Below are 55,489 nucleotides of genomic sequence, written 5' to 3'. Positions count from 1 at the left end.
CCGCAGCAAGCGATGCCCGGCTATCGACAACAAGGAATCCCTTCCATGAGTATCCGACGCGACCTCGTCCTTCTGGCCTCGCTCTCTGCGGCGATGCTGTTTGCCCTTGTCGCCGTGGGCGGCCATCAGTTTCGTTCCAATTTTGGCTTGATGCACAGCCTGACGGATGACGCGGTGCCGGCGGCGCTCGCTGCCGCGGATCTGCGGGCTGATCTCAAGCAACTCCAGCTTGATCTGTTCGAAGTGATCTCGGCGGGTAATTCGGATCAGGCGCCACAAGCCGGCGAAAGGCTGAAGATTCAGCAGGAGAGGCTGCGGGCCGGCCTGAAGACATTGGCGGTGCCCTCCCAGTCGCAAGCGGAGGCGGGTTTGCTGCTGCAGGCGTCCGAGAGCCTGGACAACTATGTGGCCGCCATGAGTGAAAGCATCTCGCTCAGCATGGCCGGTCATCGCCAGCTCGCCGAGGCGAGCCTCTATGCCAACGCGGCGCCCTATCAGCAGGAGCTGCAGCAGATACTGGAAACCCTGCTCATCGAGAAACGCCGCAACAAGGATCAGTCGGCGCAAGAGGTGAGGGTTGGCCTGACGCAGACCATGTGGTTCCTCGGCGCGGCAGTCATCGTCACGGTGCTGGTGCTGGGAGGGCTGATGATCAGGCTGTACCGGAACATTGTCGTGCCACTGCGGGCGATGGAAGGCACGATGGGGCGCATCGCCGAGTCCCTCGACTTTACCCAGCGGGTTCCGTTCCAGCGGCGCGATGAGATCGGGCAATCGATAGAGGCCTTCAATGCCTTGGTCAATACCTTGCAGACGAGTTTGGGGGCGATGGTTGAGATCATCCGCTGCAATGAGACTGCGTCGGTCGAGATGCATCAGTCCGCGGCTGTCGTGGCGCGAATCGCCTCGGAGGGCAGCGCCTCATCGAAGCGTATTCAGCGGGCGGTGCAGGCCATCCAGACCCACATCCGCGACATCGATCAGGGGTCGCGCGAGGCTGGGCGGATCACCGAGGAGTCAGGGCGAACCGCCAGGAGCCGCAGCGAGATCATCCAGGAAACAGCGGAGCAGATCAGTGCCCTCTCCCGCCGGGTGGATACGGCCGCCGACCAGGTGTTTGCGCTGGCCGCTCAGATCTCGGAGGTCGAGGGGGTGGTGTCGGAAATCAGGAAGATCGCTGATCAGACCAACCTGCTGGCACTGAATGCGGCCATTGAGGCTGCGCGAGCCGGGGATGCGGGGCGGGGCTTTTCGGTCGTTGCCGACGAGGTGAGGATGCTGGCGGAACGCGCTGCCGGCGCAACCGAACACATCAGCCAGCGGATGCAGCTCATCCAGACCTCGTCGAGCGAGTCGGCGGAGCTCATGAAACTGGTGACCAGCGAAATGGATCAGAGCACGGCCCTGGCACGCACGGCGGGTGAGGCAATCGAGCGCATCGTGTACTCGGCAACGCAGGTGGTCGAGGTGGTCGGCGAGATCATCCGGATCGTCGATGTGGGGCAGGGCTCAAGCTGCGAGATTGTCGATCAGATTGAGATGATCGATAGCCTGCTGGAGCAGGCCCACGTGGCAGCCTCCCACACGAAGAATGCGGCGGATACCAGTCGCGACTTTTCCATACGGCTTGCAGATATCGTCGAGCGCTTCCGGATTGACCCAGCAGGGACGTCTCTGCATTTCGAGCGTGGCACCGTCGAACTCTGGCCTGCCAGTTAGTGAGCGGTCATCCCGGCAGCGCCTATTTTTTCGGGCGGCCGGTCTTTACGCGCTCGATCTTGTTGAGCGCGTCGATCAAGGCGGTGTCGGACAAGGTGTTCAGAAGGATGAGCCCGGCGCGGATCAGTTCGCTTTTCTTGATCTCGCAGCCGCCTGCCAGGGCGCGCTTCTTCAGCAGGGCAAACAGGGCGTAGTCGGATTCCGGGAAGGTGAAGCTGTCCCGCACCGGTCGATTTGAGCGCGCGGGCGGCTTCTTTGCCGTTGTCGGCCCGGAACTTGCTGGGGGCTCCGGGGAATCCGATTCTTGTGTGCCCCGCTTGGCACGCGTTGACATATTCATTGTGTATCCATGCCTTGCATGAAGAAGTGTATAAATAGTATAAATCGTTTATTGCTTAGCTGGAGAGCATGATTGCTTTGAACCCGGCGGGCGTAAACGCGGGTTGTTGTGCAACTGCAACCTTATTGCAACAGAAGATCGATATAAAGTGTTTATAACAATGTCGGGCTTGCGGAAAGCGCATCTGCCCTACTTACCTCAACCGTCTGAGTCTCCTGTCCCATGGCTAAGGAACGTCTGAACTCCCCTTCTCGCAAGGCCGGTGCCTGGGCCATCATCCAGTGCGTGGACACGGGCAAGGTGCTGCTCGGGAAGCGCTCCAGCGTGGTGAACAATGGTGGGGCGTGGAATTTCTTCGGAGGCCGCGCAGATCGCGGGGAGTCTCCCCGCTCGGCGCTGTTGAGGGAGCTGGCGGAGGAGGCCGGTTTGCGCGTCAAGGAAAAGCAGCTGGTGAAGATCGGCCAGGTGTCCGGCGAGCGTCGAAGCCGGTCCGGGGATTGCGAGATGCACTACTACCTGCTGCGGCTTGAGCGCGAGGTGGTGCCGCGCCTCAATCGGGAGCATTCCAACTTCGGCTGGTTCAAGCCGAAGCGGCTGCCGACCAAGTTCAATCGGCCGACGACGATTGCCATCAAGAAGGGCCTGCTCGGCAGCCTGCGTCAGCCCTGAGCGGTCTTGAGGGCGGCCCGGGCCTGAACGGAATCTTCCCCAGGCCCCCGGGCTTAATCTTCTAAATCAGACCACACCGGCCCCGTGGGCCTGCTGGTCGGCCCAGTAGCTCGAACGCACCATGGGGCCGCAAGCGGCGTTCTTGAAGCCCATCTTCAGTGCTTCGGTCTCGAACATCTTGAAGGTGTCGGGATGCACGTAGCGCAGCACCGGCAGGTGACCGCCGGAGGGCTGGAGGTATTGGCCGATGGTGAGCATGTCCACGTTGTGGGCGCGCATGTCGCGCATCACTTCGAGGATCTCATCGTCGGTTTCGCCCAGGCCGACCATCAGGCCGGACTTGGTATTGACCTCCGGGTGGCGGGCCTTGAACTGCTTGAGCAGTTCCAATGAGTAGGCGTAGTCGGCGCCCGGGCGCGCCTGCTTGTAGAGGCGCGGCACGGTTTCCAGGTTGTGGTTCATCACGTCCGGCGGGGCCTGGTCGAAGATGTCGAGGGCGATCTCCATGCGGCCGCGGAAGTCGGGCACCAGCACCTCGATGGTGGTCTTGGGGCTGGCCTCGCGGGTGGCACTGATGCACTGGACAAAGTGGTCGGCGCCGCCGTCGCGCAGATCGTCCCGGTCCACGCTGGTGATCACCACGTAGTTGAGGCGCATGGCGGCGATGGTCTTGGCCAGGTTGGCCGGCTCGCTCACGTCGAGGGGCTCCGGGCGGCCGTGGCCCACGTCGCAGAAGGGGCAGCGGCGGGTGCAGATGTCACCCATGATCATGAAGGTGGCCGTGCCCTTGCCGAAGCATTCGTGGATGTTGGGGCAGGAGGCTTCTTCGCAGACGGTGTGCAGCTTGTGCTCGCGCAGGGTGTCCTTGATCTCGTTGAAGCGCTCGGCCTCAATGCCGGCACCCAGCTTGATGCGGATCCAGTCGGGCTTCTTGATGCGTTCGGCAGGAACGATCTTGATGGGGATGCGGGCGGTCTTGGCGGCGCCGCGCTGCTTGCGGCTCTCGGAATCCATGGGGGTCGTCCTTTGGTCAGGCGGTGGGGGGGACGTCGGGAAAATGTCGCCGGAGGTGGCCGAGAAGCCGCTCGGCGACTTCATCGGGGGCCTCGGTCACGCCGAAGTCCTTGAGTTGTATGGTCTTGAGCCCACTATAGCCGCAAGGGTTGATCCACGTAAATGGTGTCAAGTCCATATCGACATTGAGGGACAGTCCGTGGTAACTGCAGCCGTTCTTCACCCGCAGGCCGAGGGCGGCGATCTTGTCGCCGTCGATGTAAACCCCTGGCGCGCCGTCCTTGCGGCGGGCGTCGAGGCCGTAGTCGGCGATGCAGTCGATGAGGGCCTGCTCCAGTAGCTGCACCATCTCGCGCACCTTGAGGCGGCGGCGGTGCAGGTCGAGGAGCAGGTAGGCCACCACCTGGCCGGGGCCGTGGTAGGTGATCTGGCCGCCCCGGTCGATCTTGACCAGCGGGATTTCCGTGGGGCGGATCAAGTGCTCGGGCTTGCCGGCCTGGCCCAGGGTGTACACCGGCGGGTGCTGCACCAGCCATAGCTCGTCCGGGGTGGCGGCGTCGCGGTGGGTGGTGAATTCCTGCATCGCCCGCCAGGTGGGCTCGTAGGGGGCGAGCCCCAGGTGGCGGACGATCACAGGACGACCTTCACCATGGGGTGGGACGATAGCTCGGTGTACAAGGCGTCAAGCTGGGATTGGGAGGTGGCTCTGACAGTGCAGGTGATGGCCAGGTAGTTGCCCTTGGCCGAGGGGCGCATCTGCGCCGTGGCGGGGTCGAAATCGGGGGCATGGCACAGCACCACTTCAATCACGGTCTGGGCAAAGGTATCCACCCGTGCGCCCATGATCTTGATGGGGAATTCACAGGGGAACTCGAGCAGGGTGGTGCGTTCTTCAGTCATCCGGTTTCTCTTCTCAGAGCGTCTTGAACCACAGGCGGATAGCGTCCCACAGGCGGCCGAACCAGCCGGCTTCGGGGATGTCGTCGAGGGCCACGATGGGGTACTCGCCGACGGGCTTGTCGTTCAGGCTGAGTTGCAGGGTGCCGCTGGTCTGGCCCTTGGTCACCGGCGCCATCAGGGGCTGCTGGGTCACCACGTTGGCCTTGAGCTTTTCGGCTTCGCCTTTGGGCAGCGACAGCACGAAATCGTTCAGGAAGCCGGCCTTGAGCATGTTTTCCTTGCCCTTCCAGATGCGGAATTCGTTCACCGCCTGATTGGCGCTGTACACCTTCACCGTGTCGAAGGCGAGGTAACCCCAGTTGAGGAGCTTCTGGGATTCCTGGGCGCGCACGCTGTCGCTGGCGGTACCCACCACCACCGATACCAGACGCCGCTCGTTGCGCTTGGCCGAGGCGATCAGGCAATAGCCGGCGCTTTCGGTGTGGCCGGTCTTGACCCCGTCAACGGTCGGGTCGATGAACAGCAGGCGGTTGCGGTTGGGCTGTTTGATCTTGTTGTAGGTGTATTCCTTGATGGAATAGATGGGATAGAACTCGGGAAAGTCGCGAATGATGGCGCTGGCCAGGATGGACAGGTCGCGCACCGAGGTCAGGTGCGAGGGGTGGGGCAGGCCGGTGGCGTTCTCGAAGTGGGTGTTCTTCATGCCCAGCCGGGCGGCTTCCTTGTTCATCAGCTGGGCGAAGTTCTCTTCGGACCCGGCGATGGCTTCGGCCAGCGCCACGCAGGCATCGTTGCCCGACTGGACGATCATGCCGTGAAGCAGTTCGTTCACGGTCACCGGCTTGAGGGGCTCGATGAACATCTTGGAGCCTGGCACTTTCCAGGCTTTCTCCGAGACCGGAATGGTCTGCTCCAGGCTCAGGGTCTTGTTCTTGATCGCCGAGAACGCCAGGTAGGCGGTCATCAGCTTGGTCAGGGAGGCGGGCTCGATGCGCTGGTCGGGCTGTTCCGCCGTGAGTAGCTGGCCGGACCCCACATCGAGGAGAACCCAGGCCCGCGCAGCCACGGTCGGCGGCGTCATCTGGGCAAAGGCGAGGGAGGGCAGGATGAGCAGAAGCAGGATGATGCGATGCAGCATGGTGGGGTGCAAAACCGAAAAAAGTGCGATTATAGTCACGCCTCCCCTCGCGAACTGCCTTCGAATCGTAAGTGAATGCGGAACTCGCCGCGCCGTGGATGGTCTTTGATGCTGCAATGCACTTTATCCATCGAACCCTTTCTCTCGTGCTGGCCTGCCTTGTCCTCCTCTGGGCGGGCAATTCCATGGCCGTGGACAACCACCTTGCCGCGGCCGACTTGGCCGAGCAGGTGCAGTCCCTCGACCCGGCCGCTGAAGAGAAGCTGGATCTGAGCAGCCTCGACCCGCTCGACTGCCCGGCCTTGGCCAGTGCGCACGGTTTTCGGGCACGCTTTCTGCTTGAATCCCATCCAGTGTCCTTCACGTTGGGGTGGCAGTCGATCCTTCCGCGTGTGGCGTCGCCTCCCCCGAGGCGGGGCTGACGTTGTCTGCCTGCCCGGCGTGTGACGCCAGGGCTGTCTTCCGCAGTGCTCCGCTGCAACATCGCTTTTAAGTTGAAAGTTGAGATAGCGCCCCTTGCTGGGCGCAAAAGGACAACCATGTTCAAGAAGTTCGGCCTCACTTTGATGGTGCTGGGCGCGGCCATCCATGGGCCCGTGGCTCTCGCCGATCCGGTCGCAGCGGCTGCTGCGCCACGCTACAGCCTCACCGCGCTGCGTGACCTTGCCCGTACGACCCATCCTTCCGTACAGGCCGCCCGTGCATTGATCGAGGCGGGTCGTGCGCAGGTGGTGACCGCGGGTGCCTACCCCAACCCCGAAATCGAGTTCCTTTCGGGCCGGACCCGGGCGAGGACCAACGGCGTTGCCACTGGGGCGGCGCAGACCCTTGAGCTCACCCAGCGTATCGACAACCCCTGGCAGCGGGAGGCGCGCCTGGGGGTGGCCAGTTCGGGCCTGGAGGTCCGCCGTGCGGATGCGCGCAGCCTGGAACTCGACCTGCTCACCCGCCTGGATCAACGCTTCTACGAGCTCTTGCGCCGTCAGGCCGAGCTGCGTGCCACGAAGGAAGACCTGGCTCTGGCGGAGCAGATCCGCGCCAGGGTGGCCGTGAGGGTCGAGACCGGTGAGGCTCCCCGGTATGAGCTGATCAAGTCGGACACGGAGTTGTTGAATGCGCAGAAGAATGCCAACAGTGCCGCGCTGAGGTTGGCGCAGGCCCGTGCGGCCCTTCGGGGGCTGGTGGGCAGCCTGCCCGCCGAGTTTGAGGTGGAGGGGGAGCTGAGTGCCCCGCGCGCGGTTCCGACACTGGACGAGTTGCGTGCGCAGGCCATGGCGCGCAACCCCGATCTGCTGAGGGCGCGTGCAGAGCTTGCCCGGGCTGAGCGACAGCTTGAGCTGGAGCGTGCGCGCCGGCACCCGGATGTGGCGCTCCGGGTTGTTGAAGATCGGGACGTGGAGATTCGGGACAGCCGCTACGGTGTCACCTTGACCATTCCCCTTTGGGATCGTCGCCAGGGCCCCGTGGCCGAAGCGAATGCCCTGCTGATGAAGAGCCGCAATGATCTGGCGAATCAGGAGCTGCTCCTGCTTCAGTCGATCGAGTCCACCTACAGACAGTTCGAGATCGCCGGCGCCCAGGTGAACGCGCTGGAGAACGGCATCCTCCGTCAGGCCGAGGCGGCCCTGAAGGTCGCGGAATCCGCGTACCGCTTTGGCGAGAGAGGCATCCTGGACTATCTCGATGCACAGCGCGTTTTCCGTGCTGCCCGTAACGAACTGATTGCCGCACGGTATGAGCTGCAGCTGGCATCCATCGAGATCGAGCGTCTGCGCGCGCTGAATATTGAGGAAATGAAATGACTAAAGCACGTTTTCGTCTGGTTACGCTTCTCGTCAGTGCAGCCCTGGTGTCGGCTTGCAGCAAGGCGCCGGAGGAGGCGCCACCGGCCGCCAAGCCGGATCCCGCGCTGGTCGAGCCCAACCCGGAATTGCGCGCTCAGTTGAAGGTCGATGTGATCAAGACGGCCCCTGTCGTCCAGTCCTTGCGCGTTGCAGGGCGCATTTCGTTTGATGAGCAGCTGCTCGCACGCATCGGATCGACCGTCACGGGTCGGGTCTCATCCCTGAATGCACAGCTTGGAGACGAGGTTCGACCGGGGTCCGTGCTGGCCATCATCAACAGTACGGAGCTGACCACAGCCCAGTTGGCGTACCTCAAATCGCAGACCACTGCAGAGCTGAACCGGAAGGCCGTGGAGCGAGCCCGCATCCTGCTGCAGAACGACGTGATCGGCTCTGCTGAACTACAACGCAGGGAAACCGAGCTCGCGCTGGCCGATGCCGAGCGACGTGCCGCAGCGGATCAGTTGCGGGTACTGGGCCTCTCGGAAAAGACGATCGCAACCCTGGCCAAATCGGGTGTGATTTCGTCAACCACGCCGGTCTCGGCCACGCTCCATGGTGTCGTTGTGGAGCGCAAGGTGACGCCGGGCCAGGTTGTGCAGCCCTCCGATGCGCTCTTCACGGTGGCGGATCTGTCCAAGCTGTGGGCGGTGGCGCAGGTTCCCGAGGAGCAGTCGGGCATGGCACTGACCGGGCAGGCGGTTGAAGTTGAAGTGCCGGCGCTGGATGGCCAGAGAATCATGGGCAAGGTGATCTTTGTCGGGCAGACCGTGAACCCCCAGACCCGCACCGTTCTGGTGCGGGTAGCCCTCGACAACCCGACCGGGCAACTCAAGCCGGAGATGCTGGCAACCATGCTGATCGACGGAAAGCCCAAGGATATGCTGGTTGTTCCTGCGGGGGCCGTGGTTCGGGAGGACAACACGGACTACGTTTTCCTGGCCAGCGAGGATGGCAATCGCTTCCGGCAGGTGAAGGTCCAGCTCGGGCCTGAAAGTCGTGGGGTACGTCCCGTCCTGAATGGTCTGGCAAGCGGTGCGCAGGTGGTGGTCGATGGGGCCTTTCACCTGAACAACGAACGCCGACGTGTCCTGCTGGGGGGCTGATCCATGGTTGAATCCTTGATCCGCGGTGCGCTCAAGCAGCGCATCGTCCTGGTGGTCGTCTGCGTCTGCCTGCTCCTGGCTGGCCTGATGGCGGTCAATAAGTTGTCTGTGGACGCCTTTCCCGATGTGACCAACGTGCAGGTTCAGGTTGCCACGGAGGCTCCCGGGCGTTCGCCGGAGGAGGTGGAGCGCTTTGTCACGGTACCGGTGGAGATCGCGATGACCGGTCTCCCCGGGCTGACCGAGATGCGCTCGCTCAACCGTAACGGGATCTCCATCGTCACCCTCGTCTTCACGGAAAAGACCGATGTGTATTTTGCCCGGCAGCTCGTGATGGAGCGCCTGATCGAGGTGATGGGCCGGATGCCGGCGGGGGTCGCGCCGGTTCTTGGCCCGGTGTCCACGGGGCTAGGCGAGGTCTATCAATACACGTTGGAGCATCCCAGTGACCTGGGGGCGGACGGCAAATTGCGGGTGCTGAGCGAAGCGGAATTGATCGAGCGGCGCACCATCCAGGACTGGGTGGTCAGGCCCATGCTCCGCTCCATCCCGGGGGTGGCCGAGATCAATACCCAGGGTGGCCACGCCAAGCAGTATCAGGTGAGGGTGAATCCGGATCGTCTGCGGTATCACCAGCTCGCGGCCCACGACATCTACCGGGCGCTTGCGGCCAACAATGCCAACTCCGGGGGCGGCGTGCTGCCCCAGTATGCGGAACAGCTCATCATCCGTGGCCAGGGCCTGATCCGTTCGGTGGATGACATCGGCCTCATCGTGGTCAAGGAGGTGGGCGGGACGCCGGTTTACGTCAGGGACGTCGCCGAGGTGGACATCGGTGCGGAGGTTCGTCAGGGCGCGATCATCAAGAACGGTGATACCGAGGCCGTTGCGGGCATCGTGCTGATGATCCGCGGTGGGAACGCCCGGGAAGTGGTTGGGCGCATCAAGGCCAAGGTGGCCGAGATCAACGAGCGCCAGATGCTTCCGGGGGGCCTGCAGATCGTGCCGTTCTACGACCGGACCACGCTGGTGGATGCCGCCATGCTGACCGTCGGCAAGGTGCTCGCCGAGGGTATCGTGCTGGTGGTGGTGATCCTGTTCATCTTCCTGGGGGACGTCCGGTCTTCGCTCATCGTGGTGGCCAACCTGGTGCTGACGCCATTGCTGACCTTCATGGTGATGAATCACTACGGGATATCGGCCAACCTGATGTCACTGGGCGGGCTTGCGATTGCCATCGGCTTGATGGTCGACGGCGCTGTGGTGGTGGTCGAAAATGCGTTCGTCCGGCTTGGTGAGCGTTCCAAGACAGGCGAGTCCGCCGTGCGCATCATTTTTGATGCCGCATCAGAGGTGGGGACGCCGGTGCTGTTCGGGATCGGCATCATCATCCTGGTGTTCATGCCTTTGCTGTCCCTGGAGGGCATGGAAGGCAAGATGTTCAGCCCGCTGGCGCTGACCATCGGCATCGCGCTGAGCATCTCCCTGCTGCTGTCCTTTACGCTGACGCCGGTGCTGTGCTCCTACCTGCTCAAAGGGGGGGACGAGCACGACACGAAGCTGGTGGCGGTCCTCAAGAAGCCTTACCTGAGGTTGCTTGATGCGGCCTTGGCCAATCCCAAGGTCACGGTCCTGGGGGCGGTGTGTGCCTTTGCGGCGAGCCTTGCTGTTGTTCCCTTCCTGGGCAAGTCCTTCATTCCGACAATGCAGGAGGGCTCGCTGACGCCGGTTATCGTCCGGGCGCCGAACATCTCCCTCGACGAGTCCATCAAGATGGAGTTCGAGGCACTGCGTCGTGTCATGGAGGTGCCAGGTGTTGCGATGGCGGTGTCTCGTCTTGGGCGCGGGGAGTCTGCAGCGGATCCGGGGCAGCCCCACGAGTCGGATCCCATCGTGACCCTCAAGCCCATGGACGAATGGCCCGATGGCTGGGTTCAGGAAGACATCGCGAATGCCATTCGCGACCGGCTGAAGACCTTGCCGGGGATCGAACTGGCCATCTCGCAGCCCATCGCCGCGCGCGTGGACGAGATGGTGTCGGGTGTTCGCTCTCAGGTCGCCATCAAGCTTTTCGGTGATGATCTCGAGGAGCTGCGTCGGGTGGGTGATCAGATCTCCCGCGTGCTGGCATCGGTGCCGGGAGCGACGGACCTCAGAGTCGAACGGGTTTCCGGACAAAGCTACCTGAACATCGAGATCGATCGCGTCGCGATTGCCCGGCATGGCATCAATGTGGCGGACGTCAACGAATTGATCGAGATGGCGGTGGGAGGGGCTGTGGCCACCGAGGTGTACGAGGGGGAACGTCGGTACCAGTTGGCCGTCCGTTATCCGGAAATGCACCGGAACAACCCGGAGGCGATCGGCAACATCGTTCTGCGCTCCCCGAATGGTGCCGTCGTGCCCTTGCACGATGTCGCCAAGGTGGAAGTGATCGACGGACCTGCCCAGATCTCCCGGGAGTCGGGCAAGCGCCGCCTGGTGATTGGTGCCAACGTGCAGGGTCGAGACCTCGGTGGCTTCGTGGCGGAAGCCCAGGCACGTCTCGCTCGGGACGTCCCGCTGCCGGAGGGTTACTACCTGGAGTGGGGCGGGCAGTTCGAGAACATGGAGCGTGCCATGAAGCGTCTGTCGCTGATTGTTCCGCTCACCATCCTGGCCATCTTCTTCCTGCTCTTCGTACTCTTCAACTCGGTACGCTATGCCGGGTTGATCATCACCGTCCTTCCGCTGGCCTCCATCGGCGGCCTGTTCGGATTGCTGGTGGCGGGCGAGTATCTTTCTGTACCGGCGGCGGTCGGCTTCATCAATCTCTGGGGGATTGCCGTGTTGAACGGTGTGGTGCTGGTGTCCTGTGTGCGTCAGCTTCAGACCAACGGGATGACACTCACCCAGGCCGTCACGGAGGGATGCCGCCAGCGCTTCCGTCCTGTCATGATGACAGCCAGTGTGGCCTTGCTGGCGCTGATCCCGATGTTGTTCTCGACGGGGCCGGGGTCTGAGGTGACGCGTCCCCTTGCCGTCGTGGTGATTGGTGGCCTCTTGAGTTCTACGGCCCTTACGCTGCTGGTGTTGCCGGTGTTGTATCGTTGGTTCCAGGAAAAGGAGATCGAAGCATGAAGGAGATCAAGGCTGTCATTCGCCCAAACAAGCTCTCCAGGCTTCGGGAAGCCCTTCGCGCTTTCCCGGGGTTTCCCGGGATGACCATCAGCAAAGCCGAGGGCTGTGGGGCGACGGCACGTCATGTTCCCCATAGCATCAAGGAAGAGCTGACTGACTTCACCGACAAGGTGAGGATCGAGATCATCGCGCCGGATGAGATGGTTGACGAGCTCGTGGGACACATCGTCAACGTGGCGACAACCGGTCAGACGGGAGATGGTCTGGTATGGGTGACGGATGTGCAGAAAGCGTTCTTCATCCGGCGAAACCAGGGGGGTGGGGCCGAATAGGAGTAAGGCTTTTGCTCCGGGAGGCGCAGCTGAGAGGATGACCTTCCCGGAGACGCTTAAAGCGTAATGCCCAGGGACAGCCAGACCATGCTCGAGGCCGGATTCACCGGCTTGTTCAGGTAGCCCGGCAGGCATTGCTGTGAGCGGTCGGGGATCTCCTGGTGGCGTTCGCCCAGGTTGATGCCATTGAGGGCGATTTCCGCCCTTCGGCCGTCCAGCCGGAAGGCGCGGGCAATGCGCAGGTCCAGGCTGGTGTAGGCCCGGGAGGTGTAGTCGCAGCCGGGCACATAGCCGTAGCCGCCGGCCAGTGAGCCCATGCGCAGGATGCTGGCTGTGCTCGTCCAGCCCGTGCCGTAGTCCTGCAGCCAGCTCAGGCTGGCGACGTAGGGTGCGGTGCGCTTGGCCACCTCGGGTTCGTCGGTGCGGCGTTCGATCAGAGTGTGGTTGAAGAGGATCTCGGTACCCGCCCGAGGCTTGCCGCGGAACTGGTATTCCAGGCCGCGCAGGGTGACCGCCGAGTCGAGGTTGATGAACTGGGATGAGGGGAGCGTGCTCAGGACAAAAGGGGCGAAGGGCGGCGGAATGTTGCGGCGAATGACGAAGTTGGTGACCCTTTCGTTGAACAGGCGGAGATCGAGCGTGGCATCCATGGCGCGGAAGCGCCCCAGGTAGCCCACTTCCACGGTATCCACCGAGGGCGTTCTCAGATCCGGATTGGGCACATAGGGCCAGGCAACCGGAACGCTGGTTCGCGGGTCGCTGTTGGCGGTGTGGGCCCGCACATCCCCGTGGATGTCGAACACATTGCGTTGCTGCCAGGCCTTGGCATAGCCCGCCCTGAAGGTGTCCGTGGGGCTGGCCTGCCAGTTGATGAAGGCGCGCGGAATGAACTGGGCGGCGACGTCACCATTCTTTTCAAGCAGGCCGCCGAGGTTTAGCTGCCACGTCGGTGTGAGGTGCCAGTCGAGGTTTGAAAAGGCGCGATACATGCTCACGCTGGGTGGGCGGCCCCCGGCAAACAGGAAAGGGGCTTCGGAATCGTCACGGCGGCCCTCCAGACCCCAAACCAGTCGAGCCTGTGGTGCGAGGGCGAAGCGGTGCTGTACTTCCAGGTTGGTGCGGTTGCTGCTGCGGTTGCGGTTCAGGGGGACGGCAGGGAAGGAGGGTGAGCTGGCGACCCAGCTTTCCGCGTTGGATTCGTGATTGCGGTAGAGGCTGAGCAGCCATTCCTCGTCGTGGCTGTAGGTGCGGCGCCAGGTCAGGTGAAGGGTGTTGGTTTCGGCGCGGGCCGTGCGCTCCCCGTTGTTGTTGTAGATCGAATCGGGATAGCCCATGCCGCGTTCAAGGCGGTTGTAGCCAGCGCGCAGGGTCAGTTCGTCACGGGCGTTGAGGCGGTGGTCGCTGCGCAGGCTGAGGGTCTGGCTGACCCGGGTGTCATTCAGGCGGCTGAAGCCCTTGTCTTGGGTCTGGGCGGCCGACAGGCGTACCCCGGTGTTGTCGGCGTCGCCGTTCCAGCTGGCCCGCAGATCGGAGATGCCATGGGTGCCGACGTTCACGTGGCCGGAGCCGCCGCGCTGTTGATGGCTATGCTGGGTGATGATGTTGATCACCCCCAGGAAGGCATTGGCACCAAAGGCATTGGAATTGGTGCCGCGCACCACCTCGATGCGTTCGATCTCGTCGATGGTCAGGGGAAGGGATGACCAGTCGACACCACCAAAGGTGCTGGGCGCATAGACCGAGCGCCCGTCCACCAGCACCTGGATTTCGGTGGGAAAGTCGCTGCCCAGGCCGTGATAGGTGACCCATTGGGCGTGCCCGCGCTCCTGGCCGATCTGCATGCCGGGCACCAGGCGGAGAAGTCGAGCGATATCACGGTAGCCGGTGGCCTTGATGAAATGCCGGTCAAGGAGGGTAACGGCGCCGGGGGCTTCATTGAGAACCTGGGGAAGTCGGGAGGCCGACAGGACCGTTGGAAGATCCTCGAAAAAGGGCGTTTCCTCGCCGTATTCGGCCGGCGCGGATGCGGCGGACAGGAAATGCGTGAACGCAAGACCCGCAAGGGCGGTGAGCAAGGACCGCCTGGAGAGCAGCGAGGGCATCGGACGATCTGTTGTTATGTTGGAGTCTGAGCATGTCCCTGCGTGCAATACCGCCAGACCCCGCGATTATAAAACCGGCGTTCCGATTCGCCTGTGCAATTCGTTTCCTGCTCCTTGTGAAATGCCGCACTTCCGGGTGGCGCCCGCCCAGGGGCGGGCGCCACGGGTGATTCACGCGCTCAGTTGATGCGGATAGGCAGGAAGATCCGGCTCGCACCCCGCTGGATCAGCAGGGCAAAACGGTTTCCGGCGGCATCCAGGAGCTTGCGGAACTGTTCGACGCTGGTGATGCCCTGGTTGTTGATCCCGAGGATGACGTCACCGTTTTGCAGTCCGGCCTTGGCGGCGGGGCCGCTCACGCCTTCGACGACAATGCCTCCGGGAATGCCGAGGCGGCTGGCTTCCTGCCCGGTAAGGGCGCGACCGGCCAGGCCGAGTTTGTTGCCGGCTCCGTCGTTCTTGTGATCAGGGCTGGCCGCGAGGGCCTTTTCGCCGGCCTGCTCGCCCAGGGTGACGGTGATGTCGCGGGCCTTGCGATCACGCCAGACCGACAGGCGGACGACGGTCCCCGGCTTTTGCTCACCAATGATGCGGGGCAGGTCGGCGGAATTGTCCACCTTCTGGCCATTGACGCCGAGAACCACGTCGCCGGCTTGCAGGCCTCCCTTTTCGGCGGGTGAGCCCGCCTCGACGTTGGCAACCAGGGCACCGGCAGGTTTGTCGAGGCCGAAGTTCTGGGCCAGATCGGGGTCGAGCCCCTGGATGGTGACACCCAGGCGACCCCGCGAGACCTTGCCGTATTTCTGCAACTGGTCCTTCACCCTCATGGCCACGTCGATGGGAATTGCGAATGAGATGCCCATGAAACCACCCGAGCGGGAGTAGATCTGGGAGTTGATGCCGATGACTTCGCCGGCCAGATTGAACAGGGGGCCGCCGGAGTTGCCCGGGTTGATGGCCACGTCGGTCTGGATGAAGGGAACGTAGTTTTCGTCCGGCAGGCGTCGGGCTTTGGCACTGATGATGCCTGCCGTGACGGTGTTCTCGAAACCGAATGGCGAGCCCATGGCCACTACCCATTCGCCGACTTTGCTGCGTTCGGCATCGCCCGTCCTGACGAAGGGAAGGCCGCTGGCGTCGATCTTGAGGAGGGCGACGTCGGTGCGCTTGTCGGTGCCGACCACCTTGGCCTTGAATTCCCGCTTGTCGGTGAGGCGCACGGTGACCTCGCCTGCACTATCGACCACGTGGGCGTTGGTCAGCACGTAGCCGTCGGCGCTGACGATGAAGCCCGACCCCACTCCCTGCTGGATCTGTTCCGGGCTGCGGTTGCCGCCCCCGCCATTGCCGGGCATGCCGGGCACGGGAACACCGAAGCGGCGCAGGAAATCGTAGAAGGGGTCACCGGCGAAGGGATCTTCCCCCGCCGTGGCGCCACCCCGGGCCATCTTTTGGGTCACACTGATGTTCACCACGGCAGGGCCGACCTGCTCGACCAGCCCCGAGAAATCGGGCAGTCCGTAGCGGTTGGCGGCGGCGGGAGGTGGAACTTGGGCGGTAGTGGGGACAGTCCCGGCCGCGCTACCGTTGGCCGCGTGGGACGGCGATATGGCACCACCGTCCTGAAGGCAGCCGGACAGGGCGAGGACGAGGGCCGAGAATGCGAGGGTGGATCGAACCAGGACAGGTTTCATCTATTGCTCCAGTTGAAGGCCTGAAAACTGACGCGCGCGGGGGCGTCATGTTCCGCGTTTGAACAAGCGCTTACAAAAATGGGGGCGATTCTTCGCAAAGCAAGTCCGGGAGTTGATTTCGGGCTGCCCCGCCCCTTTTGATGGCGACGTTGTATAGTTAATCTCTATTGCCAATCGAGGTGACCTGATGACGCTAACCGATCTTCGCTATCTTGTCGCATTGGCCCGCGAGCGTCATTTTGGCCATGCCGCCGAGCGCTGCAATGTCAGCCAGCCGACGCTGTCGGTCGCCATCAAGAAGCTTGAGGATGAGCTGGCAGTCACGCTCTTCGAGCGCAGCGCCGCCGACGTGAAGATCACCGATATCGGTGCGCGCATCGTTGCCCAGGCCGAGAAGGTGCTTCTGGAGGCCGGTCAGATCAAGGAACTGGCCACCGCCGGGCGCGATCCCCTGTCGGGGCCGCTCAAGCTCGGCGTGATCTACACCATCGGTCCCTACCTGCTGCCCCACCTGATCCCGCGGGTCCATGGGGCAGCGCCGTCGATGCCCCTGCTGATCCAGGAAAACTACACGGCCCGGCTTGCCGAATCGCTCAAGCGCGGCGACTTGGACGTGATCGTGGTGGCGCTGCCGTTCGAAGAACCCGGCATTGTCACCCAGGCGGTGTACGACGAGCCCTTCCGGGTTCTGATGCCCGCCGGCCATGCCTGGGAAGAGGATGCGGCAATCCCGGCGGCACGCCTGGCGGAGGCGCCACTGCTCTTGCTCGGGGCCGGCAACTGCTTCCGCGATCAGGTGCTGGAGGTCTGCCCCCTGTGCCGTGGAGGAGAAGGCCTGCAGCGTACCCTCGAGGGCAGTTCCCTGGAGACCATCCGCCATATGGTGGCCACCGGGGCCGGCATCACGGTGTTGCCCAGCTCGGCCGCCGACCCTCTGCCCGAGGGCAATCCGCTCCTCACCGTGCGCCCCTTCGAGGCGCCCGAGCCGTTCCGGCGTATTGCCCTGGCCTGGCGGGTCACCTATCCCCGCAGTGGGGCCATTGATGTCATCCGGGCGGCCATTCTCGGCAGCCCTCTGCAAGGGGTGCGGCCGGTCACCCGCTGAGTCCGCCACGTGCGCCGGCCCGGTATGCGCCGGCTTCGGTAACGATCCAGTCCATGGGCCGGTCGTGGGGCTGGGGATGGGTCGAGTCGGTCCGGGCCAGTTCGAAGGCCACACCGATGCACAGGGGGGGCGGGGCGAGGGCGGCCAGGGTACGGTCAAAGTAGCCGCCCCCGTAGCCCAGCCGGTAGCCCGCGGCGTCGAAGGCATTGAGGGGGATCAGGATCACATCCGGCATGACCTGGGCTCCGTCCATCGGTACGGGAATGCCGTGATGATCGACCGCCATGGCGTCCCCCGGCTGCCAGCGCCGGAAACCCATCGGCTGCGCCGGCTCCGTCACTTCGGGCAAGGCCGCCCGCCGTCCGGGATCGGCGGCCAGCCAGCGGCCAACCCAGGCCACCAGATCGACCTCCCCGCGCCACGGCCAGCAAAAGGCCAGCGTCCGTGGGGCCAGGGTTTTCAGCAGGATTTCGAGATGCGCTTCGAGGCGTGCAGAGAGGGCGGCCCGGGTGTCGGCGGGCAGCGCCTCGCGGGCCGCGATGGCCTGTTTGCGCAAGGTTTTTCGCAGTGCAGCAATATCGCTCCCGGCGGGGGAGTCAGGGGGGTTCACTGTGCTATTCTCCGACGGCATTTTGGCGGGACAAGAGTCGATGAAGAATAGCGCGTGGGCCGCTCTGGCGGCATTTTTGTGGATGGCCATGCCGGCCGGCGGCGATCCCGGTGACGAGCGCATCCTGCTTGCCCGGGATGCTGCGCGCAGTGGAGATCGCAACCGGCTGGCCCTCAACGCGCCGGCCACCGGCCATGTGCTTGATCCGTATCCGGAGTACTGGGCCCTGTCCAACCAGATCGTCCGCCCATCGGCCGATTTCGACCCAGCCCGAATCCACGACTTTCTCGAACGCAATGCGGGTAGCTGGCTGGCCGAAAAACTGCGTGGCGAATGGCTGCGCAGCCTGGGCAAGCGGGGTGAGTGGGGCAGTTTCATGGCGGAGTTTCCCAACCAGGAGCAAGCTGACCAGGAACTGCGCTGTTATTACCACCAGGCCCGGCTGCAGAACGCCGATCCGGCCGTGCTCGTTGAGCTGCGGCCACTGTGGTTCACGCTGGTGGATACGCCGGAGAGTTGTGTTCCGCTGCTCCAGGCGCTGGCCCGCGAGGCACTGGTGACGCCCGACGACATGTGGATGCGTATCCGGCGCCTGATGGAGGTCAAGCGTCTCAGTGGGGCCCGCGCCGTGGCTAGCTGGTTGCCGGCCGAACAGGCCCTGGGCCCGTCGGACCTGGAAAAGGCCAGCACCAACCCGTCCACCTGGCTTGATCGTCAGCCCATCAATTTCGCCGCCAGCCGTCAGGGGCGGGAACTGGCTCTCATCGCGCTGGCGCGACTGTCGCGGGATGATCCGATGGGGGCCTATATGCGCTATGCCCGGATTGACGAGCGTTTTTCCGCGGCGGAGCGCGCCTATGCCCTCGGCCAGATCGCCTGGCAGGGGGCCACCAAGCTGCTTCCCGAGGCCCACGCCTGGTTCAAGGCTGCCGGCGATACCCCCATGTCTGACGAGCAGGCCGCCTGGCGCGTGCGCGCCGCGCTGCGCGCCGGTGACTGGCGCGCTGTGAAGCTGGCCGTCGAGGCCATGCCCGCGACCCTGCGCGATCTGCCGGATTGGACCTACTGGCTGGGTCGTGCCCAGCAGGCACTGGGCAACAAGGAGGCAGCCCGCCAGGCCTTCGAGCGTCTGGCCGGCCACCCCACCTTCTACAGCATTCTCGCGGATGAAGAGCTGGGACGCAGTTTCAGACTGCCCGACAAGGCCCGCAGCATCAGCGAGGAAGAGGCCGAACGGGTGCGTCAGACCCCGGGCGTGCAGCGCGCCATGGCGCTCTTTCGTCTCGACATGCGTACTGAAGGCACGCGGGAGTGGAACTGGACCCTGCGCAACCGGGATGATCGTTTCCTTCTGGCTGCAGCCCAGTTCGCCCAGCAACTCGGCATCTACGACCGGGCCATCAATGCCGCCGACCGGACCCGCAACGAGCACGATTACAGCCTGCGCTATCTCGCCCCCTACCGGGAGCGCATCGAGCCCAATGCCCGCAGCCGCGATCTGGATCCCGCCTGGGTTTACGGCCTGATGCGTCAGGAGAGCCGTTTTGTCACCTCGGCCCGCTCGGGTGTCGGTGCCCAGGGCCTGATGCAGATCATGCCGACCACTGGCCAGTGGATTGCCGGCAAGCTCGGCATGAAGGGTTACAACGTCGGCTGGCTGCGGGACCCCGACACCAATGTGATGTTCGGCACCACCTACATGCGGATGGTCCTCGAAGGTCTCGACAACCACCCGGTGCTGGCCTCCGCCGCCTATAACGCCGGTCCCGGCCGCGCCAAGCGCTGGAAGGACGTGAAGCCCCTGGAGGGCGCCATCTACGCCGAGACCATCCCCTTCGGCGAAACCCGCGACTATGTGAAGAAGGTGATGGCCAACGCCGTGGTGTACAGCACCCTTCTGGAAGGTCGCTCCCCCTCCCTGAAAAGCCGGCTTGGCACGATCGCCGCCAGCAACGGGGCGGCTGGCGGTGACATCGGCAGCCCGGCGCCGGGGGCGGGGCTCGAATAATAAGGTTCACCCGTCGGGGAATTGTTTGCTCCGGTTCCGATCTGTCATTGTGGAGCAACCCTGGAGACAGTCATGACCCCCATTCGTAACGTACTTGTCATCGGAGGCAGCGGTTTCGTCGGCTCTGCCATCGCCGAGCGCCTCACGGCCACCGGCATCCGCATCGTCGTCCCCACTCGTCGTCGCGAGCGTGCCCGGCATTTGCTGCTCCTGCCCACCGCGGAGGTGGTCGAGGCTGACATCTTCGATCCGACCACACTGGCGGGTCTGATGACGGGCGTGGATGCCGTGGTGAACCTGGTCGGCGTACTCCATTCGCGGCCCGGCTCGCCCTATGGTCCGGACTTTGCCCGCGCCCATGTGGATCTTCCCAAACGCCTGGTCGCGGCAGCCCGCCAGGCCGGCGTGCAGCGCATCGTGCATATCAGCGCGCTGGGCGCCAGTGCAGATGGCCCGTCCGAGTACCAGCGCTCCAAGGCCGCGGGCGCGGCGGAGATTCGCGCGGCCGAACCGGATGTGGCTTGGACCATCCTGCGCCCGTCCGTGATCTTCGGGCCCGGCGACAGCTTCCTCAATCTTTTTGCCGGTCTGCTCCGGCGCTTCCCGGTGTTGCCGCTGGGCGGCGCGGGCGCCCGTTTTCAACCGGTGTACGTGGAGGATGTGGCCGAGGTGGTTGTTGAAGCCCTGCAGCGCAGCGACGCGCCCGGTCAGACCTTCGACATGGCCGGCCCCACCCAGTATTCCCTGCAGGATCTGGTCGAGTATGTGGGCGAGCTGATCGGCTGTCCCCGTCCCGTCATCCCCCTTCCTGAAGGTCTGGCCATGCTCCAGGCGGGTCTTCTCGAGATGCTTCCGGGGCCGTTGATGAGCCGCGACAATGTGCGCTCCATGCGTGCGCCAAACGTCAGCGCCGGCCCCGCCCAGCCCTGGTCGCGAGTGCCCACCCCCCTGGAAGTGATCGCACCCATGTATCTCGGCAAGGCCAACAAGCGTTGTCGATACACCGCCTTTCAGCTCCATCGCCCATGAAGACTTACTGCGTCGGTGGCGCCATTCGCGACGAACTCCTCGGCCTGCCGGTGAAGGACCGCGACTGGGTGGTCGTCGGCGCCACCCCGGAAGCCCTGCTGGCCCAGGGGTATCGCCCGGTCGGCAAGGACTTCCCGGTCTTCCTTCACCCCCTTACCCACGAGGAATATGCCCTGGCGCGTACCGAGCGCAAGACGGCACCAGGCTACGCCGGCTTTGTCTTCCATACCGACCCGGCGGTCACCCTGGAAGAGGATCTGGCCCGGCGTGATCTCACCATCAACGCCATGGCCCGGGGTGAGGATGGTGTGCTCCGTGACCCTTACGGTGGCCAGGCAGATCTGCAGGCGCGGATCTTCCGCCACGTCAGCCCGGCCTTTGCCGAGGATCCGGTGCGCATCCTGCGGATGGCGCGCTTTGCCGCCCGCTTTGCCGATTTCCGCGTGGCATCGGAGACCCTGCAGCTGATGCAGGCCATGGTGGCCGCCGGTGAGGTGGATGCCCTGGTGCCCGAGCGGGTCTGGCAGGAGCTGGCCCGGGGTCTGATGGAGGTGCGGCCCTCGCGCATGATCGAGGTTCTGCGCGACTGCGGCGCCTTGGCGCGCATCCTGCCGGAGCTGGACCGCCTGTTTGGCGTTCCCCAGCCGGCCCGCTACCATCCGGAAATCGATACCGGAGCGCACCTGTTGCTGGTGCTCGACGACGCTGCCGCCACCGGCCAACCTTTGGCCGTGCGCCTGGCCTGCCTGCTCCATGATCTGGGCAAGGGCCTTACCCCGGCGCACATCCTGCCCCATCACTATGGTCACGAGGCCGCCAGCGAGATCCTGGCGCGAGACGTCTGTGATCGCCTCAAGTGCCCTGCCGATTGCCGGGATCTGGCGGTGATGACCGCGCGCGAACATGGCATCGTCCACCAAGCCTTGCAGCTACGCCCGGAGACCGTGGTGAAGTTAATCGAGCGCTGTGACGGCTTGCGTCGGCCAGCGCGTTTCGAGGCCATGCTGGCGGCCTGTGCCTGCGATCACCGGGGGCGTGGCGGCGACGCGGCCAGGCGCGCCTACCCCCAGGAGGCTTGTCTTCTGGCCGCGCTCAGTGCATTGCGTCAGGTGGATGCGGGAGCCATTGCCCGCAGTCTCGAGGACAAATCGCGTATTCCGGCCGTGGTCCATCAGGCCCGTGTGGCAGCCGTCAGGGCGTTGAGTGCCTCGCTGACTGGCGGGGTTACGAAGATTGACAATTTCCCCTGCGGAGAGCGTCAGTAATCCCACGTACAGCCAGGGAGGATGGGGCATACAATGCCCGCCACCCATGCACCCGATCCGTGTTTACTTCACCTTTCACCTGCTGATCCGGCATTTTTTCCCGCTGGCCCTGCTGCTTGTTGTTGCGCCCCTCGCCCTGGCGGCCCAGCCCATTCCGGTTTTTTCCGAAGTGAGGGCCGGCGCCCGCCCGTCGGTGGCCGTGCTGCTTGCCCGGGATGGCACACCGCTGGCCGAGCGGCGTTTCGACATGGGGGTGCGGCGGCTTGAGTGGATCAGCCTGAACAGCCTTTCGCCGGCCCTCAAGGAGGCCCTGCTGGCGGCCGAGGACAAGCGCTTCTTCGAACATTCGGGTGTGGACTGGCGGGCCTTTGCGGGCTCCCTCTGGCACAACCTGTGGTACGACCGCAAGCGCGGGGCGTCCACCCTGTCCATGCAACTGGCCGGGCTGCTCGATCCGGAGCTGGCCCTCGGCCAGGGCGGTGCGCCGCGGCGCTCCCTCGGTCAGAAATGGAATCAGGCCCTTGCCGCTCAGGCGCTCGAGGCCCGGTGGACGAAGGAGCAGATCCTCGAGGCCTACCTCAACCTTGCCCCCTTTCGGGGGGATCTGCAGGGCGTTCACGCGGCATCCCGGGCGCTCTTCGGCAAAGGGCCGGCGGAACTGGGGCGGCCTGAAGCGCTGGTTCTGGCGGTGCTGCTGCGCGGCCCCAATGCCCGTGCAGAGGTTGTGGCCCGTCGGGCCTGCGTGCTGGCCGAGCGGATCAATGCCCCCAGCGCTTGCGCGCCCGCCCAGCGCCTGGTCATGGCCAGCCTTGATCGCCCGAGTAGCGCGCCACGCTGGGATCTGGCACCCCATGCCGCCCGTCTGTTGCTCCACCAGGCGGGCGACCGGGTGGTCAGCACCCTTGATGCGGAGGCTCAACGCATTCTTCTGGGCGCCTTGAAGCGCCCGGGGCTGGGTGAGGCCGCAGGGGTGATCGTGGACAATGGGTCGGGCGACATCCTGGCCTACGCGGGAGTGGGTGAGGGCGTCCAGCCCGACCTGATCGCCCAGCCGCGCAATGTGGGCAATCTATTGCAGCCCTTCGCCTATGGCCTGGCGCTGGAGCGGCGCGTGCTGACCGCGGCGAGCCTGGTCGAGGAGCCGCTCTCCAACCATGCGCCGACGGTGCCCGATGATCGAAGTTGGGTCAGTGTCCGCCAGGCGCTGGCCGGTGGCATGGCCGATCCTGCCCAGACGGTGGTGCGCATGCTGGGGGAGGGTCTGGCCGAGCGCCTGCGTCAGGCTGATCTGGAGCTGCCTCGTGGCAATGCCCTGGAGCTTGGTCTGGTGCCACTGGCAGGCCTGTATCGCAGCCTCCCGGCCGGCGGGCAGTGGCTGCCGCCGCGTCTGCTTCCCGGCATCGAACGCCAACCCCGGCGCCTGCTGAAGCCCGAAGCCGCCTTCATCGTCAGTGAGATCCTGGTGGACTCGGAGCGGGAGGCGGCGGGGCTGCCCGCGGTCTATCGCGAGTACATCGCGGATGGGCGCGAAGCCCTCGGCGCTGGCTATTCGGATCGCTTCACCGTGGTTCTGTGGGCATCGGGTGGGCGGACATCGGCGGCCATCGGCCATGTCTGGCACGATGTCCTGGGGGCCTTGCATCGCCAGCAGGCGGCCCATCGGCTAACGCCTCCCCCCGGGGTGGTGTCTGCCCTGGTCGTCTTTGAGCCACCCATCGAAACACCGCGTCGGGAGTGGTTCATACGTGGTACCGAACTGGAGCGGGTCGGGTTGCCCCGCAGTTTGCCGCGCATCTCTTACCCGACCAATGGCAGTCTGGTGGATGCCATGGCCCTGGTCGGGGATCCTTCTTTCCGGGTGAGTCTTGACGCCATTCACGCGCCGCCCGGTGCCTGGTGGCGGCTCAATGGCGAGAGGCTGGTGGGGAGCAACGGTTTGCGCCTGGCCTGGCGTCCGGTGGCCGGTCGGCATGTGCTGGACCTGATGTCGGCTGAAGGGCAGATCCTCGACAGTGCGATCTTCGCAGTGCGTGCCCCCCTGGATTGAGCCTACAGCCAGCGGATCACCAGGAAAACCAGCAGCGACACGAGCAGCGTGCTGGTGAGGGGAATGTGGATGTGGCGCCCGAACACATCGAAGTGCAGATCGCCCGGCAGGTGACCGATGCGCCAGCGTCGCCATGCCAGGCCGGAGCCTAGGCCCGACACCATCGCCAGTATCACGATTGCCACCAGCCACTTGAGCATTGCCCTTGATCCGTATGCCTCGAAAACGAGATTTAAACCCGGATCCGGGTGGTCGGGCAGGTTTTCTGCTTTCCCAGTTGGATGGTGTGCTGTAAGTTGTGGCTCCACAACAATAGCAATTCAGAACAGCTCATGACCCTGACCCTCCCTGTTGCACTCCGCTGCGCCTGTCCATGGGGCATCTCCGCATGAATCGCTCCCGTTTTGGCGATCTTGAGGTGCTGTGCCGGCTGCCCGAAGGCGCTGCCCGCGACACTCCGCTGCTTTTCGTCCATGGCGCTTACACGGGCGCCTGGTGTTGGGATGAGTTCTTCCTGCGCCATTTCGCGGCGGAGGGCTACGCGGCCTACGCCGTGTCCCTGTCCGGTCACGGGGCGAGCCGCGGGCGGGCTTATCTGGACAGCTTCTCCATTGCCGATTACGTGGATGACGTGGCCGAGGTGGTGGACAAGCTTCCCGTCTCACCAGTGCTGATTGGCCATTCGATGGGCGGCATGGTGCTCCAGAAGTATCTTGAGAAGCGTGAGGCGCCGGCGGTGGTGCTGATGTCTTCGGTGCCGCCCCAGGGGCTGCTCGGCTCTGCCTTCGGGCTGGCCTTCTCCAAGCCCAGTTTGATGGGCGACCTGAACCGCATCATGGGCGGAGGCCAGCCGCAGATGGAAACCCTGCGCCATGCCATGTTCCATGAGGTGGTCGAGCTCGAGCGCCTGCAACGCTACTATCACCTGTGCCAGCCAGAGTCCCACCGGGCGATCTGGGACATGTCCCTGTTCGACCTGCCCATGGTGTCGCGCATGCAGTTGCCCCCCATGCTGGTGCTCGGGGCCGAGAACGATGTGTTGATTCCACCCGATCAGGTGCGCATGACTGCGCGTCGCTATGGTGTCGAGGCGCACATCCTGCCCGGGCTGGGGCACGGCATGATGATGGAAAGCGACTGGCGGATAGCGGCGGACCCCATCGTCGCCTGGCTGAAAAGTCAGGATTTGTGAGGAAACGCCGAAAACACCCTCGTCTGTGAACTCCGTCATTGCGCCGCGCGTGCCAGCGGCCCATTCTTAAACCATGCATGCGGCAGATGTGTCGGCGGGAAGGGATGTCCCGCTTCGGGGCGTCGTGCCGAAGCCCCTTCAACCTTTGGACGCTGCAGCCGTTATGAAAATCGGCGGGATCGTTTCCTTCACCCCGCAACGGAGGCCGAAATGGTGATCTGCATGGATATGGAAAGCGGTGCCTGCACCCCCCTGAACCTGGATGGCGAGCCCGGTCTGGCCTACAGCGAAGAAGTGCTCAATGCCAATCTCTTGCCGCTCGAGCTTGCCCTCGGCCTGCAGGAAATCCCGGTGTCGTCGACCGAGCGGCATTTTGTACCCACGGACGTGGATGCCTTCCTGAGCGCGGTTTACCGCTTCCAGGAATAGCGGGACGCGGCAGAGGGGCGGCCTTGGGCCCTCGGTCTGCCGTAATGCTCGACTTTATAAGGTGTGCAGGCGGTCGCCGCGCCGGAAGCTGATCAGGGGTTGACCAATGCCTTTTCCGAGGACGATCACCTTGAACAGCTCGCCCATCTCGTGGGGCCCTGTGAGGCGCTGTACGGCCTTGGCTGCACGAATGTAATCGGTGCTCTCTTCCGGCGCACGCCGAGCCAGGCATTCCAGGATTCCGCAATTGAAGAGCAGGTTGGCCTGGTCGGTGTAGCCCAGTACATCGAGTCCTGCCTCGAAGCCGGCTTCAGCTACCGCGGTGAAGTCCACGAAGGCTGTGATGTCATTGAGCCCCGGCCACAGGAAGGGGTCGCCGTGGGCGTGATGGCGGAAGTAACACAGCAGGGTGCCGGTGCTGCGGCTGGCCAGATAGTATTCCGAACGGGGATAGCCGTAGTCCACCAGTAACATCGCGCCCTGCTCGAGGCGGGCAGCCCATTCCCCGATCCATGCCCGTCCGGCCAGATTCAACTCACTGACGTATTCGCCCTCGGAGGGCAGCGCCAGGCCGAGGGCGCCCGCCGCCTCGGCCACGCGTCCGCTGGCAAGCTGATCTGCCCACACGAAGCCCCCGGCGGCATCAAGGGCTACGCCCCGCTCGAAGATCCCTTCCGGCCGCCAGGCGATCAGGTGCACCGGCATCACGTCCAGAACTTCGTTGGCCACCACCGCGCCGGAGAAGTGCTCGGGCAGCCCGTCAAGCCAGCTTACCCGGCTGGCCAGATGGGGGGCCTTGCTGGCCAGGGTGTCGAATTGGCGCTCCCGCAGTTCGCCGGACACTTCGAGAATGCCGTAGCTTTCGGGCAGGGCGTTGCGACGTTCCAGTTCAAGCAGCAGATCGGCAGCCAGGAGGCCGGTGCCGGCGCCGGCTTCGATCAGGTGGGGGGCTGACAAGTCCATGATCTGCGCCACCTGGGTGGCCAGGGCTTGTCCGAACAGGGGCGTGAGCTCAGGGGCAGTGATGAAATCCCCTCCGGCCCCAAACTTGCGCGCACCGCCACTGTAGTAACCCAGGCCTGGCGCATAGAGGGCTTCTGCCATATAGGTGGCAAAGGAGATCCAGCCGCCCTCGGTTTCGATCAACGTGCGCAGGCGCGAGACGAGACGTCCGCTCTGTTCAAGGGCATCCGGGGAGGGCTGGGGAAGGTTCATGGGGTTGGACCAGGGGCAAAAGCCCGCATTCTACCCGTCCCGGTGAGCGCCCCGGCCGGGCTCAGGCACCGTATCATTGCCTTCCTTGCCGTTGAATTCCTTCTGGGACAGATGAACACTCACTCCATTGCTCCGGTCGTGCTGGTGACAGGCGGTGCCCGGCGTGTCGGTGCGGAGATCGCCCGGCATCTGCACGCCATCGGAGCCCGGGTGGCCCTGCATTGCCGCAGTTCTGCCACGGATGCCGAGGCCCTTGCTGCGGGTTTCAACGCCGAGCGACCGGGTTCGGCCCTTGTTCTTAAGGCCGACCTCCTCGATACGGCAGCGTTGCCGGGTCTGGTATCGACCGTGGTGGACCATTTCGGGCGGCTGGACGGCCTGGTGAACAACGCATCCAGCTTCTTTCCCACCGCACTGGGCGAGATCGACGAGGCCGCCTGGTTTGATTTGATCGGCTCCAACCTCAAGGCGCCCCTGTTCCTGTCCCAGGCAGCCGCACCCCATCTCAAGGCGAGCGCCGGGGCTATCATCAATATCGTGGATATCCATGCCGAGCGCCCGCTCAAGGGGTATCCCCTGTATTCCGCCGCCAAGGCGGGCCTGCTTGGGCTGACCCGTGCCCTGGCCCTTGAGCTGGCACCGCAGGTGCGCGTCAATGGCGTGGCGCCCGGTGCCATCGAGTGGCCGGACGACGGGCAGTTCCCCTCGGCCGAGCGTGAAGCCATCGTCCGCCACACCTTGCTCGGCAGGACCGGCGCGCCGTCGGACATTGCCCGGACGGTGGCCTTCCTTTTTTTTGATGCCCCTTACATTACCGGGCAGATCATCGCTGTGGATGGGGGGCGCAGTGCCCATCTGTAGTTTGTTTTACACTTTGCGCCGGCCGCGTGGATATTCGGTCGGACTATAATCAGCTCAATTGGATTGACATGGAACATGTAGTGGCTGCACCCGACGTTCTGTCCGTAGACCCCGTCCCGGAGAAGGAGTCCCGCCTGTCGAACACCTTTCTACGCCTCAAGAAACACTTGGAGCGCAAGGTTGGTGAGGCTATCGGAGACTACGGCATGATTGCCGACGGGGATGTGGTGATGGTCTGTGTTTCGGGGGGCAAGGACTCCTTTACCCTTCTGTCCATTCTTCTCGCCTTGCGGGAAAGGGCGCCGATCGAATTCCGCATCGTGGCCATGAATCTGGATCAGAAGCAGCCCGGGTTCCCTGACCACGTGTTGCCGGCTTACTTTGAATCCATCGGTGTCGAATACCGGATTGTTACCGAGAACACCTACAAGATCGTGAAGGACAAGATCCCGGAGGGCAAGACCACCTGCTCCCTGTGTTCCCGCCTGCGGCGAGGCATCATCTATCGGACGGCAAAGGAGCTTGGCGCCACCAAGATCGCCCTCGGCCATCACCGTGACGACATGATCGAAACGCTGTTTCTCAACATGTTTTTCGGTGGCAAGATGAAATCTATGCCGCCCAAGCTGGTCAGCGATGATCGACAGAATGTGGTGATCCGGCCGCTGGCCTATTGTTCCGAGAAGGATATCGAGCGCTTTGCCCGTGGTATGGAGTACCCGATCATTCCCTGCAATCTTTGCGGCAGCCAGGAGAACGCCCAGCGCAAGCAGATCAAGGCTATGCTGCGTGATTGGGATGCCCGCTTCCCGGGGCGCATCGTGTCCATCGCCACCGCCACGAAAAATGTGGTGCCATCCCATCTGGCCGACAACGTCCTGTTCGATTTCAAGGGTGTGTCGTGTGAGACGGAGGTTGATCAGGGCGATGTGGTCTTCGACAATCCCGACATGCCCGAATCCTTGGTCGACCCGGTGGCAATTCCCATCGGAGCGTGGAGAAGCTAGTGGCAACCCTGTCCCCTCGCCCGTGCCAGAGTCTTCCCGGACATGCTCGCCGCGCGCCAGGTGACTCGTCAAGCCCCGTTGTCGGAGTCTGTGAGAAATGACTGAGCGTCCCTCCGCCGCGTGCCTGTTGTATGCCGATGTGGCCGGCGGAGCGCGCCTTGCCGTGAAGCTTGGCGAGGCCGAAGCGGGCTATGCGGTCGAGCGCTGTCTGAACCGTATGTCCCGTTGCGCGGAAGCGTATTCGGCGAGTGAGCTCAAGCTGCTGCCGGATGCGCTGGTGGCCCGTTTTCCGGAAGCTGATTCCGCCCTGCTGGCGGCTCGCGAGATGCGCGAGCGGGTGCGGGCGCTGCCACCCATGAGTGGCATCAAGCTTGTCCTGCGGGCCGGGGTGGTGCTGGACCTGGAAGCCAGGGAGGCAGAGGAGGAAGTCGAAGTGATGGCGGCCAGGCTGGTTGCCGGCCACAATCCCGACTCCATATCGGTATCGGAACGGTTCAGCGAGGCTCTGTCGCCTTCCATGCGTCGAATGCTCAGCCGCCTGGAAGAAAATAATAGTGTTCCGTTTCCGACGCTCGAACTCGGAGACCTCCCGCCGCCCACTCCCGCCGAGTTGCGCCAAGAGGCGGCGCAGGCCCTCAAGCAGATGCGGGTGAGCTTTCGGGGGCAGAACTGGCTTATCGACGCTGCCCATCCCACCTTGCTCTTCGGGCGTGAAACGGGTAACGACATCGTTATTGCCGATCCTCGGGTGTCCAGGCAGCACGCCCGCATCGAACTGCGTAGTGGCCTTTTCTATCTGGCCGATTCCAGCACCAACGGCACCTACCTCCTTGAGGAAGGCAACCCGGAGCACTGCATCAAGCGCGATGAGTTCATCCTGGGGGAAAAGGGACACATCGGCTGCGGTTTCTCCCCGGCTGAAAATATGTCCGATGCGGTAGCCTTCGCGGTAGACTGACATACCGGCGCCACGGGGCGCTGAAATGCAGAAGGGCCGCAGATGCGGCCCTTCGTGCGTATGGCAGAGGCAGATCAGTTTGCCTTCAGGCACTCGCTCATGAACTTCTTGCGGTCGTCGCCCTTGAGGCTCTTTTCGCCGGCTTCCTTGTTGCAGGATTTCATCTTGTCCTGCTGGGTGGTCTTGGCCGGTTTGGCGGACAGGCATTCCTTCATGTAGGCCTTGCGCTCATCACCTTTCTTTTCGCCGGCGGAGGCATTGCACTCCTTCATCTTGTTCTGTTGTGCGCCAGCCGCGAGGGCGGCAGGGGCCAGACTGGCGGCGAACAGGGTAACGGCGACGCTCAGGAACATCTTCTTCATCAAGCCACTCCTCGTAGGAAGGGTTATCGGTAACTGCGACAGCATCATAAACGGGCCATGTGCAAAGGCGTTGACGGCCAGTGGGGAGGTGCCGTAAATAGGCCCGGTTTGCCACACATTTTTGCAGTGTTGCGTCCCTTTGGCGTCATATCCCGTTTTCTTCCATGGCCCTGCGCTGACGGTCTATGAACTCCTGGGTGGAGTCGATGCCGCGCAGGAGCAGGATGGTGGAACGCACTGCGGCTTCGAGCAGCACTGCGAGGTTGCGTCCGGCGGCGACGGGAAGGATGGCCCGTCGCACGGGAATGCCAAGGATCAGTTGCTCCTCGGCATCGTGACTGAGGCGCAGGGGGTCTTCCTGACCGGGCTGACGGCGCTGCAGATGGACCACCAGCTTGAGTTTCATCTTGCGCCGGCAGGCGGTCTCGCCAAAGATCGTGCGGATATTCAGGATACCCAGGCCCCGAACCTCGATCACATCCTGGAGCAACTCGGGGCAACGGCCCTCCAGCACGTTTGGGGCGATGCGCGAGAACTCGACAATATCGTCGGCGACCAGCCCGTGCCCCCGGGAAATCAGTTCAAGGGCGAGTTCTGACTTGCCGGCACCGGAGTCGCCGGTAATGAACACGCCGATCCCCAGCACATCCATCAGCACCCCGTGCAGGGCCACCCGTTCGGCCAGCTTGCGGGACAGATAGCTGCGCAGGTGATCGATGATGTTGGCCGCCGGCAGCGGGCTTGCAAACAGCGCCACGTCCTCGTTGGCACAAAGGGTGCGGATGATGCTCGGAATATCCTCATCGTCCGCAACAATGAGTGCAGGGGGGGAAAAGGAGAGAATTTCCCGAACGTGGTGGATGACCTTTTCCCGGGTCTGGCGACGGGCCCAGGCAATTTCGGAGGTGCCCAGAATCTGCAGGCGGTCGGGATGGATCAGGTTCAGATGGCCAACCATGTCGGCAGGCCAGATGCGGTCTTCGGAAACCGAAATGCGGGTGGCGAGGCTGCCGCAGATGTGCCGCAGCCTCAGGCGTTCGAGATTGTCGTCAAACAGCCGCGCTACTGTTGTCTGACGCATCGCTTCCCCAGTAGGCGAAGAGGGCATGGGCGGCCAGTGCGTCCGGAGCGTTTAGGAGCTGCTCGCGGAACGCGCGGTCACTGAACATCTGGGCCAGCTCGGAAAGCAGTTGCAGGTGGTGCTCGTTGGCCTGTTCGGGCACCAGCAGTACGAACAGCAGGGAAACAGGGCGCCCGTCGGGCGCATCGAAGGGAACCGGCTCGGCAAGCCGTATGAAGGCGCCGAGTGCGTCCTTCAGGCCCTTGATGCGGCCGTGGGGAATGGCGATGCCTTGCCCCAACCCGGTGGAGCCGAGCTTCTCCCGGGCGAAAAGGCTGTCGAAGACCGTGCTTCGGCCGATTCCGTGGTTGTTCTCGAACAGCAGGCCCGCTTGCTCGAAAGCGCGCTTCTTGCTGCTCGCCTCGAGTCCGACGACCACATTGGCCGGCGGCAGTAATTTGGCGATGAGATTCATGCGTGGACTCTCCTGCAGACGGCAAGGACCGACACAGGTTTCCGATGAAGGGCGATTCAGGGGATCCGGAGGCTCGGGCCGCCGGGGCCGTTGTGTCAACTGGGGCGCATTATAGCCACAACGGTCCCGGGGAAAACGGGATTACTTGCGCAGACGAATCAGGATTCGGCAGCGTGGTGCTTCAACGCATCGTGACCGTGGTCGGAGACCTTGTCCTTGTACTTCAGGACCTGACGATCCAGCTTGTCGGTGAGGGCATCAATGGCGGCGTACATGTCGGAATCTTCACTTTCGACATGAATGTCCTTGCCCCGCACGTGAACAGTGACTTCAGCCTTCTGACGCAGCTTTTCCACCGAAAGGATCACGCCGACGCTGGTAACGTTGTCAAAATGACGGATCACGCGGTCGAGCTTGGAGGTGACGTACTCGCGGATCGCCGGCGTGACTTCGACGTGATGCCCCGTGATGTTGAGGTTCATGGTTGCTACCTTTCTGTCAGATGGTTTTGCGCAGACTGACCGGCGGGATGTCGAGGGACTCGCGGTACTTTGCAATCGTCCGTCGAGCGACCACGATACCCTGCTGGCCCAACAACTCGGCAATCTTGGCGTCGGACAAGGGTTTCCTCTTGTCTTCCGCACCCACGAGCTGGCGAATCAGCGCCCGAATCGCCGTCGAGGAGGCAGCACCACCGCTGTCGGTGGCGACGTGACTGCCGAAGAAATACTTGAACTCGAAAATGCCCCGTGGTGTGGCCATGTACTTTTGGGTGGTCACCCGCGAGACGGTGGACTCGTGTAGGTCCAGCTGCTCGGCGATTTCCCGCAGGGTAAGCGGGCGCATTGCCACATCGCCATAATCGAAGAACTGACGCTGGCGGTCAACGATCGCTTGCGACACACGCTGGATGGTTTCGAAACGCTGCTGCACGTTCTTGATCAGCCAGCGGGCCTCCTGCAGGTGGCTGGACAGCGAGCCGCTGGCACCGCGGTTGTCCCGCAGGATCTGGGCATAAAGTTGATTGATGCGCAGCCGAGGCATGGCATCGGGGTTGAGGCCGACCACCCAGGCGTTGCGGACCTTGCGCACCACCACATCGGGTACCACGTAACGGGTATCTGCCTGGGAGAACTGGGCGCCCGGGCGGGGATTGAGCCCGAGGATCAGGTTGTGCGCCTCGCGCAGGGCATCGTCGTTGCAGCGCAGCGCGCGCTTCAGTTTGAGGAAATCCCGGGCGGCGAGGAGTTCCAGGTGCTCTGCGACGATGGCGAGGGCCAATTGGCGTACGTCGCTGGGCGGCAGCGTGCGGAGCTGCAGGGCCAGGCATTGACCCACGTCGGTGGCGCCTATCCCGGCCGGGTCGAGGCTCTGGATCTGGCGCAGGGCGATGTTGAGGTCATCGAGTTCGAACCCCAGCTCCGCGGGCAGCAGGGGCAGGAGGTCTTCGAGGTCCTGGCTGAGGTAGCCGTCATCGTCGAGAGCTTCGATGAGGAAGCGCACCAGGGCCCGGTCCCGGTCTGACAGGGGCGTCAGGGCCACCTGGGCATCCAGATGGTCGCGCAGCGAGGGAACGGCCGCCTGGAACTCCTGAAAATCAGTGTCGTCGTCGTCGTCCCGCTGGCCGTTGCCACTGCCTGCGGCCATCCACTCGCCGGCTTCGCCGCTGTTGTCGAAGTCCTGGTCAGGCTCCCGCTCCCGGTCCGCGTCCCGGGACTGTTCCTGATCCCGTTCGTGGGCTGCGTCGCTGCCAGCGGGCGCTACCGGGCCCGGCGGCTCTGCCCGGCTGGAGCCCAGGTCACCCTCAGGCTCTTCCCGTTCGAGCATCGGGTTCTCGAGCAGTATCTTCTCGATCTCCTGATTGAGTTCGAGGGTGGATAGCTGGAGCAGCTTGATGGACTGCTGCAGCTGTGGCGTCAGTGCCAGATGCTGGGAAAGTTTGAGCTGGAGGCTGGGCTTCATGAGTCGTCTCGGTGCTCAGAGCCTGAAGTGCTCGCCAAGATAGACCTGACGGACCTGCTCGTTATGGACGATCTCGTCGGGGCGGCCACTGGCCAGTACCTCACCGGCGTTGATGATGAATGCGCGGTCGCAGATGCCGAGGGTTTCACGGACGTTGTGGTCGGTGATAAGGACACCGATACCCTTGTCCTTCAGGAAGCGGATGATCTTCTGGATGTCGATCACGGCGATGGGGTCAACGCCGGCGAAGGGCTCGTCGAGGAGGATCAGGCGCGGGTCGGTGGCGAGGGCGCGGGCAATCTCGCAGCGACGCCGTTCGCCACCCGAAAGGGAAATGGCGGTGCTGTCGCGCAGGTGCTCGATGCCCAGCTCGTTCAGCAGTTCGTCGAGCCGCGCGGCAATCTGGGCCTTGCCGTGGTGCTGCAGCTCCAGTACCGCCTGAATGTTCTCGGCTACGGTGAGCTTGCGGAACACGCTCATTTCCTGGGGCAGGTAGGACAGGCCGAGGCGTGCGCGCTGATGGATGGGGCGATGGGTCAGAACCTGGTCATCAAGGGTGATCTCACCCCCGTCGGCAGCCACCAGGCCGACGATCATGTAGAAACAGGTGGTCTTGCCTGCGCCATTGGGGCCGAGCAGGCCGACGACCTCGCCGCTGCCGACGTCGAAGGAGACGTCGTGGACGACGGTGCGGGCCTTGTACTTCTTGCGCAGGTTGCTGACTTTAAGCAGGCTCATCGCCGGGGTGTTCTCTCAGGACTCTACGAATGATTTCGGTTGAAAAGCCGCGACCTTGAAGGAATCTCGCCTGCCGTGCCCATTCTCGCGCGTCTGTGGGGGGCGTGGCGAACTTTCGGTGATGGATCTCACGGGCCCGGTCGAATTCACTGTCGGCATCGCCGTCATCGAGGGCCGACGCAATCAGATCCTGGGCCACGCCACGCCTGACGAGTTCCCCTCGCAGGCGGCTAGCGCCAAAACGGTCAGCCTTGGCGCGAATGTAGGCGTCGGCGAAGCGGGCATCGGAGAGCAGCCCCAACTCGACCAGGCGATCAAGCTCGGCGTTGACTTCGTCCTGGCTGCCCAGCCCCTCCAGCTTGCGGGCCAGTTCGAGCCGCGAGTGTTCCCGCAGGGCCAGACAGCGCAGGGCGCGTTCATGCAGACTCCGGGCCATCGACCTGATGCCTTCGCCTTCGAGGCTTTCAGGCTGCGGCTGCGGTGACAGGCGGAATGACCGCCATCTCGGGCAGGCTGCAGGCGACGCGGATCTTGTTCTCGATCTCACGGGCAATGTGCGGATTGGCCTTCAGGAACTCGCGGGCGTTGTCCTTGCCCTGACCGATCTTCTCGCCGTTGTAGGCATACCATGCGCCGGACTTGTCTACGAATTTGTGCTGCACGCCCAGATCGATGATCTCGCCCTCGCGGGAGGTGCCTTCGCCGTACAGGATGTCGAACAGGGTTTCGCGGAAAGGGGGGGCGACCTTGTTCTTGACGACCTTGACCTTGGTCTCGGAGCCGATCACCTCGTCGTTTTTCTTGATGGTGCCGATGCGCCGGATGTCCATGCGCACGGAGGCATAGAACTTGAGGGCGTTGCCGCCGGTGGTGGTCTCGGGGCTGCCGAACATCACGCCGATCTTCATGCGGATCTGGTTGATGAAGATGACCAGGGTGTTGGTGCGCTTGATGTTGGCGGTAAGCTTGCGCAGCGCCTGGGACATCAGGCGGGCCTGCAGGCCGGGAAGCTGGTCGCCCATCTCGCCTTCGATTTCCGCCTTGGGGGTGAGGGCCGCGACCGAGTCGATGACCACCACGTCGACGCCGCCCGAGCGGACCAGCATGTCGGCGATCTCGAGGGCCTGTTCGCCGGTGTCCGGCTGGGAGATCAGCAGATCGCCGATGTTGACGCCGAGCTTCTGGGCGTAGGTGACGTCGAGGGCGTGCTCGGCATCAATGAAGGCGGCGGTACCGCCGAGCTTTTGCATTTCGGCCACCACCTGGAGGGTGAGGGTGGTCTTGCCGGAGGATTCGGGGCCGTAGATCTCGACGACCCGGCCGCGGGGCAGGCCGCCGATACCGAGGGCGATGTCGAGACCCAGGGAGCCGGTGGAGACGGTCTGGATGTCGCTTTCGACCTCGCCGTCGCCGAGACGCATGATCGAGCCCTTGCCGAACTGCTTTTCGATCTGGGAAAGCGCGGCGGCGAGGGCCTTGGCCTTGTTGTCATCCATCTGTCTGATCCTTGCTGAAAGGTTTTTGGGATTATGGCACAGAGTTTGCGTGCGGGTGAGCGCGCTGCAGCAGGTACAGAGTGTGCTTGCGCGGTGCTGTTATTTTATACAGTTCCTGGCGAACGTCTACCTTCATCGTGGAAGGCTGTCCTGCAGTCCTTCAGGCGTAGCGGCGCAGCAGTTCTTCGAGGGCGAAGACAACGGCCTGGTAGCGCACGGACTCCCGGTCACCATCGAAATGGCAGGTGGCGGTGCCCGGCGTTTCACCCGTACGCCCCCAGCCAAAGCACACGGTGCCGACGGGCTTGTCCGCCGAGCCACCGGTGGGGCCGGCGACGCCCGAGATGGACAGGGCCAGATCGGCCTCTGCCCGTTCCAGGGTGCCTTTGACCATGGCAGCGGTGGTCTGCTCGCTGACGGCACCGTGGCGGGCCAGGGTCATGGGCGAGACGCCCAGCAGGGCGCACTTGGCATCGTTGGAATAAGTGATGAAGCCGCAGTCGAACCAGGTCGAACTGCCGGCCGTGGCGGTCACCACCTCGGCGACCCAGCCGCCGGTGCAGGATTCGGCGGTGGCGAGACGCCAGCCGCGGCTCTGCAGGTGTTCGCCGACGAGGCGGGAGAGGGTTTCCAGGCGGGCATCCATCAGGCGATCAACCTCACGAGCAGGGCCAGCATCAGCAGGGTGTAACCGGCGGCCAGCAGATCATCGAACATCACGCCCAACCCGCCGCGGGTGCGTTCGTCCACCCAGCGGATCGGGGGTGGCTTGACGATGTCGAAGAAGCGGAAAAGCACGAAAGCGGTGGCCTGCCAGGCGAGGGTCGGCGGCGTGAGCCACAGCACCAGCCAGATGGCGACGATCTCGTCCCAGACGATGCCGCCATGGTCGGCTACCCCGAGGGCGCGTCCGGTGCGCTCGCAGGCAAGGATGCCGAACAGGAAGCTGGCCAGCAGCAGCCCGCCGAACAGGGGGTCGGAGAGTGGCGCACGCACGAAGGGAAAGAGCAGCCAGCCCACCAGGGTGCCGGCAGTGCCGGGGCCTTTTGGCATCAGGCCGGAGCCAAAGCCCAGGGCGATGAAGTGGGCCGGGTCGGACATCAGGAAGCGCAGGGTTGGCTTCATGGCGTGCGACCGAAGTGGTCATAGCCGCGGACGGCCAGATCGTCGAGCTGGCCATTGGCGTGACGTAGCTGCAAGCGGCCCGGTTGGCTGGTAAGGCGTCCGATGCAATGCAGGGGCAGGTCGAGGCGGGCAGACAGGGCAAGCAGATCGGAGCGGCGCTCGGCCGGGGCGGCAAACAGCAGCTCGTAGTCGTCGCCGCCGGCGGTGCAGGCCTGAAAGGCCCGGATCGGGTCGTCACAGGCGGCGATAAGCGGCGCCAGGGGCAGGGCGGCCTCATCCACCTCGGCGCCGACCGCGGACAATTCGAGAATGTGATCCAGGTCACCCAGCAGGCCGTCGGAGACGTCGAGCATGGCCGTGGCCAGGCCGCGCAGGGCCAGCCCGAGGGCGACCCGGGGCTGGGGGCGGTGCAGGGCGGCCAGGCAGTCGTCGCGCCATTCGGCAGCGAGCCGAACCTCGGATTTCAGATGGGCCAATCCGAGTGCCGCCCGGCCCGGTGCCCCGGACACCCACAGCTCATCGCCCGCCCGGCCGCCACTGCGGGTGATGGCCTGACCGAGGGGCACCTCACCAAAGATGGTCGGGCACAGGTTGAGCGGGCCGCGGGTGGTGTCGCCCCCGATGGCATCAATGCCGAAAGCTTCGCAGCAGGCAAAAAAGCCCTCGGCGAAGGGGGCGATCCAGCCTTCATCTGCGCTTGGCAGGCTGGCAGCGAGCACTACCCAGCGGGGCTCCGCACCCATGGCGGCCAGGTCGGAGACGTTCACCGCCAGGGTCTTCCAGCCCAGATCCTTGGGGTCGGTGTCAGCGAAGAAATGGGTGTCGGCCACCAGCATGTCGGTGGATATCGCCAGTTGCATGCCGGGGCGGGGGCGGATCAGGGCGGCGTCATCGCCCACCGCCAGGTCGGTATGGCGGGCAGGGCGGGTGAAATGGCGGCGGATCAGGGCGAATTCGGAGGGCATCGCGACACGTGGTGAACCGCCGGAAGGCGTCAGCCCTTGTCGCCGTTGCGGGCAGCGCGGCGTTGCTGGGCATTGGCCTCCACCTCATCGGCGCGCACGCGGGCCGCCAGCTTGTCGAGCACGCCGTTCACGAACTTGTGCCCGTCGGTGCCGCCATAGCCCTTGGCCAGTTCGATGGCCTCGTTGATGATGACCCGGTAGGGGGTTTCCGGACGATGGATCAGTTCGAAGGTGGAGATCAGCAGGATGCCGCGCTCGATCGGCGACAGCTCATTGATCTGGCGGTCGATGTAGGGTGCAAAGCCAACCTGCAGTTCGGTGGCGTTGCTGATGGTGCCGCGCAGCAGCCCCAGGAAGAGATCCCGGTCGCACTTGTCGAAACCACCGACTTCGCCCAGCTGGCTTTCGATGGAGGTGAGCTGGGCCTGGCTCAGCAGCCACTGGTAGACGCCCTGAAGGGCAAATTCGCGGGCGCGGCGGCGGGGGGACTTGTTGGGGGTGCTCATGCCAAGGCCTTCAGGAGGCGGGCCATTTCGACGGCGGCCTGGGCACAGTCCGCACCCTTGACCTGCATGCGGGCCAGGGCCTGGTCGTCGTCTTCGGTGGTGAGGATGCCGTTGGCAATGGGGACGCCGGTGTCGAGGGAAACCCGGTTGATACCGGCACCCTGTTCGTTGGAGACCAGTTCGAAGTGATAGGTCTCGCCGCGGATCACGGCACCGAGGGCGACCAGGGCGTCGAAACGGCCGCTCCTGGCCATGACCTGCAGGGTCAGCGGTGCTTCGAGGGCGCCGGGCACGGTGGCGATGGTGATCGCGTCGCTCGCGACACCAAGGCGCAGCAGCTCGGCGGTACACGAGGACAGAAGCCCCTCGCAGACGTCGAGATTGAAGCGGCACATGACGACGCCGACCCGGAGGCCGCGGCCGTCCAGGTTGGGTTCGATTTCACGGATGTTTTCGTAGCGGGGCATGGGGTGTCCTGAAAATGGGGGGCGTTCAGACGCCAGGGGGCACGTGGCCCACGACGGTCAGGCCGAAGCCGGCCATGCTGGGGATCTTGCGCGGGCTGGCGAGGATCTTCATCCGGCCCACGTTGAGGCCGGCGAGGATCTGGGCGCCGATGCCGAACAGGCGCGGATCCCACTTCTGGGCCGGGCGGCTTGTTTCGGTGTCCACCGATAGCTGGGCCAGGAGATCCTGGCCGCTCTGGGGGCGATAGAGCAGCACAACGACGCCGTGCCCGTGTTCGGCGATGCGTCTCAGGGCGGTGTCGACGGGAAAGCTGTGACGACCGCTGGTGGGATCGAGGAAGTCCAGCACCGATACCGGTTCATGGACTCTGACGAGGGTATCCACTTCCGGGCGGATGTCGCCATAGGCCATGGCCAGATGCACTTCGCCAGAGGTCTTGTCCTCGAAGGCCGACAGGCGGAATGGGCCGTAGGGGGTGTCCACGTTCTTTTCGCTGACTTTTTCCACCAGCTTCTCGGTGCGGGCGCGATATTCGATGAGGTCGCGGATGGCGCCGATCTTGAGATCGTGCTCCCGGGCGAACTCGATCAGCTCGGGCAGGCGGGCCATGGTGCCGTCGTCGTTCATGATCTCGCAGATCACGGAGGCCGGCTCCAGCCCGGCGATGCCGGCCAGGTCACAGCCTGCCTCCGTGTGTCCGGCACGGATCAGCACGCCGCCCGGCTTGGCCATGATCGGGAAGATGTGGCCCGGCTGGACGATGTCGCTGGCCTTGGCATGGCGGGCGACCGCCGCCTGCACGGTACGCGCCCGGTCGGCGGCGGAAATGCCGGTGGTGACCCCCTCGGCCGCTTCGATCGACACGGTGAAGGCGGTGCTGAACTGGCTGCGGTTGTCCCGGGCCATATGGTTGATGCCGAGCTGGCGGCAGCGTGCTTCGGTCAGGGTCAGGCAGATCAGGCCGCGGGCGTGCTTGGCCATGAAGTTGATGGTTTCCGGGGTGATGAACTCGGCAGCGATGACGATGTCGCCTTCGTTCTCCCGGTCTTCCTCGTCCACGAGGATGACCATCCGACCGGCCTTGATGTCGGCAATGATGTCCTGGATGGGGGCGAGTGCGCTCATGGCAAGGATTCTCCGGCAACGTTTGAATGGCTCTGCCCTTGCAGGTGCGCGTGCTCGTGGGCGGCAGGCATGATGTGCCGCAACGATGGGTTCTTCATTGATCTTCTGCGATTCATGAGCATGTGGCCGGGCGCCCTGTCGATGCGAGGGGGTTGCCAGCCTGTTTTGCGTTTCGTTGGCGAGCCATTTTCCCACACCCGGGCGGCGGAGCGCGATTTTATCCACCGGAAGCCTCTCCGGCCGCGCTGACGGGATCACGTGTGCGGCCTGTCAGATGACCTCCGACCGTGCAGCCCCAGAAGTGGGGGAAATTCCCCGATTTGCACGGGCTCTTTGCCCCGGTACGCCGGTTAAGCGCCGTATATTGAATAACGTTTCATATATATCAATGACTTGCGTGGTGTGTTGTCGCCATCGCGCTTGCCCCGGTCGCCCAGGCCAACGACACCCTGTCCCTGAACTTCAACTACATCTCCACCGATGGCCGCGGCTACGAGGACCCTGCCTGGGCACGGTTGGTGAAGGCTGGCACGAACACGACGGCGGTGCGGCTGCTCACCGTCCGCAGCACCAACTCGGCACGGGGAATGTGGTGCCGGGGGAGGTGCTGAAGCGCCAGCAGGACAGCAGTCTGCGGGACGAACTCGATGCCGTGCTCAATGATGGTGCTTCGATCGGCTTCATATGTGTCGAGCACTGTGCGGGATCCGTTGGGATGCAGCTAACACTTGCGGCCAGTCGGGCTTGATCTGTTCCGACGACACTCTTGCCGGCGCTTGCAACCTCGTTCTGGAATTTGGCGTCGTCAACTGGGCGACGAAGTCTTCGATTCGGCGCTGGCCTCCGACTTCTCCGGTCTGGGACGGGCCCGCCTCCCGGACTGGCTCGCCGCAAGCGCGGCTGATCCTGGTCAGTTCGCGCTGCGGTCCATGCTTAGCAGGCGCTCGCAGTAGCGGGCGATCAGATCGATCTCCAGGTTCACCTTGCTGCCGGCTGCCAGGCGGCGCAGGGTGGTCACCTGAACCGTGTGGGGGATCAGGTTGATGGAGAAGTCACACCCATCAACCTGGTTTACGGTCAGGCTGACACCATCCACGGTGATTGATCCCTTGCGGGCGATGTAGCCGGCGAGGGCTGCGGGTGCGCGAATCACCAGTTCGTGGCTTTCGCCGACCGGGACGAAGCGGAGCACTTCGCCCAGGCCATCCACGTGGCCCGTCACCAGGTGGCCACCGAGGCGGTCGGCCAGGCGGAGGGCTTTCTCGAGGTTCACCTCGCCAGGGGCATCGAGACCCACGGTGCAATTCAGGGTCTCGCGGGATACGTCGAACTGGACCGTGTTTCCGTCCCGGGCAATCACCGTGAGGCACACGCCGCTGTTGGCGATGCTGTCGCCTAGCTGTACATCGTCCAGATCCAGGCTGCCGACGTCCACCGTCAGGCGCACGCCTTCTTCGAGGGGAGATACGTTCAGGATGCGGCCGGTGGCGGCAACGATTCCGGAAAACATGGGCTTGACGCTTTCGTAGGGGTAAAGCGTCATCTTAGGCGATTTCCGCCGGGCACTGGCGCTTCGTGCCTGGCCAATTCATGGCACAAGGGCCCCGTGAGGGGCCCTTGCAGGGGTGGATGCCCGGACTGTCGTCAGAGAATCTCGGCGATGTGATCGCGATCCTTCAGTTCTTTCTCGAACTGGCAGATTTCCAGCCCCAGTGCGTTGCGGGCCGACACCATGCCGATCGGACGGCCGTTCTCCACCACGGGCACGTGGCGGAAGCCACCCTCAAACATCATATGGAGGGCATGGGCCAGCGGTTTGTCAGGGGTGGCGGTCTGCAGGGAACTGGTCATGACGGCAGACAGAGGGGTCTTTTCCGGATCCAGCCCTTTGGCCACGACCCGGTTGAGGACATCGCGCTCGGTGAATAGGCCGGTGAGCTGCCCCGAGCCATCCACCACCATGATGGCGCCGACCTTGCTGTTGGCCATGGCGATGGCTGCAGCGCGGACGGAGGTGTCAGCGACGGCGGAAATGAGTGTCTGACCTTCCACGACCTGACGCAGGGTTCTGTTGGGCATAGGTGTCTCCTTTTATGGGTTTGATGGCCGATGCGTTGAAAAGGATTGCTCCGGCGGGAGCGAAAGGCCAGGCACTGAACCTTTGTCCGGGACGCTGCGTGTCCTGGTGCGCCCACCGGCAAAAGGGCGCTCGAGGGCGCCCTTGTTCTTTCGTCCGGTCAGGTGCCCGTCTTGGGGGCCGCCGGTTTGCTCATGTCAGGTTTGGTGTGCTTGGCGTTGTCGCCACAGGCTTGGGCGCCGGCGGTGAAACCAAGGGCGAGGGCAAGTACCAGTGCCAGGGTGCGGAACATGATTGAAGTCTCCGATTGAGTTTATATCCTCATCATGGAACGTCTGGGCGGGTTTCGCAAGGGGCGTCATACCGCAGGGAACCCACGTGGCCCTTCCCTTGGAAAACCCTGCTGCTTCGGCATACCATCACACAACAGTTTCCTGTGATCAGTGACGGGCAAGACGCTATGACGGGATTTATATTGGCCGGCACCGATGGGCCGGATGCCGGCTCTTGGCCCCCTTTGGTGGTTCTGGGAGGGTTTGCAGAGATGCCCTGGCGGGTTCGGGCGCTGCTCCGGAGAGTCGAGCCCGGGGGGAATGCGGCCTTCGTGCTGGCTGATCCTTTGCCCGTTGACGAGTTGAGGGCAGAGTGCCTTCTGCTGGTGAGCCTCGCCGCTGACGGCGACATTCCGGCGGTCGATGGCCTGTCCGTCTGCCCCCCGGGGATGGCGCTGACGGTTAGCGGCGGGAGCCTGGGGGTGTTGCCCTCCGGCACGGTTGAAGGCGCCGCCGGATCCCTGGATCCATTCCTCGAATCCTTGGCCGCCCTCCTTGGCGAGGCGATGGTCGTCGTTCTGCCGATGCCGGGCGGAAGCGAAGAGGCTGCGGGAGCGGCGGCCATCCGTGCCGCCGGCGGCGTAGTGTTGCATCTGAACGAGGAAGGCGAGGACGCCCTTGAGAGCCTTGCCGCACGGCTCAACGATATCGGCGCCCGGCTCGACAGCCGGGTGGGGCAAGGCGCCGAAGCAGAAGACTGCGCCTTTCGTGCGCTGCTTGAGCTGACCTCCCGGGAAACCGGGATGGATTTGAGCCTCTACAAGGAAAGCACCTTGCGGCGTCAGACCCTGCGCCGCAGCCACAGCCTGGGTTTCCACCGTCTCGAGGACTACCTCACCTACGCCGAGGCCAATCCCGGGGAGCCTGGCCTTCTCCAGCACTGTTTCCTGATCTCGGTATCGTCTTTCTTTCGTGATGGTGCCGTCTTCGAGGTGCTGGGACGCAGCCTGCGTGCCCTCCTGACGGCCAAGCGCCCGGGGGATGCGCTTCGGGTCTGGGTTCCGGCCTGTGCAACCGGAGAGGAAGCCTATTCCATCGCCATTCTGCTCGCCGAGATTCTTGGCGACCGGCTTGCCCAGCAGGATCTGCGGGTATTTGCCTCCGATATTGACCAGGAGGCCCTTGATCTCGCCCGCGCCGGTGTCTATTCGGCGGCGGATCTGACGGGCCTGGATCCCGAGCGCCGCAGTCGCTGGTTCCGTCCCGAGGGAGGCGGCTGGCGGGTGTCCAAGACCCTGCGCGAGATGTGTGTGTTCTCCGCCCATGATCTCACCGGCCATCCGCCGTTTATCCGGATGGACCTGATCAGCTGCCGCAACATACTGATCTACTTCAAGCCCGCCCAGCAGGCCGAGCTGATCCGCACCTTCCACTTCGCCATCAACCCCGGCGGCCTGCTGCTGTTGGGCCAGTCGGAGTCGGTGGGGGCCACGGGGGGGCTTTTCGAGGCCATTGATCCGGCTGTGAAGCTCTTTCGACGGAGGGCCGCAGCAGGGGCTCGCATGGCCCGCACCCCAAGATTGGGGCCGACCGAGCAGTTGCCTCGACCGGCTGCAGCACGGGCTGCGCCAGCGGACCCCGCCCACGGTCTGGTGGAGCACTGCCGCAGCCTGATGCTCGACGCCTATGGTCCGCCGGGTGTGCTGGTTGATGGGGCTTTTGCACCGCTGCATTTCTTCGGGGCGAGCCGGCGTTACTTCTCTCTGCCCCTTGCGAGTGCCGATTTCTCGGTGTTCTCCCTGTGCCTGCCCGAGTTGCGGGGGGAGGTGAAGGCGCTCTGTTACCGCATGCACCAGGACAAGGCCGATGTGCTTTACGGCGGCGGCGTGCTGGTCCGGATCGGTGAGGAAACCCTGCGGGTGCGTCCGGTATTGCGCCGTCTGGCGCCGCCCCACGATGCGGGCGGTGCGATGCTGATCAGTTTTGAGGAGAGTCCGGTTCAGGCCGCGCTGCCCGAGCTGGAGGGCGGGGGGTTGCCACCCGCCGATGCCCTGCTCGAAATCGCCCGCTTGCGTGAGGAGTTGGCCGACACCCGCGCCCATCTGCAGACCGTGATCGAAGAGCTGGAGGTTTCCAACGAGGAACTCCAATCCCTCAACGAGGAAATCCAGTCTTCGAGCGAAGAGCTGCAGTCCTCCAACGAAGAACTGCAGGCTTCCAACGAAGAACTGACCACCCTTAACGACGAACTGCGGGTCAAATCCCTGGAGTACCTTCAGCTCAACGCGACCCTTGGGAACATCCAGAACTCGATCCGCACCAGCCTGGTGGTGGTGGACAGGGATGGTCGGGTGACCCGCTTCAATCCCCTGGCCAGCCGGATCTTCGGACTGTTGCCCAATGATATTGGCCAGTTTCTCTATGGTGTACCTTGCCACCTGGACCTGCCCCGGCTTCGCGAGTGGGTGGGTACGGTGGTTGAGGGTGGAGAGTCCCGGGTGGAACATGTCCACCAGCGGGGCTTCCACTACCTCATGCAGATCGACCCCTACCTCAACGAGCTGGGCGAGAGCGCCGGGGCAGTGCTCACGTTTACCGACATTTCCGACCTGCATCGGGCCGAGGCAGCCCAGGCCAACAGCGAGGCCCGGTTCCGGCAGGTCTGGAATTCCAGCGTGGAAGGCCTGGTGGTGGTTGATCCGGCCGGGCGGATGGTGCTGGTCAACCCGGCTCTGGAGCGGATGTTCGGCTATGCAGCGGGGGAACTGGCAGGTCAGTCAGTGGACATGTTGGTGCCCGATGCGCTTCGTGCAGCCCATGGGGGGCATCGGGCTCTTTACCGGACGGCTCCCGAGCAGGCCCATGCCTTGATGTCCCGGCGCAGTCTGCGCGGTCGCTGCAAGGATGGCGATGAGATCGCCATCGAAATCAGCCTGGGTGGGCTGGAGCTGGATGGGGTGGACCATGTGCTGGCCACCGTTTCCGACGTGACCGAGCGCAGTCTGGCGGAAGAACTCCTCAGGGCCAGCGAAAGGCGCCTGCGCCTGGCGCTGGACGCCGCCCAGGCCGGCTCCTGGGAGTGGTTCCTTGAATCCAACAACAATTACTGGTCTGACGAATTGTGGGATCTCTATGGCATCCCTGCCCATTCGTGCCTTCCTTCGTATGAGGCCTGGCGGGCAACCATTCATCCCGATGATCGGGATCGGGTAGAGGCGGCGATCACCGCCGCCCGGGAAAGGGGGGTCGGATTCGAAGCCGAGTGGCAGGTGTGCTTGCCGGCAGGCGAAGGGCCACGCTGGCTGATGTGCCGGGGCCAACCCGTGATCGGACAGGATGGACGGATGGGCAGTTACATCGGCATCGTGCTCGACATTTCCGCCCGTCGTCAGGCCGAGGCCTTGCGCCGGCAAAGCGATGCCATCCTGGAGACCATTCTCGACAACGTCGGGGCCTTCATCTACATCAAGGATGACGAATACCGCTACACCTATGCCAACAGGGCGGTGTGTGAACTCTTCGGTGTGGGCAGGGATGGGCTTGCCGGCACCACCGATGCGGAGTTCTTCGACGAAGACACGGCCCTTGCCCTGCGCGCCAACGACCGGCGCATCATTGAAAACGGTGAGCGGGTGGAGATCGAGGAGACCAACGTCGATCGCCGCACCGGAGAGTCGCGCAGCTATCTTTCGGTCAAGCTGCCCCTGCGCAGGGAAGACGGCAGCATCTATGCCCTTTGTGGCATTTCCACCGACATCACCGAGCGGAAGCGCACCCTCGACGAGCGGCTCGCGGCCGATGCACGTTTTCGTAACCTCTTCGAGTCGATGCAGGAGGGCTTCTTCCTTGCGGAGCTGATCTTCGACGACGCGGGCGAGCCCGTGGATTGGTCCTTCGTCGACGTCAATCCGGCCTATAGCCGCATCATGGGCCTGAGCCGCGAGCAGGTCATCGGCCACACCGTGCGCGAGCTTTTTCCGGGGCTGGAGGACTTCTGGTTCAAGGCCCACGTGGGGGCGGCACTGTCGGGGCAGCACGCCAGCCTCGAAGGCTACGTGGCCGCGACCGGGCGTTATTATGAGAACCACTACTATTCCCCCCGTCCGGGGCAATTTGCCTGCCTGTTCTCGGACATCACCGAGCGAAAGCGCGCGGAAGAGCAGTTGCGCATGCTGTCTACGGCGGTTGAGCAGAGTCCCGGCAGTATCGTGCTCACCGATCTTGATGCGCGCATCCTCTACGTCAACAAAGCCTTCGAAGAGGCCTCCGGCTACACGCTGGACGACGTCCGGGGCGAGAACCCGCGGATCATGCACTCCGGTGAGACGCCTCCTGAAGTGTTCCGGGATCTGTGGGACACCCTCGAACAAGGGAACGTATGGCGGGGTGAACTGATCAACCGGCGCAAGACCGGGGAGGTCTATGTGGAGGCGGCCATCATTTCTCCCGTACGCCGCGCCGATGGCAGCGTCTCCCACTACCTGGGCATCAAGCAGGACATCACCGAGCAGAAGCGCAACGAGGAGGAGCTGGCCCGCCATCGCCTCCAGCTGGAAAGTCTGGTCGAGGCGCGGACCAGGGAGCTGGCCCTGGCCAAGGAGGTAGCCGAGAGCGCCAGCCGGGCCAAGAGCGCCTTCCTGGCCAATATGAGCCACGAGATCCGCACGCCGCTCAACGCCGTGCTAGGCATGGCCCGCATCATGCAGCGGGAAGGGGTCAGCCCTGCCCAGGCCGAGCAGTTGAGCAAGATCGATACGGCGGCCCATCACCTGCTTGCGGTGATCAACGACATCCTCGATCTGTCCAAGATCGAGGCCGAGAAATTCCTCCTGGAAGAGGGGTGCTTTGCCCTTGAAAGCCTCGTTGCCAACGTCGCCTCAATGATCCAGGAGAAGGCCAGTGCCAAGGGGCTGCACCTGGTGGTGAAATGCGAATCTCCGCCATACCTGCTGCGTGGCGACGCTACGCGCCTGACCCAGGCCTTGCTCAATCTTGCCAGCAATGCGGTCAAGTTTACCGAAATCGGTGGCGTCACCCTGGCCGTGTGTATCGCGGCCCGGGAAGGTGAGCGATTGTTGCTGCGGGCCGAGGTGAGCGACAGCGGCATTGGCGTTCCTCCGGAAGCCTTGCCCAAGCTTTTCCGGGCCTTCGAGCAAGGGGATGCGTCCAACACTCGCAAGTACGGTGGAACCGGTCTCGGATTGGTCATCACCCGGCGCCTGGCGGAACTGATGGGCGGTGAGGCCGGCGCAGAAAGCGCCCCCGGGGTGGGCAGTACCTTCTGGTTCACGGCCTGGCTGGGTCTCGGCGAGAGCGCTGTTCCGCTTCAGCCGGCCCCTGGACGCGCCGGTGGGGCCGAGGCGATCCTGCGCCGCGAGTATCCCGGTGCCCACGTTCTGCTGGTGGAGGATGAACCGGTGAACCAGGAGGTGGCGCGGCTCTTTCTACAGGACGCGGGCTTGGATGTGTCTGTGGCGGGAAATGGTGCAGTGGCTGTGGATATGGTGCGCAGCTCGGCCTTCGACCTGATTCTCATGGACATGCAGATGCCCGAGATGGATGGCCTCGAGGCGACCCGGCAAATCCGGCGCCTGAAGGCCGGACAAAACCTGCCCATTGTGGCGATGACCGCCAACGCCTTTGCCGAAGACCGGGCCCAATGCATGGCCGCCGGCATGGACGATTTCCTGTCCAAACCCGTGGAGCCCGACCGCCTCTACTCGACCCTCCTGCGCTGGCTCCGTCGTGGCGCGCAGGAGGGCTGATGGCGCAGGCTAGTTGAAGCCCTCCAGCACGATCTTGCCCACAACCGCGCCGCCTTCCAGCAGGGCATGGGCTTTTTTCAGATTTTCGGCGCAGATCGGCCCCAGGTGAGCTTGTACGGTGCTGCGGATGACGCCCCGGTCCACCATTTCGGCCAAGGTGTTGAGCAGGCGGTGCTGGGCCTCCATGTCCCGGGTCTGGAACAGGGAGCGGGTGAACATCAGCTCCCAGTGCAGGCTCAGGCTCTTGCGTTTGAGAAGGCGCACGTCAATCAGCTCCGGGTCGTCGATCAGGGCCAGCTTGCCCTGGGGGGCGAGGGCATCGATCAACTGGGTGAAGTGCTGGTCGGTGTGGGTCAGGCTGATCGCATAGTCCACAGGTGGTGCATTCAGGCCCGCGAGCTGGGGCGCAAACGCCTGATGGTGATCAATGACGTGATGGGCGCCCAGGGTCCGGACCCAGTCACGGCTTTCGGGTCGTGATGCGGTGGCGATCACGGTCAGGTCGGTACGCTGGCGGGCCAGCTGGATCAGGATCGAGCCCACGCCGCCCGCCGCGCCGACGATGAGCAGGCTGGCTGCGTGGCCCTGACCGGCCAGGGGCACCTGCAGGCGGTCGAAGAGCAGCTCCCAGGCGGTGATGCCGGTGAGTGGCAGGGCGGCGGCCTCTGCTGCCGACAGGCTGGCGGGCCTGCACCCGACGATGCGTTCGTCCACCAGTTGGTATTCCGCGTTGCTGCCGCTGCGGTTGATGGCGCCGGCATACCAGACCGCGTCGCCCGGGCGGAAAAACTGGGCCCCCGGCCCCACCTCCCGGACGATGCCTGTGGCGTCATAGCCCAGCACCTTGTACTCCCCCTGGCCCGGTGCTGCACTCCTGCGGATCTTGGTATCCACGGGATTCACCGCAATGGCCTGCACCTCCACCAGCAGATCGCGGCCGGCGGGCACGGGGCAGGGAAGTTCGATGTCCATCAGGGCGTCGGCCCGGTCAAGGCTGCCGGGTTGCTGGTAGCCGACGGCCTTCATGTCCCCTGCTCCACGTGGGGGGCGACGCTGGGGTAATCGAGGTAGCCCCGGGCGTCTCCGCCAAAGAAGGTGGTGGCATCCGGCGGGTTGAGGGGCAGGCCGTCATTCAGACGGACAGGCAGATCCGGGTTGGCGATGAAGGCACGTCCAAAGGCCACCAGATCGGCTTCACCGCTGGCGAGGGCCTGACGGGCCCGTTCGGCCGTGTAGGCGCCGGCAACGATCACCGGCCCCGGAAAGACGGCCCTGAGCTGCCGGCGGAACTGCCCGGCCGCCGCACTGGGCGGGTTCTCTTCGGGTTCGTTGAAATGCAGGTAGGCCACCCCTCGTCGATGCAGCAGGGCGGCGGCTTCGAGCGCAGTGGGGATGCTGTCCGGGCAATCCATGCCCCGGGCCTGGTTGCGCGGGGACAGGCGAACGCCGGTCCGTGCTGGGCCAATGGCCTCAGTTACCGCGTCGGTCACCTCCAGCAGGAAGCGCAGCCGGTTCTCGCGGCTGCCGCCGTGCTGGTCGGTGCGCTGATTGGAAGTGGTGCGCAGGAACTGGTCAATGAGATAGCTATTGGCCGCGTGGATTTCCACCCCATCGAAACCGGCATCGATGGCATTGAGCGCTGCCCGTCGAAAGTCTGCCACGATGGGGGCGATTTCCTCCGTTGCCAGCGCACGGGGCATGGGGCAATCGACCATCCCGCCCCGGCCGTCCGGCCCCGCGAGCCAGATTTGCCCCGGAAAGGCGATGGCCGAGGGTGCCACCGTCTGCGCGCCACCGCGCAGATCCGGGTGGGACATGCGTCCGCAATGCCAGATCTGCAGAAAGATCCGCCCGCCAGCCTGGTGCACCGCATCCGTCACCTGGCGCCAGCCCGCGATCTGCTCGGGGCTGTGTACCCCGGGTGTCAGGGAGTAGCCCTTGGCGTCGGGCGAAATGTCGGTGGCCTCGGCAATGATCAGCCCGGCGCCGGCGCGCTGGGCGTAGTACGCGGCGTTCATGGCGGTGGGCACGTTGCCCGGCTGGGCGGCGCGGGCACGGGTCAGGGGTGGCATGACGATGCGATTGGGGAGGGTGATGGCCCCCAAGGTGAAGGGGCGGAAGAGGGCGTCGTTCATGGTGGCGACCGGCTATCGAAAATGAAGGTACCCCAGTCTAGATAGCCCGGGATTGATTGAGAATTGGCCTATCATTTGACGAACTATCAAACAAGTTTTGAAAATGCTTCATTTCCCCGATGTGCAGCTCTTCATCCGGGTGTCCGAACTGGGCAGCATCAGTGCTGCCGGTCGTGCCCTCGGCCTCAGTGCTGCGGCAGCCAGTGCGGCCCTCAAACGTCTTGAGCAGCGAGTGGACAGCCAGCTCTTCGAGCGCTCCACCCGCTCCCTGCGGCTGACCCAGGCTGGCGAGGATTTTCTCGGCTACTGCGTCCAGGCCGCTCAGGCCCTCGACGAAGGTCTGGCCGCCCTGGGGCGGGGACGTGAGCAGCTCAGTGGCGACATTCATCTGGGTGCGCCCTCCGATCTCGGCCGCGACCACCTTGACACGCTGCTCGAGCCCTTTCGGCAGCGTCACCCCCAGGTACGCCTGGTGATGCATCTTTCCGACGGTCTCATCGATCTATTCCGTAATCCCATTGATCTGGTGCTGCGCTATGGGCTTACGGAGGATTCCAATCTGGTCGGGCGCAAGCTCTGTGACAACCGACGGGTGCTTGTCGCCTCGCCGGCCTACCTGCAAGGCCATGGTCATCCGGAATCCTTCGAGGCGCTGGTGGGGCGCAACTGCATCTGTTTCTACCGCAATGGCGAGCTGTTCAACCGGTGGCGCCTGTTCCACCGGGGGCTGCAGCGCGAGATCACGGTCAGTGGCGACCGCGCGGCCGATGATGGCGCACTGGTTCGCCGTTGGGCCCTGGAAGGCCGCGGTATCGCCTACAAGTCGCGGCTCGACGTGCAGGGCGATCTGGATGCGGGCCGGCTGGTGGATATTTTCCCCGATGCCACCTACGATGGCAGCCCGCTGTATGTGGCATACCCAAGCCGGCGTTACCAGCCGGCGCGGATCAAGGCCTTGCTGGCATACCTGGATGGGGTCTTCTGATCCGGCCTGCCGGAACGCCCGGATGGGCTCCCCGCGTGGCTTTGCAAGCGGAGGGCAGACTTGTACATTTGCGCCGCGTCGATGAACTTTGATGGAGGATGGTCATGCATTCCCTGAGTGCCGAGCTGCAACGGCTTTTCGGCCGGCCGGGTCAGGATCTGCCCGATACCTTGCCGGAGGCAGGTTTTGCGCTCGATCTGGTGGGCGCCGACGAGCGGGTGTGGACCATGGTGATCGGTCTGGCCCCGGCCGCGGGTTGGGCGCCGGTGGCAACCCTGTGCGAGGGCGTGGTGAACGTGCTTGACCTGCCGCCTCCGGCCGTGTCGGTGGCCGGGAGCGCAGGCTTCCGGGTGTGGTTCTCCCTGGCCGATCCGGTGCCATTGCCCCGGGCAGAGGCCTTCCTGGCAGGGCTGCGGGCGCGTTTCCTGGCGGGTGTCCAGCCCGCCCAGTTGAGTTTGCTACCGTCGGCCGCCGCCCGGAACGTGCCCCTGGCACCCGCCAGCGAGTCCGGCGAAGGGCGGTGGACGGCCTTCATCGACCCGGCCATGGGGGGCATGTTCGCCGACGAGACCTGGCTCGACATGGCGCCCAGCCCGGAGCGTCAGGCCGAACTGCTGGCGGGCTTCAAGTCCATCGGTGCGGCGGATTTCCTGCGTGCCCTGGGCGTGCTTGAACCCGGTGGGGCGATGGTACCTGCTCCGGTGGGGCCGATGGCCGGGTTGGTGGTGGAGCCGCCGGCCGTACCGGGCGCGGTGCCCCATGCGGGCCTGGCCGTGGGCGGCGGCTTTGTTGATCCGAAGAGTTTCCTGCTCGCCGTGATGAACGACCCGGGCGCCACCACGGAACACCGAATCGAAGCGGCGAAGGCCTTGCTGCCTTACTTTCCGTGAGGCTTGAGGGAGGCTCGTAACCACGGCGGCGACTTGTAGGGGCGTGTAGGGGCGACTTCAGTCGCCCTCCACGGGTAAATCACCGCATGCCCTCAATCGAAGTCCGCGGGCGACTGAAGTCGCCCCTACGGTCCCTCCAGTCACCACCATGGCATCCCGGCGAACGGCGGAGGAAAACAGGAGAAATTCGCCCCCGGGCCTCTGATCACCAGGGGTAGCGGATTCAACCGAGCTTCTTCTTCAGCAGCTCATTCACCTGGGCAGGGTTGGCCTTGCCCTTGCTCGCCTTCATGCACTGGCCGACCAGGGCGTTGAAGGCCTTCTCCTTGCCGGCGCGGAACTCTTCCACCGACTTCTGATTGGCGGCCAGCACCTCGTCGATGATCGCCTCGATGGCGCCCGTGTCGGTGACCTGCTTGAGGCCTTGGGCGGCGATGATGGCGTCGGCGGAGTCGCCTTCCTTGTTCCATAGCGCCTCGAACACCTTCTTGGCGATGGCGTTGGAGATGGTGTTGTCAGCGATGCGCGCCACCAGGCCGGCCAGCTGCGTGGCGCTCACGGGGCTGGCGGTGATGTCGAGCTCGGCCTTGTTGAGGCGTGCGGCCAGATCACCCATCACCCAGTTGGCGCAGGTCTTGGCGTTGGCGCAGCCGGCGGCGGCGACGGTGTCCAGGTAGAACTGGGCCACCTCGCGGCTGGCGGTGAGGGTGGTGGCGTCGTAGGCGGACAGGCCGTACTCGCCCTGGAAGCGGCCCGACAGGGCGGCGGGTAGCTCGGGCAGTTCGCCCTTCACCCGTTCGATCCAGGCGCTGTCGATGACCAGCGGCAGCAGGTCAGGGTCGGGGAAGTAGCGGTAGTCGTGGGCGTCTTCCTTGCTGCGCATGGCGCGGGTCTCGCCGGTGTCCGGGTTGAATAGCACGGTGGCCTGCTGGACCTTGCCACCGTCCTCAATCAGGTCGATCTGCCACTGGATCTCGTAATCGATGGCCTGCTGCAGGAAGCGGAAGCTGTTGAGGTTCTTGATCTCGCGGCGGGTGCCGAACTCGGCCTGGCCGCGGGGGCGTACCGACACGTTGGCGTCACAGCGGAAGGAGCCTTCCTGCATGTTGCCATCGCAGATGTCGATCCAGCGCACCAGGGCGTGCAGGGCCTTGGCATAGGCCACGGCCTCGGCGGACGAGCGCATGTCGGGCTCGGAGACGATCTCGAGCAGCGGCGTGCCGGCGCGGTTGAGGTCGATGCCGGTCATGCCGTGGAAGTCTTCGTGCAGGCTCTTGCCGGCGTCTTCCTCGAGGTGGGCGCGGGTGAGGTTCACGAGCTTCTCGTAGTGGCCCCCCTTGCCGTCCGGCACCAGCAGGTTGATCTTGCCGCCGAGCACCACCGGCAGCTCGTACTGGCTGATCTGGTAGCCCTTGGGGAGGTCGGGGTAGAAGTAGTTCTTGCGCGCAAAGATGCTCTTCGGCGCCACCGTGCCGCCGATGGCCAGGCCGAAGCGGATGGCCCGCTCCACGGCGCCCTTGTTGAGCACCGGCAGCACGCCGGGCAGGGCGATGTCAACGGCGCAGGCCTGGGCGTTGGGTTCGGCTCCGAAGGCGATGCTGGCGCCGGAAAAGATCTTGGACTGCGTGTTGAGCTGGGTATGCACTTCCAGCCCGATGACGACTTCCCAGTCGGTTCTGCTCATGAGGAGGCTCTCTAAATTAGTCGCTTAGTCGCACTGGCCCGTAGGCTTGTCGATCAGCAGCGGCCACACGTAATCGTGGGCGCTGGAGGGGGAACACAGGTGATGGCAACCGGCGAAGGCCACGGTGATCTGCTCGCCTTGCTCCCACATGCGCACCTTGCAGTCGCGGGCGCCGGTGAGTTCGATGGAGGGCAGGGCCTGGGTCTGGCGGAACTGGGCCAGATCGTAGCGGCAGCTGCCGCGCTTCGGCATGGTCATTTCCACGTTGAAGGCGCGCACCTTGGAGTCATGTACTTCCACGCTGGCCTTGCCGAAGTTGCCGGTCTCGTCCTTGAAGCGGCAGTCGGTCTTCACCGTGAAGGTACGCAGGGGCATGGGCTTGAGCTTGCCGCTCGGGCGCGCCACCGGCGCCGACGGCTCCTGGCTGCGGGCGGCCGGGGCGCTTTCGGGGCGGTGCACGATCTGCTCCACCGTGCCGCACCCGGCCAGCAGGGCGACGGCCAGGCTGGCACCGAGGCGGGCTGCGGAGCGCAGGGGCATCATGGGGTGCCGCCTCAGAAGCCGGCGGGCGCCCGCAGGTGCCAGTCGGTGGTCTGCTGGAACCGGTGGGCCGTGCCCAGCAGCCGCGCTTCGTCGAAGTAGTTGCCGATCAGTTGCAGACCCACCGGCAGGTTGCCGGCACCGAAGCCGGCGGGGTGGGACAGGGCGGGCAGGCCGGCCAGGTTGACGGCGATGGTGTAGATGTCCGAGAGGTACATCTGCACCGGGTCGTCGCTCTTTTCGCCGATGCCGAAGGCCACGGTGGGGCTCACCGGGCCGGCGATCACGTCGCACTGCGCGAAGGCGGCGGCGAAGTCGTTGGCAATCAGGCGGCGCAGCTTCTGGGCCTTGATGTAGTAGGCGTCGTAGTAGCCGTGGGACAGCACGTAGGTGCCCACCAGGATGCGCCGCTTCACCTCGCCGCCAAAACCCTGGGCGCGGCTCTTGCAGTACATGTCGTTGAGGTCGCCGTACTCGGCGGCGCGGTGGCCGTAGCGCACGCCATCGAAGCGGGAGAGGTTGGAGCTGGCCTCGGCCGGGGCGATCACGTAGTAGGCGGGGATGGCCAGGCGGGCATTGGGCAGGCTCACCTCGACGGTGGTGGCGCCGAGTTTGCGGTATTCGGCAAGGGCCGCATCCACGGCGGCGCGTACGTCATCAGACATGCCTTCGGCGAAGAACTCCTTCGGCAGGCCGATGCGCAGGCCGGCGAGGGACTGGGCGTCGGCCGGGGTGCATTCTCGGCTGAAGTCTTCGCTGTCACGCTCCAGGCTGGTGGAGTCGCGCGGGTCGTGGCCGGCCATGGCCGACAGCAACACGGCGCAGTCTTCTGCGGAGCGGCCGAAGGCGCCGCCCTGATCGAGGGACGAGGCGTAGGCGATCATGCCGTAGCGCGACACGGTGCCATACGTGGGCTTGATGCCGGTGATGCCGCACAGGGCGGCCGGCTGGCGGATCGAGCCGCCCGTGTCGGTGCCGGTGGCGATGGGCACCAGGCGTGCCGCCACCGCCGCGGCCGAACCGCCTGATGAGCCGCCCGGCACCTTGCCGGTGTTCCAGGGGTTGCGGGTGGGGCCGAAATGGGAGTTCTCGTTGGACGAGCCCATGGCGAACTCGTCCATGTTGGCCTTGCCCACCATCACCGTGCCGGCGGCC

At 64.5% G+C, this 55,489-nt stretch carries 53 protein-coding genes (1 of these 53 cut by a window edge); 19 read left to right on the top strand and 34 right to left on the bottom strand.

The genetic code is table 11. From position 1 onward, the window contains the following. Window positions 1-1,719, top strand: the 3' portion of a protein-coding gene (locus J0L98_RS06740; protein WP_296410829.1) for a methyl-accepting chemotaxis protein. The gene continues 219 nt to the left of window position 1, outside the view; the window shows 1,719 of its 1,938 coding nt (coding positions 220-1,938); its start codon lies off the left edge, out of view; it ends in the stop codon at window positions 1,717-1,719. Window positions 1,720-1,741: 22 nt separating this feature from the next. Here J0L98_RS06740 and J0L98_RS06735 read toward each other — a convergent pair whose 3' ends face one another. Next, window positions 1,742-1,945, bottom strand: a complete 204-nt coding sequence (locus J0L98_RS06735; protein WP_296410828.1) for a hypothetical protein — start codon at window positions 1,943-1,945, stop codon at window positions 1,742-1,744. A 336-nt stretch (window positions 1,946-2,281) separates the two neighbouring features. On the opposite strand from J0L98_RS06735, the gene J0L98_RS06730 reads away from it, so the two are divergent. Then, complete coding sequence (locus tag J0L98_RS06730) at window positions 2,282-2,728, top strand: NUDIX hydrolase (protein WP_296410827.1); 447 nt, start codon at window positions 2,282-2,284, stop codon at window positions 2,726-2,728. Window positions 2,729-2,794: 66 nt separating this feature from the next. Here the strand turns inward: J0L98_RS06730 and lipA are convergent, their stop codons facing one another. Genes lipA through J0L98_RS06705 form a run of 5 tightly spaced genes read right to left on the bottom strand, consistent with a single transcriptional unit; the run spans window position 2,795 to window position 6,130 of the window. Then, window positions 2,795-3,742 carry a lipoyl synthase gene (gene lipA, locus J0L98_RS06725; protein WP_296410826.1) on the bottom strand — a complete coding sequence of 316 codons (948 nt, stop codon included), beginning with the start codon at window positions 3,740-3,742 and terminating at the stop codon, window positions 2,795-2,797. Between the two features lie 16 nt (window positions 3,743-3,758). Beyond that, window positions 3,759-4,376 (bottom strand): lipoyl(octanoyl) transferase LipB, encoded by a 618-nt coding sequence (lipB, locus tag J0L98_RS06720; RefSeq protein WP_296410825.1) that lies wholly within the window; start codon window positions 4,374-4,376, stop codon window positions 3,759-3,761. Further along, window positions 4,373-4,642 carry a DUF493 domain-containing protein gene (locus tag J0L98_RS06715; protein ID WP_296410824.1) on the bottom strand — a complete coding sequence of 90 codons (270 nt, stop codon included), beginning with the start codon at window positions 4,640-4,642 and terminating at the stop codon, window positions 4,373-4,375. The genes lipB and J0L98_RS06715 overlap by 4 nt, the downstream gene beginning before the upstream one ends. A gap of 13 nt (window positions 4,643-4,655) precedes the next feature. Beyond that, complete coding sequence (locus J0L98_RS06710; protein ID WP_296410823.1) at window positions 4,656-5,780, bottom strand: D-alanyl-D-alanine carboxypeptidase family protein; 1,125 nt, start codon at window positions 5,778-5,780, stop codon at window positions 4,656-4,658. Between the two features lie 35 nt (window positions 5,781-5,815). After that, window positions 5,816-6,130, bottom strand: coding sequence for a hypothetical protein (locus J0L98_RS06705; protein ID WP_296410822.1), 315 nt, complete (start codon window positions 6,128-6,130; stop codon window positions 5,816-5,818). Window positions 6,131-6,319: 189 nt separating this feature from the next. On the opposite strand from J0L98_RS06705, the gene J0L98_RS06700 reads away from it, so the two are divergent. From J0L98_RS06700 to J0L98_RS06685, 4 genes are read left to right on the top strand one after another with little or no spacing between them, the layout of a single operon-like run. Continuing rightward, entirely contained in the window at window positions 6,320-7,582 is a 1,263-nt protein-coding gene (locus tag J0L98_RS06700; RefSeq protein ID WP_296410821.1) for a TolC family protein, read from the top strand. Continuing rightward, window positions 7,579-8,730: an efflux RND transporter periplasmic adaptor subunit gene (locus J0L98_RS06695; RefSeq protein ID WP_296410819.1), complete on the top strand. Its 1,152-nt coding sequence runs from the start codon at window positions 7,579-7,581 to the stop codon at window positions 8,728-8,730. Before J0L98_RS06700 ends, J0L98_RS06695 begins: the two co-directional genes overlap by 4 nt. Before the next feature lie 3 nt (window positions 8,731-8,733). Next, on the top strand, window positions 8,734-11,850 hold the full coding sequence (locus J0L98_RS06690; RefSeq protein ID WP_296410818.1) for a CusA/CzcA family heavy metal efflux RND transporter: 3,117 nt from the start codon (window positions 8,734-8,736) through the stop codon (window positions 11,848-11,850). After that, on the top strand, window positions 11,847-12,182 hold the full coding sequence (locus tag J0L98_RS06685; RefSeq protein ID WP_296410817.1) for a P-II family nitrogen regulator: 336 nt from the start codon (window positions 11,847-11,849) through the stop codon (window positions 12,180-12,182). The genes J0L98_RS06690 and J0L98_RS06685 overlap by 4 nt, the downstream gene beginning before the upstream one ends. Window positions 12,183-12,238: 56 nt before the next feature. Here J0L98_RS06685 and J0L98_RS06680 read toward each other — a convergent pair whose 3' ends face one another. Beyond that, window positions 12,239-14,284, bottom strand: coding sequence for a TonB-dependent receptor plug domain-containing protein (locus J0L98_RS06680; RefSeq protein WP_296410815.1), 2,046 nt, complete (start codon window positions 14,282-14,284; stop codon window positions 12,239-12,241). Window positions 14,285-14,463: 179 nt separating this feature from the next. Next, complete coding sequence (locus J0L98_RS06675; RefSeq protein WP_296410814.1) at window positions 14,464-15,978, bottom strand: DegQ family serine endoprotease; 1,515 nt, start codon at window positions 15,976-15,978, stop codon at window positions 14,464-14,466. A gap of 187 nt (window positions 15,979-16,165) precedes the next feature. On the opposite strand from J0L98_RS06675, the gene J0L98_RS06670 reads away from it, so the two are divergent. Then, entirely contained in the window at window positions 16,166-17,083 is a 918-nt protein-coding gene (locus J0L98_RS06670) for a hydrogen peroxide-inducible genes activator (RefSeq protein WP_296410813.1), read from the top strand. On the opposite strand, the gene J0L98_RS06665 is transcribed toward J0L98_RS06670, so the two are convergent. Then, complete coding sequence (locus J0L98_RS06665) at window positions 17,073-17,693, bottom strand: 5-formyltetrahydrofolate cyclo-ligase (protein ID WP_296410812.1); 621 nt, start codon at window positions 17,691-17,693, stop codon at window positions 17,073-17,075. The two genes, J0L98_RS06670 and J0L98_RS06665, sit on opposite strands and share 11 nt — an antisense overlap. Window positions 17,694-17,733: 40 nt before the next feature. Here J0L98_RS06665 and J0L98_RS06660 point away from each other — a divergent pair, with 40 nt between their 5' ends. From J0L98_RS06660 to J0L98_RS06645, 4 genes are all read left to right on the top strand, one after another. Continuing rightward, window positions 17,734-19,701 carry a lytic transglycosylase domain-containing protein gene (locus J0L98_RS06660; protein WP_296410811.1) on the top strand — a complete coding sequence of 656 codons (1,968 nt, stop codon included), beginning with the start codon at window positions 17,734-17,736 and terminating at the stop codon, window positions 19,699-19,701. Window positions 19,702-19,773: 72 nt separating this feature from the next. Beyond that, window positions 19,774-20,730, top strand: coding sequence for a complex I NDUFA9 subunit family protein (locus J0L98_RS06655; protein WP_296410809.1), 957 nt, complete (start codon window positions 19,774-19,776; stop codon window positions 20,728-20,730). Next, window positions 20,727-21,995, top strand: a complete 1,269-nt coding sequence (locus J0L98_RS06650; RefSeq protein WP_296410807.1) for a multifunctional CCA addition/repair protein — start codon at window positions 20,727-20,729, stop codon at window positions 21,993-21,995. Before J0L98_RS06655 ends, J0L98_RS06650 begins: the two co-directional genes overlap by 4 nt. Window positions 21,996-22,041: 46 nt before the next feature. Continuing rightward, window positions 22,042-24,042: a transglycosylase domain-containing protein gene (locus J0L98_RS06645; RefSeq protein WP_296410806.1), complete on the top strand. Its 2,001-nt coding sequence runs from the start codon at window positions 22,042-22,044 to the stop codon at window positions 24,040-24,042. Between the two features lie 2 nt (window positions 24,043-24,044). Here J0L98_RS06645 and J0L98_RS06640 read toward each other — a convergent pair whose 3' ends face one another. Then, entirely contained in the window at window positions 24,045-24,242 is a 198-nt protein-coding gene (locus J0L98_RS06640; protein ID WP_296410805.1) for a DUF2905 family protein, read from the bottom strand. Between the two features lie 188 nt (window positions 24,243-24,430). On the opposite strand from J0L98_RS06640, the gene J0L98_RS06635 reads away from it, so the two are divergent. Further along, window positions 24,431-25,234 (top strand): alpha/beta fold hydrolase, encoded by an 804-nt coding sequence (locus J0L98_RS06635; protein ID WP_296410804.1) that lies wholly within the window; start codon window positions 24,431-24,433, stop codon window positions 25,232-25,234. Between the two features lie 222 nt (window positions 25,235-25,456). Then, complete coding sequence (locus tag J0L98_RS06630) at window positions 25,457-25,663, top strand: hypothetical protein (protein ID WP_296410803.1); 207 nt, start codon at window positions 25,457-25,459, stop codon at window positions 25,661-25,663. 54 nt (window positions 25,664-25,717) lie between these two features. Here the strand turns inward: J0L98_RS06630 and J0L98_RS06625 are convergent, their stop codons facing one another. Continuing rightward, window positions 25,718-26,878 carry an SAM-dependent methyltransferase gene (locus J0L98_RS06625; RefSeq protein ID WP_296410802.1) on the bottom strand — a complete coding sequence of 387 codons (1,161 nt, stop codon included), beginning with the start codon at window positions 26,876-26,878 and terminating at the stop codon, window positions 25,718-25,720. Window positions 26,879-26,989: 111 nt separating this feature from the next. Here J0L98_RS06625 and J0L98_RS06620 point away from each other — a divergent pair, with 111 nt between their 5' ends. From J0L98_RS06620 to J0L98_RS06610, 3 genes are all read left to right on the top strand, one after another. After that, entirely contained in the window at window positions 26,990-27,739 is a 750-nt protein-coding gene (locus tag J0L98_RS06620; RefSeq protein WP_296410800.1) for a pteridine reductase, read from the top strand. A 68-nt stretch (window positions 27,740-27,807) separates the two neighbouring features. After that, window positions 27,808-28,746 (top strand): tRNA 2-thiocytidine(32) synthetase TtcA, encoded by a 939-nt coding sequence (gene ttcA / locus J0L98_RS06615; RefSeq protein ID WP_296410798.1) that lies wholly within the window; start codon window positions 27,808-27,810, stop codon window positions 28,744-28,746. Window positions 28,747-28,843: 97 nt separating this feature from the next. Then, entirely contained in the window at window positions 28,844-29,704 is an 861-nt protein-coding gene (locus J0L98_RS06610) for an FHA domain-containing protein (protein ID WP_296410797.1), read from the top strand. A gap of 74 nt (window positions 29,705-29,778) precedes the next feature. Here the strand turns inward: J0L98_RS06610 and J0L98_RS06605 are convergent, their stop codons facing one another. The 18 genes from J0L98_RS06605 to J0L98_RS06520 all read right to left on the bottom strand — a co-directional run bounded on the left by J0L98_RS06605 (window position 29,779) and on the right by J0L98_RS06520 (window position 42,355). Next, window positions 29,779-30,066: a PsiF family protein gene (locus J0L98_RS06605; protein ID WP_365954352.1), complete on the bottom strand. Its 288-nt coding sequence runs from the start codon at window positions 30,064-30,066 to the stop codon at window positions 29,779-29,781. Window positions 30,067-30,211: 145 nt separating this feature from the next. Then, complete coding sequence (hprK, locus tag J0L98_RS06600; protein ID WP_296410796.1) at window positions 30,212-31,147, bottom strand: HPr(Ser) kinase/phosphatase; 936 nt, start codon at window positions 31,145-31,147, stop codon at window positions 30,212-30,214. Next, the gene (gene ptsN, locus J0L98_RS06595; RefSeq protein WP_296410795.1) at window positions 31,116-31,601 is read right to left on the bottom strand and encodes a PTS IIA-like nitrogen regulatory protein PtsN; all 486 of its coding nucleotides are present in this window, start codon (window positions 31,599-31,601) and stop codon (window positions 31,116-31,118) included. The genes hprK and ptsN overlap by 32 nt, the downstream gene beginning before the upstream one ends. 158 nt (window positions 31,602-31,759) lie before the next feature. Beyond that, a complete protein-coding gene (gene raiA / locus J0L98_RS06590; RefSeq protein WP_296407162.1) occupies window positions 31,760-32,083 on the bottom strand; it encodes a ribosome-associated translation inhibitor RaiA in 324 nt (107 codons plus the stop codon). Window positions 32,084-32,099: 16 nt separating this feature from the next. Next, complete coding sequence (locus J0L98_RS06585) at window positions 32,100-33,563, bottom strand: RNA polymerase factor sigma-54 (RefSeq protein ID WP_296410794.1); 1,464 nt, start codon at window positions 33,561-33,563, stop codon at window positions 32,100-32,102. 15 nt (window positions 33,564-33,578) lie between these two features. Further along, a complete protein-coding gene (gene lptB / locus J0L98_RS06580) occupies window positions 33,579-34,301 on the bottom strand; it encodes an LPS export ABC transporter ATP-binding protein (RefSeq protein WP_296407156.1) in 723 nt (240 codons plus the stop codon). Then, the gene (locus J0L98_RS06575; protein ID WP_296410793.1) at window positions 34,288-34,737 is read right to left on the bottom strand and encodes a regulatory protein RecX; all 450 of its coding nucleotides are present in this window, start codon (window positions 34,735-34,737) and stop codon (window positions 34,288-34,290) included. Before J0L98_RS06575 ends, lptB begins: the two co-directional genes overlap by 14 nt. 28 nt (window positions 34,738-34,765) lie before the next feature. Continuing rightward, window positions 34,766-35,797, bottom strand: coding sequence for a recombinase RecA (gene recA / locus J0L98_RS06570; protein WP_296410792.1), 1,032 nt, complete (start codon window positions 35,795-35,797; stop codon window positions 34,766-34,768). A gap of 160 nt (window positions 35,798-35,957) precedes the next feature. Further along, window positions 35,958-36,443: a nicotinamide-nucleotide amidohydrolase family protein gene (locus J0L98_RS06565; protein ID WP_296410791.1), complete on the bottom strand. Its 486-nt coding sequence runs from the start codon at window positions 36,441-36,443 to the stop codon at window positions 35,958-35,960. Then, window positions 36,443-36,922, bottom strand: coding sequence for a phosphatidylglycerophosphatase A (locus tag J0L98_RS06560; protein WP_296410790.1), 480 nt, complete (start codon window positions 36,920-36,922; stop codon window positions 36,443-36,445). The genes J0L98_RS06565 and J0L98_RS06560 overlap by 1 nt, the downstream gene beginning before the upstream one ends. Next, window positions 36,919-37,887, bottom strand: a complete 969-nt coding sequence (gene thiL, locus J0L98_RS06555; protein ID WP_296410789.1) for a thiamine-phosphate kinase — start codon at window positions 37,885-37,887, stop codon at window positions 36,919-36,921. The genes J0L98_RS06560 and thiL overlap by 4 nt, the downstream gene beginning before the upstream one ends. 29 nt (window positions 37,888-37,916) lie before the next feature. Then, window positions 37,917-38,393 carry a transcription antitermination factor NusB gene (gene nusB / locus J0L98_RS06550; protein ID WP_296410788.1) on the bottom strand — a complete coding sequence of 159 codons (477 nt, stop codon included), beginning with the start codon at window positions 38,391-38,393 and terminating at the stop codon, window positions 37,917-37,919. Further along, window positions 38,390-38,860 (bottom strand): 6,7-dimethyl-8-ribityllumazine synthase, encoded by a 471-nt coding sequence (gene ribH, locus J0L98_RS06545; protein ID WP_296410787.1) that lies wholly within the window; start codon window positions 38,858-38,860, stop codon window positions 38,390-38,392. Before ribH ends, nusB begins: the two co-directional genes overlap by 4 nt. A 25-nt stretch (window positions 38,861-38,885) precedes the next feature. Beyond that, on the bottom strand, window positions 38,886-39,986 hold the full coding sequence (ribBA, locus tag J0L98_RS06540) for a bifunctional 3,4-dihydroxy-2-butanone-4-phosphate synthase/GTP cyclohydrolase II (protein WP_296410786.1): 1,101 nt from the start codon (window positions 39,984-39,986) through the stop codon (window positions 38,886-38,888). Window positions 39,987-40,476: 490 nt separating this feature from the next. Continuing rightward, a complete protein-coding gene (locus tag J0L98_RS06535) occupies window positions 40,477-40,683 on the bottom strand; it encodes a hypothetical protein (RefSeq protein WP_296410785.1) in 207 nt (68 codons plus the stop codon). Window positions 40,684-40,896: 213 nt separating this feature from the next. Beyond that, a complete protein-coding gene (locus tag J0L98_RS06530; protein WP_296410847.1) occupies window positions 40,897-41,496 on the bottom strand; it encodes a riboflavin synthase in 600 nt (199 codons plus the stop codon). Between the two features lie 134 nt (window positions 41,497-41,630). Further along, window positions 41,631-42,065 (bottom strand): CBS domain-containing protein, encoded by a 435-nt coding sequence (locus J0L98_RS06525; RefSeq protein ID WP_296410784.1) that lies wholly within the window; start codon window positions 42,063-42,065, stop codon window positions 41,631-41,633. A gap of 158 nt (window positions 42,066-42,223) precedes the next feature. Next, a complete protein-coding gene (locus J0L98_RS06520; protein WP_296410783.1) occupies window positions 42,224-42,355 on the bottom strand; it encodes a hypothetical protein in 132 nt (43 codons plus the stop codon). A 252-nt stretch (window positions 42,356-42,607) separates the two neighbouring features. On the opposite strand from J0L98_RS06520, the gene J0L98_RS06515 reads away from it, so the two are divergent. Further along, window positions 42,608-48,100, top strand: a complete 5,493-nt coding sequence (locus tag J0L98_RS06515) for a PAS domain S-box protein (RefSeq protein ID WP_296410782.1) — start codon at window positions 42,608-42,610, stop codon at window positions 48,098-48,100. A 9-nt stretch (window positions 48,101-48,109) separates the two neighbouring features. On the opposite strand, the gene J0L98_RS06510 is transcribed toward J0L98_RS06515, so the two are convergent. Both J0L98_RS06510 and J0L98_RS06505 read right to left on the bottom strand, forming a co-directional pair. Next, the gene (locus J0L98_RS06510) at window positions 48,110-49,126 is read right to left on the bottom strand and encodes a zinc-binding alcohol dehydrogenase family protein (protein ID WP_296410781.1); all 1,017 of its coding nucleotides are present in this window, start codon (window positions 49,124-49,126) and stop codon (window positions 48,110-48,112) included. After that, entirely contained in the window at window positions 49,123-50,235 is a 1,113-nt protein-coding gene (locus J0L98_RS06505; RefSeq protein ID WP_296410780.1) for an alkene reductase, read from the bottom strand. Before J0L98_RS06505 ends, J0L98_RS06510 begins: the two co-directional genes overlap by 4 nt. Before the next feature lie 103 nt (window positions 50,236-50,338). Here J0L98_RS06505 and J0L98_RS06500 point away from each other — a divergent pair, with 103 nt between their 5' ends. Both J0L98_RS06500 and J0L98_RS06495 read left to right on the top strand, forming a co-directional pair. Next, window positions 50,339-51,220: a LysR substrate-binding domain-containing protein gene (locus J0L98_RS06500; RefSeq protein WP_296410779.1), complete on the top strand. Its 882-nt coding sequence runs from the start codon at window positions 50,339-50,341 to the stop codon at window positions 51,218-51,220. A 104-nt stretch (window positions 51,221-51,324) separates the two neighbouring features. Next, entirely contained in the window at window positions 51,325-52,110 is a 786-nt protein-coding gene (locus J0L98_RS06495; RefSeq protein WP_296410778.1) for a hypothetical protein, read from the top strand. A gap of 223 nt (window positions 52,111-52,333) precedes the next feature. On the opposite strand, the gene gatB is transcribed toward J0L98_RS06495, so the two are convergent. The 3 genes from gatB to gatA form a co-directional block, all read right to left on the bottom strand. Further along, window positions 52,334-53,794 carry an Asp-tRNA(Asn)/Glu-tRNA(Gln) amidotransferase subunit GatB gene (gene gatB, locus J0L98_RS06490; protein ID WP_296410777.1) on the bottom strand — a complete coding sequence of 487 codons (1,461 nt, stop codon included), beginning with the start codon at window positions 53,792-53,794 and terminating at the stop codon, window positions 52,334-52,336. A gap of 24 nt (window positions 53,795-53,818) precedes the next feature. Then, on the bottom strand, window positions 53,819-54,337 hold the full coding sequence (locus J0L98_RS06485; protein ID WP_296410776.1) for a hypothetical protein: 519 nt from the start codon (window positions 54,335-54,337) through the stop codon (window positions 53,819-53,821). Between the two features lie 11 nt (window positions 54,338-54,348). Beyond that, the coding region (gene gatA, locus J0L98_RS06480; RefSeq protein WP_296410775.1) for an Asp-tRNA(Asn)/Glu-tRNA(Gln) amidotransferase subunit GatA at window positions 54,349-55,489 on the bottom strand (1,141 nt) is incomplete at its 5' end.

It is taken from the genome of Zoogloea sp., assembly GCF_017302315.1.
GTDB lineage: Bacteria > Pseudomonadota > Gammaproteobacteria > Burkholderiales > Rhodocyclaceae > Zoogloea.
This window is presented reverse-complemented; position numbering and strand designations above follow the sequence as displayed.

What these genes read in the sequence shown, in the direction of transcription:
- J0L98_RS06485 (WP_296410776.1), bottom strand. Translation starts at nt 54,337, where the DNA reads ATGATGCCCCTGCGCTCCGCAGCCCGCCTCGGTGCCAGCCTGGCCGTC.
- J0L98_RS06710 (WP_296410823.1), bottom strand. Translation starts at nt 5,780, where the DNA reads ATGCTGCATCGCATCATCCTGCTTCTGCTCATCCTGCCCTCCCTCGCC.
- J0L98_RS06705 (WP_296410822.1), bottom strand. Translation starts at nt 6,130, where the DNA reads ATGGGATTCAAGCAGAAAGCGTGCCCGAAAACCGTGCGCACTGGCCAA.
- J0L98_RS06610 (WP_296410797.1), top strand. Translation starts at nt 28,844, where the DNA reads ATGACTGAGCGTCCCTCCGCCGCGTGCCTGTTGTATGCCGATGTGGCC.
- J0L98_RS06645 (WP_296410806.1), top strand. Translation starts at nt 22,042, where the DNA reads ATGCACCCGATCCGTGTTTACTTCACCTTTCACCTGCTGATCCGGCAT.
- gatB (WP_296410777.1), bottom strand. Translation starts at nt 53,794, where the DNA reads ATGAGCAGAACCGACTGGGAAGTCGTCATCGGGCTGGAAGTGCATACC.
- J0L98_RS06495 (WP_296410778.1), top strand. Translation starts at nt 51,325, where the DNA reads ATGCATTCCCTGAGTGCCGAGCTGCAACGGCTTTTCGGCCGGCCGGGT.
- J0L98_RS06695 (WP_296410819.1), top strand. Translation starts at nt 7,579, where the DNA reads ATGACTAAAGCACGTTTTCGTCTGGTTACGCTTCTCGTCAGTGCAGCC.
- J0L98_RS06530 (WP_296410847.1), bottom strand. Translation starts at nt 41,496, where the DNA reads ATGTTTTCCGGAATCGTTGCCGCCACCGGCCGCATCCTGAACGTATCT.
- J0L98_RS06685 (WP_296410817.1), top strand. Translation starts at nt 11,847, where the DNA reads ATGAAGGAGATCAAGGCTGTCATTCGCCCAAACAAGCTCTCCAGGCTT.
- J0L98_RS06670 (WP_296410813.1), top strand. Translation starts at nt 16,166, where the DNA reads ATGACGCTAACCGATCTTCGCTATCTTGTCGCATTGGCCCGCGAGCGT.
- lptB (WP_296407156.1), bottom strand. Translation starts at nt 34,301, where the DNA reads ATGAGCCTGCTTAAAGTCAGCAACCTGCGCAAGAAGTACAAGGCCCGC.
- J0L98_RS06660 (WP_296410811.1), top strand. Translation starts at nt 17,734, where the DNA reads ATGAAGAATAGCGCGTGGGCCGCTCTGGCGGCATTTTTGTGGATGGCC.
- J0L98_RS06505 (WP_296410780.1), bottom strand. Translation starts at nt 50,235, where the DNA reads ATGAACGACGCCCTCTTCCGCCCCTTCACCTTGGGGGCCATCACCCTC.
- J0L98_RS06650 (WP_296410807.1), top strand. Translation starts at nt 20,727, where the DNA reads ATGAAGACTTACTGCGTCGGTGGCGCCATTCGCGACGAACTCCTCGGC.
- J0L98_RS06560 (WP_296410790.1), bottom strand. Translation starts at nt 36,922, where the DNA reads ATGAAGCCAACCCTGCGCTTCCTGATGTCCGACCCGGCCCACTTCATC.
- J0L98_RS06520 (WP_296410783.1), bottom strand. Translation starts at nt 42,355, where the DNA reads ATGTTCCGCACCCTGGCACTGGTACTTGCCCTCGCCCTTGGTTTCACC.
- J0L98_RS06680 (WP_296410815.1), bottom strand. Translation starts at nt 14,284, where the DNA reads ATGCCCTCGCTGCTCTCCAGGCGGTCCTTGCTCACCGCCCTTGCGGGT.
- J0L98_RS06715 (WP_296410824.1), bottom strand. Translation starts at nt 4,642, where the DNA reads ATGACTGAAGAACGCACCACCCTGCTCGAGTTCCCCTGTGAATTCCCC.
- recA (WP_296410792.1), bottom strand. Translation starts at nt 35,797, where the DNA reads ATGGATGACAACAAGGCCAAGGCCCTCGCCGCCGCGCTTTCCCAGATC.
- J0L98_RS06630 (WP_296410803.1), top strand. Translation starts at nt 25,457, where the DNA reads ATGGATATGGAAAGCGGTGCCTGCACCCCCCTGAACCTGGATGGCGAG.
- J0L98_RS06640 (WP_296410805.1), bottom strand. Translation starts at nt 24,242, where the DNA reads ATGCTCAAGTGGCTGGTGGCAATCGTGATACTGGCGATGGTGTCGGGC.
- J0L98_RS06565 (WP_296410791.1), bottom strand. Translation starts at nt 36,443, where the DNA reads ATGGATGCCCGCCTGGAAACCCTCTCCCGCCTCGTCGGCGAACACCTG.
- J0L98_RS06620 (WP_296410800.1), top strand. Translation starts at nt 26,990, where the DNA reads ATGAACACTCACTCCATTGCTCCGGTCGTGCTGGTGACAGGCGGTGCC.
- J0L98_RS06730 (WP_296410827.1), top strand. Translation starts at nt 2,282, where the DNA reads ATGGCTAAGGAACGTCTGAACTCCCCTTCTCGCAAGGCCGGTGCCTGG.
- J0L98_RS06700 (WP_296410821.1), top strand. Translation starts at nt 6,320, where the DNA reads ATGTTCAAGAAGTTCGGCCTCACTTTGATGGTGCTGGGCGCGGCCATC.
- thiL (WP_296410789.1), bottom strand. Translation starts at nt 37,887, where the DNA reads ATGCCCTCCGAATTCGCCCTGATCCGCCGCCATTTCACCCGCCCTGCC.
- J0L98_RS06675 (WP_296410814.1), bottom strand. Translation starts at nt 15,978, where the DNA reads ATGAAACCTGTCCTGGTTCGATCCACCCTCGCATTCTCGGCCCTCGTC.
- J0L98_RS06515 (WP_296410782.1), top strand. Translation starts at nt 42,608, where the DNA reads ATGCCCTGGCGGGTTCGGGCGCTGCTCCGGAGAGTCGAGCCCGGGGGG.
- J0L98_RS06625 (WP_296410802.1), bottom strand. Translation starts at nt 26,878, where the DNA reads ATGAACCTTCCCCAGCCCTCCCCGGATGCCCTTGAACAGAGCGGACGT.
- ribBA (WP_296410786.1), bottom strand. Translation starts at nt 39,986, where the DNA reads ATGAGCGCACTCGCCCCCATCCAGGACATCATTGCCGACATCAAGGCC.
- J0L98_RS06585 (WP_296410794.1), bottom strand. Translation starts at nt 33,563, where the DNA reads ATGAAGCCCAGCCTCCAGCTCAAACTTTCCCAGCATCTGGCACTGACG.
- hprK (WP_296410796.1), bottom strand. Translation starts at nt 31,147, where the DNA reads ATGCGTCAGACAACAGTAGCGCGGCTGTTTGACGACAATCTCGAACGC.
- ribH (WP_296410787.1), bottom strand. Translation starts at nt 38,860, where the DNA reads ATGCCCCGCTACGAAAACATCCGTGAAATCGAACCCAACCTGGACGGC.
- J0L98_RS06510 (WP_296410781.1), bottom strand. Translation starts at nt 49,126, where the DNA reads ATGAAGGCCGTCGGCTACCAGCAACCCGGCAGCCTTGACCGGGCCGAC.
- nusB (WP_296410788.1), bottom strand. Translation starts at nt 38,393, where the DNA reads ATGAGCACCCCCAACAAGTCCCCCCGCCGCCGCGCCCGCGAATTTGCC.
- ptsN (WP_296410795.1), bottom strand. Translation starts at nt 31,601, where the DNA reads ATGAATCTCATCGCCAAATTACTGCCGCCGGCCAATGTGGTCGTCGGA.
- J0L98_RS06635 (WP_296410804.1), top strand. Translation starts at nt 24,431, where the DNA reads ATGAATCGCTCCCGTTTTGGCGATCTTGAGGTGCTGTGCCGGCTGCCC.
- J0L98_RS06525 (WP_296410784.1), bottom strand. Translation starts at nt 42,065, where the DNA reads ATGCCCAACAGAACCCTGCGTCAGGTCGTGGAAGGTCAGACACTCATT.
- J0L98_RS06605 (WP_365954352.1), bottom strand. Translation starts at nt 30,066, where the DNA reads ATGAAGAAGATGTTCCTGAGCGTCGCCGTTACCCTGTTCGCCGCCAGT.
- raiA (WP_296407162.1), bottom strand. Translation starts at nt 32,083, where the DNA reads ATGAACCTCAACATCACGGGGCATCACGTCGAAGTCACGCCGGCGATC.
- J0L98_RS06655 (WP_296410809.1), top strand. Translation starts at nt 19,774, where the DNA reads ATGACCCCCATTCGTAACGTACTTGTCATCGGAGGCAGCGGTTTCGTC.
- J0L98_RS06575 (WP_296410793.1), bottom strand. Translation starts at nt 34,737, where the DNA reads ATGGCCCGGAGTCTGCATGAACGCGCCCTGCGCTGTCTGGCCCTGCGG.
- lipA (WP_296410826.1), bottom strand. Translation starts at nt 3,742, where the DNA reads ATGGATTCCGAGAGCCGCAAGCAGCGCGGCGCCGCCAAGACCGCCCGC.
- J0L98_RS06500 (WP_296410779.1), top strand. Translation starts at nt 50,339, where the DNA reads ATGCTTCATTTCCCCGATGTGCAGCTCTTCATCCGGGTGTCCGAACTG.
- J0L98_RS06690 (WP_296410818.1), top strand. Translation starts at nt 8,734, where the DNA reads ATGGTTGAATCCTTGATCCGCGGTGCGCTCAAGCAGCGCATCGTCCTG.
- ttcA (WP_296410798.1), top strand. Translation starts at nt 27,808, where the DNA reads ATGGAACATGTAGTGGCTGCACCCGACGTTCTGTCCGTAGACCCCGTC.